Source organism: Nitrospirota bacterium, from assembly GCA_026387665.1.
Classification (GTDB): domain Bacteria; phylum Nitrospirota; class Nitrospiria; order Nitrospirales; family Nitrospiraceae; genus Palsa-1315.
In genome coordinates this window covers 115,344-173,014 of the sequence record JAPLLG010000003.1, presented here as the reverse complement: position 1 = coordinate 173,014, position 57,671 = coordinate 115,344, and the positions used below count along the sequence as shown (strand labels likewise).

Annotated in this window: 53 protein-coding genes and 1 pseudogene (2 of these 54 cut by a window edge); 12 read left to right on the top strand and 42 right to left on the bottom strand. The window is 57.2% G+C overall.

Translation table 11 applies throughout. From position 1 onward, the window contains the following. From NT179_01475 to NT179_01440, 8 genes are all read right to left on the bottom strand, one after another. Nucleotides 1-55: the beginning of a 2-oxoisovalerate dehydrogenase gene (locus NT179_01475; protein ID MCX5720686.1), read on the bottom strand. It extends 152 nt beyond the left edge of the window; the window shows 55 of its 207 coding nt (coding positions 1-55); the start codon lies at nucleotides 53-55; its stop codon lies beyond the left edge, outside the window. A gap of 196 nt (nucleotides 56-251) precedes the next feature. Next, nucleotides 252-989, bottom strand: coding sequence for a UPF0149 family protein (locus tag NT179_01470; protein ID MCX5720685.1), 738 nt, complete (start codon nucleotides 987-989; stop codon nucleotides 252-254). Between the two features lie 45 nt (nucleotides 990-1,034). Continuing rightward, nucleotides 1,035-2,564 carry a class I SAM-dependent DNA methyltransferase gene (locus tag NT179_01465; protein MCX5720684.1) on the bottom strand — a complete coding sequence of 510 codons (1,530 nt, stop codon included), beginning with the start codon at nucleotides 2,562-2,564 and terminating at the stop codon, nucleotides 1,035-1,037. 3 nt (nucleotides 2,565-2,567) lie between these two features. Next, complete coding sequence (locus NT179_01460) at nucleotides 2,568-3,263, bottom strand: hypothetical protein (protein MCX5720683.1); 696 nt, start codon at nucleotides 3,261-3,263, stop codon at nucleotides 2,568-2,570. 241 nt (nucleotides 3,264-3,504) lie between these two features. Next, entirely contained in the window at nucleotides 3,505-5,475 is a 1,971-nt protein-coding gene (locus NT179_01455; GenBank protein ID MCX5720682.1) for a hypothetical protein, read from the bottom strand. A 2-nt stretch (nucleotides 5,476-5,477) separates the two neighbouring features. Beyond that, nucleotides 5,478-6,818: a restriction endonuclease subunit S gene (locus NT179_01450; protein MCX5720681.1), complete on the bottom strand. Its 1,341-nt coding sequence runs from the start codon at nucleotides 6,816-6,818 to the stop codon at nucleotides 5,478-5,480. Next, the gene (locus NT179_01445; GenBank protein ID MCX5720680.1) at nucleotides 6,815-9,619 is read right to left on the bottom strand and encodes a DEAD/DEAH box helicase family protein; all 2,805 of its coding nucleotides are present in this window, start codon (nucleotides 9,617-9,619) and stop codon (nucleotides 6,815-6,817) included. The genes NT179_01450 and NT179_01445 overlap by 4 nt, the downstream gene beginning before the upstream one ends. A 256-nt stretch (nucleotides 9,620-9,875) precedes the next feature. Continuing rightward, the gene (locus tag NT179_01440; GenBank protein MCX5720679.1) at nucleotides 9,876-10,412 is read right to left on the bottom strand and encodes a hypothetical protein; all 537 of its coding nucleotides are present in this window, start codon (nucleotides 10,410-10,412) and stop codon (nucleotides 9,876-9,878) included. A 784-nt stretch (nucleotides 10,413-11,196) separates the two neighbouring features. Here NT179_01440 and NT179_01435 point away from each other — a divergent pair. Together NT179_01435 and NT179_01430 are read left to right on the top strand one after the other, a co-directional pair. Then, nucleotides 11,197-11,577 carry a type II toxin-antitoxin system RelE/ParE family toxin gene (locus tag NT179_01435; GenBank protein MCX5720678.1) on the top strand — a complete coding sequence of 127 codons (381 nt, stop codon included), beginning with the start codon at nucleotides 11,197-11,199 and terminating at the stop codon, nucleotides 11,575-11,577. After that, on the top strand, nucleotides 11,564-11,878 hold the full coding sequence (locus NT179_01430) for a DNA-binding transcriptional regulator (protein MCX5720677.1): 315 nt from the start codon (nucleotides 11,564-11,566) through the stop codon (nucleotides 11,876-11,878). Before NT179_01435 ends, NT179_01430 begins: the two co-directional genes overlap by 14 nt. 242 nt (nucleotides 11,879-12,120) lie before the next feature. Here NT179_01430 and NT179_01425 read toward each other — a convergent pair whose 3' ends face one another. From NT179_01425 to NT179_01390, 8 genes and pseudogenes are all read right to left on the bottom strand, one after another. Then, nucleotides 12,121-12,462 carry a helix-turn-helix transcriptional regulator gene (locus tag NT179_01425; protein ID MCX5720676.1) on the bottom strand — a complete coding sequence of 114 codons (342 nt, stop codon included), beginning with the start codon at nucleotides 12,460-12,462 and terminating at the stop codon, nucleotides 12,121-12,123. Between the two features lie 4 nt (nucleotides 12,463-12,466). Next, nucleotides 12,467-12,804, bottom strand: a pseudogene (locus NT179_01420) (type II toxin-antitoxin system RelE/ParE family toxin). 190 nt (nucleotides 12,805-12,994) lie between these two features. Next, nucleotides 12,995-13,921 carry a lipoyl synthase gene (gene lipA / locus NT179_01415; GenBank protein ID MCX5720675.1) on the bottom strand — a complete coding sequence of 309 codons (927 nt, stop codon included), beginning with the start codon at nucleotides 13,919-13,921 and terminating at the stop codon, nucleotides 12,995-12,997. A gap of 9 nt (nucleotides 13,922-13,930) precedes the next feature. Beyond that, on the bottom strand, nucleotides 13,931-14,293 hold the full coding sequence (locus NT179_01410) for a hypothetical protein (protein ID MCX5720674.1): 363 nt from the start codon (nucleotides 14,291-14,293) through the stop codon (nucleotides 13,931-13,933). Nucleotides 14,294-14,499: 206 nt separating this feature from the next. Then, nucleotides 14,500-14,865: a hypothetical protein gene (locus tag NT179_01405; protein ID MCX5720673.1), complete on the bottom strand. Its 366-nt coding sequence runs from the start codon at nucleotides 14,863-14,865 to the stop codon at nucleotides 14,500-14,502. A 31-nt stretch (nucleotides 14,866-14,896) separates the two neighbouring features. Beyond that, nucleotides 14,897-15,202 carry a Rieske 2Fe-2S domain-containing protein gene (locus NT179_01400; protein MCX5720672.1) on the bottom strand — a complete coding sequence of 102 codons (306 nt, stop codon included), beginning with the start codon at nucleotides 15,200-15,202 and terminating at the stop codon, nucleotides 14,897-14,899. Between the two features lie 25 nt (nucleotides 15,203-15,227). Then, nucleotides 15,228-16,103 (bottom strand): Mrp/NBP35 family ATP-binding protein, encoded by an 876-nt coding sequence (locus tag NT179_01395; GenBank protein MCX5720671.1) that lies wholly within the window; start codon nucleotides 16,101-16,103, stop codon nucleotides 15,228-15,230. 178 nt (nucleotides 16,104-16,281) lie between these two features. Continuing rightward, complete coding sequence (locus NT179_01390) at nucleotides 16,282-17,142, bottom strand: acyl-CoA desaturase (GenBank protein MCX5720670.1); 861 nt, start codon at nucleotides 17,140-17,142, stop codon at nucleotides 16,282-16,284. A gap of 157 nt (nucleotides 17,143-17,299) precedes the next feature. Between NT179_01390 and NT179_01385 the strand changes: the two genes are divergently transcribed. The 3 genes from NT179_01385 (at nucleotide 17,300) to bioD (ending at nucleotide 22,858) form a co-directional block, all read left to right on the top strand. Continuing rightward, entirely contained in the window at nucleotides 17,300-20,263 is a 2,964-nt protein-coding gene (locus NT179_01385) for a proline dehydrogenase family protein (protein MCX5720669.1), read from the top strand. 1,023 nt (nucleotides 20,264-21,286) lie between these two features. After that, nucleotides 21,287-22,012 (top strand): SDR family NAD(P)-dependent oxidoreductase, encoded by a 726-nt coding sequence (locus tag NT179_01380; protein ID MCX5720668.1) that lies wholly within the window; start codon nucleotides 21,287-21,289, stop codon nucleotides 22,010-22,012. Between the two features lie 108 nt (nucleotides 22,013-22,120). Continuing rightward, nucleotides 22,121-22,858: a dethiobiotin synthase gene (gene bioD, locus NT179_01375; protein ID MCX5720667.1), complete on the top strand. Its 738-nt coding sequence runs from the start codon at nucleotides 22,121-22,123 to the stop codon at nucleotides 22,856-22,858. Here bioD and thiE read toward each other — a convergent pair. The 14 genes from thiE to NT179_01305 form a co-directional block, all read right to left on the bottom strand. After that, entirely contained in the window at nucleotides 22,809-23,465 is a 657-nt protein-coding gene (gene thiE / locus NT179_01370) for a thiamine phosphate synthase (protein MCX5720666.1), read from the bottom strand. The genes bioD and thiE overlap by 50 nt on opposite strands. A 48-nt stretch (nucleotides 23,466-23,513) precedes the next feature. Continuing rightward, a complete protein-coding gene (gene accC, locus NT179_01365) occupies nucleotides 23,514-24,854 on the bottom strand; it encodes an acetyl-CoA carboxylase biotin carboxylase subunit (GenBank protein MCX5720665.1) in 1,341 nt (446 codons plus the stop codon). A gap of 33 nt (nucleotides 24,855-24,887) precedes the next feature. After that, nucleotides 24,888-25,460: an acetyl-CoA carboxylase biotin carboxyl carrier protein gene (gene accB / locus NT179_01360; GenBank protein MCX5720664.1), complete on the bottom strand. Its 573-nt coding sequence runs from the start codon at nucleotides 25,458-25,460 to the stop codon at nucleotides 24,888-24,890. Then, on the bottom strand, nucleotides 25,457-26,017 hold the full coding sequence (gene efp / locus NT179_01355; protein MCX5720663.1) for an elongation factor P: 561 nt from the start codon (nucleotides 26,015-26,017) through the stop codon (nucleotides 25,457-25,459). The genes accB and efp overlap by 4 nt, the downstream gene beginning before the upstream one ends. Before the next feature lie 47 nt (nucleotides 26,018-26,064). Further along, the gene (gene aroQ, locus NT179_01350; protein MCX5720662.1) at nucleotides 26,065-26,565 is read right to left on the bottom strand and encodes a type II 3-dehydroquinate dehydratase; all 501 of its coding nucleotides are present in this window, start codon (nucleotides 26,563-26,565) and stop codon (nucleotides 26,065-26,067) included. 103 nt (nucleotides 26,566-26,668) lie between these two features. Further along, entirely contained in the window at nucleotides 26,669-27,307 is a 639-nt protein-coding gene (locus NT179_01345) for a tetratricopeptide repeat protein (GenBank protein ID MCX5720661.1), read from the bottom strand. 5 nt (nucleotides 27,308-27,312) lie between these two features. After that, entirely contained in the window at nucleotides 27,313-28,575 is a 1,263-nt protein-coding gene (coaBC, locus tag NT179_01340; GenBank protein ID MCX5720660.1) for a bifunctional phosphopantothenoylcysteine decarboxylase/phosphopantothenate--cysteine ligase CoaBC, read from the bottom strand. A gap of 3 nt (nucleotides 28,576-28,578) precedes the next feature. Next, nucleotides 28,579-28,935, bottom strand: a complete 357-nt coding sequence (locus NT179_01335; GenBank protein MCX5720659.1) for a DNA-directed RNA polymerase subunit omega — start codon at nucleotides 28,933-28,935, stop codon at nucleotides 28,579-28,581. Between the two features lie 41 nt (nucleotides 28,936-28,976). Next, nucleotides 28,977-29,606, bottom strand: a complete 630-nt coding sequence (gene gmk, locus NT179_01330) for a guanylate kinase (GenBank protein ID MCX5720658.1) — start codon at nucleotides 29,604-29,606, stop codon at nucleotides 28,977-28,979. 56 nt (nucleotides 29,607-29,662) lie between these two features. Next, entirely contained in the window at nucleotides 29,663-30,541 is an 879-nt protein-coding gene (locus tag NT179_01325; GenBank protein ID MCX5720657.1) for a YicC family protein, read from the bottom strand. Continuing rightward, nucleotides 30,538-31,176, bottom strand: coding sequence for an endonuclease III (gene nth, locus NT179_01320; protein ID MCX5720656.1), 639 nt, complete (start codon nucleotides 31,174-31,176; stop codon nucleotides 30,538-30,540). The genes NT179_01325 and nth overlap by 4 nt, the downstream gene beginning before the upstream one ends. 56 nt (nucleotides 31,177-31,232) lie before the next feature. Then, on the bottom strand, nucleotides 31,233-32,864 hold the full coding sequence (hflX, locus tag NT179_01315) for a GTPase HflX (GenBank protein ID MCX5720655.1): 1,632 nt from the start codon (nucleotides 32,862-32,864) through the stop codon (nucleotides 31,233-31,235). A 77-nt stretch (nucleotides 32,865-32,941) separates the two neighbouring features. Next, nucleotides 32,942-34,003 (bottom strand): tRNA (adenosine(37)-N6)-threonylcarbamoyltransferase complex transferase subunit TsaD, encoded by a 1,062-nt coding sequence (gene tsaD / locus NT179_01310; protein MCX5720654.1) that lies wholly within the window; start codon nucleotides 34,001-34,003, stop codon nucleotides 32,942-32,944. A 140-nt stretch (nucleotides 34,004-34,143) separates the two neighbouring features. Then, nucleotides 34,144-36,570 carry an ATP-dependent Clp protease ATP-binding subunit gene (locus NT179_01305; protein MCX5720653.1) on the bottom strand — a complete coding sequence of 809 codons (2,427 nt, stop codon included), beginning with the start codon at nucleotides 36,568-36,570 and terminating at the stop codon, nucleotides 34,144-34,146. A gap of 259 nt (nucleotides 36,571-36,829) precedes the next feature. Here NT179_01305 and NT179_01300 point away from each other — a divergent pair, with 259 nt between their 5' ends. After that, the gene (locus tag NT179_01300) at nucleotides 36,830-37,690 is read left to right on the top strand and encodes an NAD(+)/NADH kinase (GenBank protein ID MCX5720652.1); all 861 of its coding nucleotides are present in this window, start codon (nucleotides 36,830-36,832) and stop codon (nucleotides 37,688-37,690) included. A 24-nt stretch (nucleotides 37,691-37,714) separates the two neighbouring features. Here NT179_01300 and NT179_01295 read toward each other — a convergent pair whose 3' ends face one another. The 4 genes from NT179_01295 to NT179_01280 form a co-directional block, all read right to left on the bottom strand. Continuing rightward, complete coding sequence (locus NT179_01295) at nucleotides 37,715-39,064, bottom strand: FAD-dependent oxidoreductase (GenBank protein MCX5720651.1); 1,350 nt, start codon at nucleotides 39,062-39,064, stop codon at nucleotides 37,715-37,717. A gap of 96 nt (nucleotides 39,065-39,160) precedes the next feature. Beyond that, nucleotides 39,161-40,597, bottom strand: a complete 1,437-nt coding sequence (locus NT179_01290; protein ID MCX5720650.1) for a class II fumarate hydratase — start codon at nucleotides 40,595-40,597, stop codon at nucleotides 39,161-39,163. A 186-nt stretch (nucleotides 40,598-40,783) separates the two neighbouring features. Next, entirely contained in the window at nucleotides 40,784-41,239 is a 456-nt protein-coding gene (locus NT179_01285) for an Hsp20/alpha crystallin family protein (protein ID MCX5720649.1), read from the bottom strand. 112 nt (nucleotides 41,240-41,351) lie between these two features. Continuing rightward, complete coding sequence (locus NT179_01280) at nucleotides 41,352-42,491, bottom strand: citrate synthase (GenBank protein MCX5720648.1); 1,140 nt, start codon at nucleotides 42,489-42,491, stop codon at nucleotides 41,352-41,354. 137 nt (nucleotides 42,492-42,628) lie between these two features. Here NT179_01280 and NT179_01275 point away from each other — a divergent pair, with 137 nt between their 5' ends. Then, complete coding sequence (locus NT179_01275; protein ID MCX5720647.1) at nucleotides 42,629-43,006, top strand: hypothetical protein; 378 nt, start codon at nucleotides 42,629-42,631, stop codon at nucleotides 43,004-43,006. Between the two features lie 10 nt (nucleotides 43,007-43,016). Here the strand turns inward: NT179_01275 and NT179_01270 are convergent, their stop codons facing one another. Beyond that, nucleotides 43,017-43,394 (bottom strand): hypothetical protein, encoded by a 378-nt coding sequence (locus NT179_01270; protein MCX5720646.1) that lies wholly within the window; start codon nucleotides 43,392-43,394, stop codon nucleotides 43,017-43,019. 93 nt (nucleotides 43,395-43,487) lie between these two features. On the opposite strand from NT179_01270, the gene arsC reads away from it, so the two are divergent. Beyond that, complete coding sequence (gene arsC, locus NT179_01265; GenBank protein ID MCX5720645.1) at nucleotides 43,488-43,838, top strand: arsenate reductase (glutaredoxin); 351 nt, start codon at nucleotides 43,488-43,490, stop codon at nucleotides 43,836-43,838. A 7-nt stretch (nucleotides 43,839-43,845) separates the two neighbouring features. On the opposite strand, the gene rnd is transcribed toward arsC, so the two are convergent. Together rnd and NT179_01255 are read right to left on the bottom strand one after the other, a co-directional pair. Then, entirely contained in the window at nucleotides 43,846-45,060 is a 1,215-nt protein-coding gene (gene rnd / locus NT179_01260) for a ribonuclease D (protein MCX5720644.1), read from the bottom strand. A gap of 7 nt (nucleotides 45,061-45,067) precedes the next feature. Beyond that, entirely contained in the window at nucleotides 45,068-45,694 is a 627-nt protein-coding gene (locus NT179_01255; protein MCX5720643.1) for a J domain-containing protein, read from the bottom strand. Nucleotides 45,695-45,894: 200 nt separating this feature from the next. Between NT179_01255 and NT179_01250 the strand changes: the two genes are divergently transcribed. Beyond that, nucleotides 45,895-46,128, top strand: a complete 234-nt coding sequence (locus NT179_01250) for a hypothetical protein (GenBank protein MCX5720642.1) — start codon at nucleotides 45,895-45,897, stop codon at nucleotides 46,126-46,128. 136 nt (nucleotides 46,129-46,264) lie between these two features. Continuing rightward, complete coding sequence (locus NT179_01245; GenBank protein ID MCX5720641.1) at nucleotides 46,265-49,945, top strand: DUF255 domain-containing protein; 3,681 nt, start codon at nucleotides 46,265-46,267, stop codon at nucleotides 49,943-49,945. Nucleotides 49,946-49,965: 20 nt separating this feature from the next. Here the strand turns inward: NT179_01245 and NT179_01240 are convergent, their stop codons facing one another. Beyond that, on the bottom strand, nucleotides 49,966-50,925 hold the full coding sequence (locus NT179_01240) for a GDP-L-fucose synthase (protein ID MCX5720640.1): 960 nt from the start codon (nucleotides 50,923-50,925) through the stop codon (nucleotides 49,966-49,968). Nucleotides 50,926-50,927: 2 nt separating this feature from the next. Next, on the bottom strand, nucleotides 50,928-51,935 hold the full coding sequence (gmd, locus tag NT179_01235) for a GDP-mannose 4,6-dehydratase (GenBank protein MCX5720639.1): 1,008 nt from the start codon (nucleotides 51,933-51,935) through the stop codon (nucleotides 50,928-50,930). Between the two features lie 332 nt (nucleotides 51,936-52,267). Here gmd and NT179_01230 point away from each other — a divergent pair, with 332 nt between their 5' ends. Beyond that, complete coding sequence (locus NT179_01230) at nucleotides 52,268-53,311, top strand: PstS family phosphate ABC transporter substrate-binding protein (GenBank protein ID MCX5720638.1); 1,044 nt, start codon at nucleotides 52,268-52,270, stop codon at nucleotides 53,309-53,311. 442 nt (nucleotides 53,312-53,753) lie between these two features. Here NT179_01230 and NT179_01225 read toward each other — a convergent pair whose 3' ends face one another. From NT179_01225 to NT179_01215, 3 genes are all read right to left on the bottom strand, one after another. Continuing rightward, complete coding sequence (locus NT179_01225) at nucleotides 53,754-54,683, bottom strand: hypothetical protein (GenBank protein ID MCX5720637.1); 930 nt, start codon at nucleotides 54,681-54,683, stop codon at nucleotides 53,754-53,756. Nucleotides 54,684-55,083: 400 nt separating this feature from the next. Next, nucleotides 55,084-55,620: a Slp family lipoprotein gene (locus tag NT179_01220; protein MCX5720636.1), complete on the bottom strand. Its 537-nt coding sequence runs from the start codon at nucleotides 55,618-55,620 to the stop codon at nucleotides 55,084-55,086. 65 nt (nucleotides 55,621-55,685) lie between these two features. Then, entirely contained in the window at nucleotides 55,686-57,203 is a 1,518-nt protein-coding gene (locus tag NT179_01215) for a hypothetical protein (protein MCX5720635.1), read from the bottom strand. Between the two features lie 318 nt (nucleotides 57,204-57,521). Between NT179_01215 and NT179_01210 the strand changes: the two genes are divergently transcribed. Continuing rightward, nucleotides 57,522-57,671, top strand: the start of a protein-coding gene (locus NT179_01210; GenBank protein ID MCX5720634.1) for a PstS family phosphate ABC transporter substrate-binding protein. Its footprint extends 861 nt past the window's final position; 150 of the gene's 1,011 nt are visible here — the first part of the coding sequence; it begins with the start codon at nucleotides 57,522-57,524; the stop codon falls past the right edge of the window.

The window sequence follows — 57,671 nt, the reverse complement described above, 5'->3', positions numbered from 1 at the left end:
GTGCGATATACCCGCCCTCAGGAGCCTCTTCTACCACAAATATTAATTCGCTCATGGCCATGTCTCATCAAGAGGTTTCTGTGACATATGGTAGTCCCGCACGCACCCAATGTCCAGCCTGCAACAGCTTACCGCAAGAGCGCGACGAGACGTTGATTCACCCACGTTCTAACCTCAGAACTCAGAACCCAGAACCCAGCACTCTCGAAGGTCGGCCCCTGCTCGCCCCCTCGCACATCATCGAACCTGGTCTAACGCGGCTTCGAGGTCGTCGGTGATGGCGGGCGGCGAGAAAAGATTCCCGACCCCTTTGTTTTCCCGTTCCGTCCGATCTTCGGACGAGCCGATATCGTAGGGTCAAGATCGCCCGCTTCACGCCGCGCCTGAAAGATCGACCGTCCGAGGTGCGCATACTCTCGCATCGCAGCGGAGAAGATCGAGACCACCGTCTCGATAAACTGCTCGAAGCTCGTCTTTCCCTTCCCCTCCTTGTGATAGGCCCTGGCAAGTTTTGGAGAGGCGAAACACGTCAGCACCATCAGTATTGAGCCCAGCTCCTCATCCAATTCCTCTGGCGTATAGTCGTTCCAGATCTCCACAAGGTAATCATGCCCCATTGAAAACCCCTGCGCCCAGTGGCTCATCGACGCATCAGCAAGCAAATTGTCCAACGGCGCAGATCTGATCTCGCAGCCTGGCGGAAGACAGACACTCTCACCGGTTCGTTCCTGGCCGCAGTGGTTGTAGAGGGCCATCATGGCGTGGAGAACCTGCTCCGCCTCACCTCGGGTCTCGTACCGGGCTTCCTGGTCATTGAAGACCATCGGAATCCATTCTGACGGGGTGATCATCTCCGGCCCATTCGCCATCGCGAATAAGAACCCAGCCAGTTGCGGATAGTTCAATGTGTCCTTCGGGCGCTGCGGCGAGGACAGAAAGCGCTCCAAGAGCGCCGCATGGCTAGCCGTGAAAGGGGAAATCGTGTTCATCCTGCTCAAAACCTCTGTTCCGCATCGCGCAATCTATGACTTTTTTTACACGGATTCTGTTGGAGTCTCCCCGCCGAGATCATTCGCAATCAGCCGGAACTGTTCTAGCGCAGCTTCTAAATCGTCGACGATTTCTTGGGCGATGATGTCGGGATTGGGAAGATTGGCGCTGTCTTCGAGGCTATCGTCTTTGAGCCAGAAGATGTCGAGGCTGGCTTTGTCGCGGGCGATGAGCTCGTCGTAGTTGTAAGCGCGCCAGCGGCCGTCTGGCTTTTTGTCGGACCAGGTGGCTTTGCGGGTGTGGCGATTGCCTCCGGCCTGCTTGTCGGGCCGGTCGAGATTGCCGTTGTAGCATTTCACGAACTCGTCGAGGTCTTCACGCTTCAATGGATCAGTCTTGAGCGTGAAGTGTTGGTTGGTGCGCAGGTCGTAGATCCAGAGCTTCTTGGTCCAGGGCGTTTCGCTCGCTGGCTTCTTGTCGAAGAAAAGCACGTTGGCTTTCACACCCTGCGCATAGAAGAGGCCGGTTGGCAGACGCAGGAGCGTGTGCACATCGAACTCGTGCAGGAGCTTGCGGCGGACGGTTTCCCCCGCCCCGCCTTCGAAAAGCACATTGTCAGGGACCACGACGGCGGCGCGGCCATTTTGTTTCAGCAACGTTTTAACGTGCTGGACGAAATTAAGTTGTTTATTGGAAGTCGTCGCCCAGAAGTCGTCACGCTCGACGATGTCCCGCTCCTTGGAGACTTGTCCCTCTTCGCCGACGATGGTCGTGCTGCTCTTCTTCCCAAAGGGCGGATTGGTCATCACGATATCGAACCGATCCCCAGGGTCAGCGGCCAAGGAGTCGGATACGACGATGGGCAGGTCTTTGTCGCTCCCGATTCCGTGGAGCATTAGATTCATCGCGCAGAGCCTGGCCGTGCTTTGGACCAATTCCCATCCCTTGAACGTGCCTTGCTTCAGTTGTCGTTTTTCGTCCTTGGTGAGGTTGGGATTGTGCTTCACCAGGTAGTCGTGTGCGGCCAGAAAAAACCCGCCGGTCCCGCAGGCCGGGTCGCAGATGGTCTCGCTGGACTTTGGGGCAATGGCCTCCACCATCGCGACAATCAACGGCCGTGGGGTGAAGTATTGTCCCGCGCCGGATTTGGTGTCCTGCGCGTTCTTCTCCAGGAGGCCTTCGTAGGCATCCCCTTTCACATCGGCGCTCATCGTGGACCAGTCTTCCTTATCGATGAGATCCACAATCAGCCGCCGAAGCTTCACGGGGTCCTGGAATTTATTCTGGGCCTTCGTGAAGATCAGGCCGAGCATGCCCTTCCCTTTACCGAGTTCCTCCAGGAGATGGCGGTAGTGGTCGAATAGGTCGTCGCCGTCCTTCTTGAGGAGACTGGGCCAACTGTACTTATCGGGAATCTGACTGGGCTGGTTGTATGGGGGCTTTGTGTGCTCGTCGGCCATCTTAAGAAAGAGCAAATACGTCAACTGCTCGACGTAGTCGCCATAACTCATCCCGTCGTCGCGGAGGACGTTGCAGTAGTTCCAGAGTTTTTGAACGATTTGATTCGGCGCCATATTTTACTTTGCGGGGTAAATCTGGTTGATAATCTCTGAGGCGACTTCCAGTGTCGTCAAGACCTGGTTGTGGAGCATAGAGGTTCCGTGAGCATAGTGGTTACGAATCTCAGGCAGATAGCTTGCGAGAAAGTTTAGGTACTCCAGATTGCGGTCTGCGTCGGTCACCGTGGCCTCGGAATAATCGAGATCAATTTCCTTTAACCCTTTGGCATACATTTCATCGGTCTTTTCCGTCTGATAGCGCAGTAGCGCTCGCCGTTGGGCAGCCTCACGCCATCGCCGAAATCCCTCATGCTTCACATGACCATGATCAATGGCGTAGCGTAGCGCTCTTTTCAAATACAGCTTGCCGTCTCTATTGCGGTATTCGTTCGGCGCTTCATGCTCATAGCGTTCCCGAAGCGCGAGCTCTAGACATACCAACGCATGATGTTCGCAGACGGGATAGAAGCGATACACGAACCAAGCATACAGATAGAGATTCCTCGCGGTTTCAAACTGCATCATGATGTCTTCGGGAACCTTTGCGTGGAGAGTATGTTTGGATACCGCTTCATGCTGATTACGAAGATCCAAAGGAATAAAGTTTCCTGTCTCATGATCAGGTGTCACGAAGGATGTATTCCGAGGATCTGGTTCGCAGCCCTGTCCGAGTGGGCGCAAAAGCTCAGGGTGGAAATCTTTTGTAGTGCTCATACGGTTACCATCACTAGCTCCCATGCGTAAACCTCACGCCACGGCTAATTACAGTAGTGATCGGCCCGGCGGGGCAGTGCTATGCGCCCGTCATCCGAAATTTCGAGCAAAAGTAAATACCTCAACTGCTCGTCATAGCTGTCGCAGGTCATCCCGTCGTCGCGGAGGACGTTGCAGTAGCTCCAGAGTTTGGGGACGATGGGAGTTGCCATCTCTTTGACCATCTTATCAAGGCTTTGTTCTAGTCAATGCGATTCAACGTAAAGAGCTGCTTATCCTTTGCGGCACTCTTTTCGCAGGAGCGCATTTCTCTATGCGATTCCGCCATAATCAGTAAGACATCTTTCCCCTCGTCTGCAAACCCGAACCCAATGAGACCTGTTGGGGCATCAGTCGCCCCTTCCTTCTTTCGAGTGACTACGGCCTTTACGGCACGACCAACAACTGTTCCCTCATACCTTACTAAGTAACGAATCGTCTTTGCTGATGATAATGGGGGAGTTATAAGCAATAGCGCCAAAGAAGATGAGACCGATTGTTCGTAACTGCCTACCGCAAGGAAAGTACTGCCTTTTACGGTTATCGTTAATTCACAATCGGGTCCTTTCCATTTGCCTCCACATTCAGCGATCTGACTCGCAGTGATTGCGCGGCCATAGTGCTTGTAGAACTCGCTGACGGGAGTGATTGATTTGATGACGTCAGCTTCTTTCTTTTCTTCCCCCTCTGGGGTTTCTTTAATTCGCGTAATCGCGTATCCCACATTCTTGTGGTAGTTCTCTATCTTAGTAGCCCGATTGCAAATGTCCTCTGCCTCTTCCAGGAACCCAGCGCCAATTAGCTTCTGAGCAAGATTACTCATAGCCAAAGTTTCCCCAAGCTTTTCAGCTGTTCGGTAAGCCCTGACGGACTTACTTTCCAGATTAAAGTGAGCGAACTGAACTCCAAGATTATTCCACGTTGCCGCTTCCCTCTGTTGATATGGAATTTTCATGTAATGATAAAGAGAAAGTTCCGCCTGCCCTTCTTCAGAATACTTGAAGGCCAAAGAAAACCTCGCGTCTATGTCACCAGGGCATATATCGAGCAGCGTTTCTGTCAGGCCAAAAAAACAGTCTTTATCCTTTTCGGCTTCTGCTATATCACGCAAAGCCCTAATGAGCCGTTCTATCCCCTTCTCTATTTGTGGCGCAATTTCCTTCATTATTTCGAGTACACGTTTCGAGGCTGCCTTCTGGCCTGCTCGCGCGTAAGCTAGTGCTGCATCACCATATCGCGCTAGCTGTTGCTTTGGATTTCCTGCCTTCTTTGCCGCAGCTTCGAAAAGCTGCGCTGCTTTTTCTTGCTCTCCATACTTCTGGTAGCCCTTTGCTTGATACTCCTGGACATCTGAGTTCTCAGGGTGGACTCTTGCCATTTCATCTAAATTTGTCAGGTTACCGCCCTTACCGAATTCCAGACGATAATATTCCTGATGGGCCTCCCAGCTATCTCGATTCTGTGAGGATTGCCCTTCCTGTGTCGCCAGGTAAGCATGGCTAATCTCGTCTGCGCCGTCCTTGTTCTCCGTGGCGATCATGTGCTCCCATACAACCTCGAAGTCTTCCCTCTTCCAATCAGCCTTGGGTTTCCACCAATCCTCACTATTCTTTTCTTCGGTCTCAACTTTTTCGGCTGATGCCGCGCGTGTCCCTGAACCTTCAGCAGCTAAACTCTTGGCCTTAGGAATAAGAGACTGAATCATTTCTAAAATCTTGCCGAAGGACTTCTCAGGAGCCTGACGGTCAAAAGAGACGTACTCCTTATTCCCCTGTAGCCCTCCCGGCTGCCGTATCCCTGTCTCCACAAGGAGTATAAGGTCCATACCCTTTCCAACCGCTAGACCTATTTCTTGTATGATCCAATCAGAAGTTTTCCACAGAAAATCGCCCTCTCTGCCTTTTAAAATTGACTTGTTTAATTTCGCCCTGGAGAGATTGCCTAGAAGGATAGTTGCTTCCTTTTTTGTGCAGATCCCAATAAACAAATTCTTACCTTCCATCAACTTCAGCACTTTTTCAGCCAGCTCTTTTGCTTCAGCTGATTCAGCATGCTCCCAGGAGAAGCCGATGTTTAGCTCTTCAACCTGGTCAAAGTACTTGAGGAATGTGCGAACCACAGCTTCGTCATCTGCTGTGAAGCTGTGGCCAACGAAGGCCTTAAGAGTTGTCATAGTCAGGTCCTTGAGTGACGTTCCTTTTCTACCGCCCTATTACTCTCCAGTGTCATCTTTCCGAAAAATGCCACTCTCAGCACCGACTGCCGCAGGCGGTCGGAACGGGTGAGGTTGGCCTGGACGGCAGCTTCGAGTGCCTCGATAACGGAGAGACGGCGCTCGACTTCAGCAACGATTTCATTTTGCTCTTCAAATGGAGGAATCGGAATGGCGACTGCAGAAAGGATTTCAAGATTGATATTCTTCTGCGCTGTCGCTGGGGCAAATCTTGCGATTTCCTCTCTCTCGGTCCGAAAGAACAAATCGATAAACCGGACGGTCACAGGGACGCTATCGAAAACAAAACCCACTACGCTATCTGGAAAGCATGCCGAGTAAGTCAGAATACCTGTCTCCGCAATATTGGCCGCGATTGTAATACACAGGGTTCCTGCTGGCCACAGACGGCTTTGCGCTAAGCCTGACTCGTTATAAGTCTGACTGTGAGAACGAACAAACCCGCCAGAGCGTCTTACATCGCCGGTCTGAATAAAGGGATACGGACCTCCAAATAGTTTGAGATCGTTTCGGGGCCGGTGTTTAGATTTGCCGCGGTTCAGTTCACCTAGTTGTGGCATTGTTGCCCAACCCCACAGATCTGGAAGTTCAGGCAAATCGGATGTGTTCGGCGCGGTCGGCTCTTTGTATTTCCCTCTGCCATTCCACTTCTTGCGACGTTCGGCGAGGATGCGTTCGAGGAGTTTGCTGGCTGGTTCCACGTCCGGATGTTGCCTGCGCCAGTCTTCGGTGAGTTTGCCTTCGACGGCGGCTTTGAGGACGGCAGCTTTGTAGCGTTTGAGGTTGGCTTTGACGCGCTTGAGGTTGGCCACAGCTTCGTCGAGGCGAGAGAACTGCTTTTCGATCTCCGCGACGACGAGACGTTGTTGGTCAAGCTCTGGTACAAGGACCTCCGTCGCATTGTAGTCGTCTCGACTTAATCCCGGCACCGCTGTAGAGCGATCCTTCCTTACAAGTTGGAGATGATCGAGGAGGTACTTAAAAAAGCGGAGATCCTCTTCTTCGGAGGCCTCGGTAAAGTAAACCGTGTCAATTGGCCAACATGGTTCAGGAGAGTAATACGCCGCTCCTACATTTCCTTTGCGACCTATTATTAGACTCGGCCCGCTAGTTAACGCCCGATTGAAAGTGTCGATTCTTCCACTTGAACCATAGACTGGTGTATTGACTCGCACTGTTCCGTGCCTGTCATTGCGAGCCTTGCCATAATGAATAGGCAGTGCGTCCCCCAATGTTGTCCGTTTCCATCCCTGCGGGCCGCCTAGTTGCTCTCGGTCGCTCACGCGGCTAACGCTCCGTTCAGCTCTTCAATAAGTTTGTTCAATTCGCCACCAAAGACCTGGTGTACCTTCCCAAGCCCGCCTTCTTGCGCGAAGGGCGCATACTCGAAATCGTCTGGCTCAACCACAAGATTCGCGGCGACATGGTCGCGGATCATCTCCAGCCAGTGGCGCTGCTCGTCGGTGAACTTCCTTCTTTTCTCCTGCTCCCCTAACCAAGCCTTGAAGTTGGCATTGACCTTCTCGGGAAATGGCACCAGCTCGTTATCCTGGTGTGTGGCGAAGCGGACGAGGGAAACCAAGTCCGTCAGGATGCGCTTCCCGCTCGCGCCTTTGACCTTCGACTTCTCCAATGCGGCGTAGGCCTGCCAGAGTTGGGATTCATTCCAGAGATAGGGCGGTTTTTCGATGGCGGTGGCGAGATCCTTGATGTCTTCGAACTTGAGCCGCTGCTTGTAGGGCTTGCTGTAGAGAACTTGCAGGGCGGTAATCTCGTCTTTGTGCTGTGTGATGAATTGTTCGAACGACTGTACGATGGTGCGGGCGCGCGCTAACGCGTCGGCGCTGAAGCCTGCTTCGATGACTTGGTCCTGACTCACATGGTCGATGGTGAGTTCGTTCTTCTTTTTGATCTCGATCAGAAGTTCGCGGAATTTTGGATCGTGAAACGGCTTGGCCGCTTCTTGAATCAATGCGCTGGCCACCTGCTGAATCTGCTGCTCAGTCGGTTTACTTGTGCCAAATTGCTGCGTTGCCCGTTCTTCCTGCCGATCAGGATTGACCGCTTCCACGAGACTCCGGCTGAGGTCTTTGAGCGAGAGGCCGCCGCTGGCTTTGCTGATGGCCTGCTCATCTTCCTTCGTGATGCGGTGCTCCATGCGGGCGAGTCGTCCGGCGATGCTGGTGAGCACGTCTTCTTCCGTATTCCCCAATGCTACGGCTTGGAGCAGCTTTTCAAATGCGACGCTAGGCTTTTTCTCCATCGGCCTGGCGTCGGTCTTGTCTTGTTCGCAGACACCGACGGCATCGACAATGACAAAGTGATCCTTGGCTGTGGCGTCGGGCGTGACAGCTTTGAGATCGTCCGGCTTGATGACGCGGACGCCCCGGCCCTTCATCTGCTCGAAGAAGGTGCGGGATTTGACCGCGCGCATGAAGACGACGATCTCGACGGGCTTGATGTCGGAGCCGGTGGCGATCATGTCTACCGTGACGGCGATGCGGGGATGGTAGCTGTTGCGAAAGGCCTTGATGAGCTCCTTGGGAGTCACCCCGGTGGTGCGATAGGTGATCTTCTGGGCGAACTCGTTGCCCTTGCCGAACTCCTCGCGGAGGATTTCGACGATGTTCTCCGCGTGGGCGTCGTCCTTGGCGAAGATGAGGGTCTTGGGCACCTCGGTGCGGCCGGGAAATATCTCGGTGAAGAGTTTGTCCTTGAAGGCTTTGACGATGGTGCGGATCTGGTCCGGGGCGACCACGTCGCGGTCGAGCTGGTCGGGATCGTAGGCGAATTCGTCGTCAAGCCGCTCCCAACGTTTTGCGCGCGTTTCCCGATTCATCACCTGCACGCTGTATCCGGCATCGACCGTCGAGCCCGCCCGCGTGATGGCGGTGCGGATGCGGTACACGTCGTAGTTGACGTTGACGCCGTCGGCTACGGCCTGCTCGTGGTTGTATTCCATGACGAGGTTCTGATTGAAGAAGCCGAAGGTCTGCTTGTTGGGCGTGGCGGTGAGGCCGATGAGGTGAGCATCGAAGTATTCCAGCACCTGCGCCCAGAGGTTGTAGATGGACCGGTGGCATTCGTCGGTGACGATGATGTCGAAGGTTTCAATCGGAATGGCCGGATTGTAGTCAATGGGCTCTGGCTGTTTGAAGAGCCGTTCGAGGCCGGAGACGGAGGCTTCTTCGTCCTCGTCCGACAGCTCCCGCCCCTTCAGCATCGAATACATGCGCTGGATGGTGCTGATGCAGACGCGCGCGGTGGTATCGAGGGTATTGCCCGCCAGCCGCTGGACAATGAACTCTTCGGTGAACTTGAAGTTGTTGTAGGGCGAGACGTACTGCTGGAATTCCTTGAGCGTCTGGTCGCCGAGGTTGCCGCGATCGACGAGGAAGAGCACGCGGCGCGCGCCGCCGAACTTGATGAGTCGGTAGATGAAGTTAATAGCGGTGAAGGTCTTGCCGCTGCCGGTGGCCATTTGGATCAAGGCGCGAGGACGATCCTGAGCCAGCGACTTTTCGAGATTATTGATGGCGGTGATTTGCGCGGGCCAGAGGCCGGCGGTGCTCAAGGGTGGCAGGGTTCTCAGACGAGCGCGGAAGGTGGTCGCCGTTTCAGCAGCTAGGGATGCGCCGTGAAGATCCTTTGGGGCTTCGCCTGGCTGCGGAATCAAAGCGGCCAGCGTCTCGGGTCGGTGGAAGCTGAACACCGGGCGGCTGCGAGGTTGAGGATCGAGGCCGTTCGTGAATCGCGTTTCCACGCCGGTGCTCTGATACAGAAATGGCAATGGTCTGATATGGGCAGGCAAGTCCGCGGGGAGACCCTTGCTGTACTTCTCGGCCTGAACTTCCACGCCAATGAGTGTCACGCCTTCTTTCTTGGCTTCGATGATGCCGGCTGCCTTACCGTCCACATAGAGGAGATAATCCGCGAAGCCGTGCCCGCTCACGAGGGGAAAATTTCTGAGGACCACGCCCCTCCCGGCATGAAGATTGGCGCTCTTATAGTCCTGGACTCTCCATCCAGCCTGTTCAAGTGCCTGGTCGATGTGTTCACGCGCTTGATCTTCGGGAGTCGGCATGGAGCGCAGAATACCCCTTTCCCTGCAATAAATCACGCTTCTCCGTAGGGACACCTTTGGCTTTCGCGGACGTGACCGGAGGAGCGAGGCGCTGGGCTGGTCTATCTGGTTGGTCTGGTCTTTTCCGTTTCTGTGGCTTAATAAGGTCGCGCTTTTCGGCGTCGTGTTGACGTGCCATACGCGTTGTTTCCTACTGCATGGCCCGGTTTATTCGGTGATGACCTGATCGAGTTACTACCCTCATTACTACCCTTTCTCACGAGTTACTACCCTTACTCCCCAGATAACGCCACCGCGCCGCTGGACCTTTACCCTGACAGGTCGCGTCGCCTGCCGCTTTCAAATCTGAGAGCAAGGAACGAATCCATTCGCGGCCCACACCGGGACAGGCCTGCTCGATGTCGGTGAGACGGAACTCGCCGGATTGCTGGCGGATCGCCGCCAGTACCAACCCGGCCTTTGCCCCACGCGGGGCTTTGACCTCACCGGCGCGCCGTTCGAATTCGCCATAGGCGCGGCGGGCGATTGCGAGAAAATAATTGAGCCAAGGCAGGAACTCATGCTTGCCCTCGTGCCAGCGTTGGGAACTTTGCTGGAGAACGTGGTAGTAGTCATCCTTCCCTTCTTCGATGAGCCGCTCCAGGCTGATGTACCGGCCTACTTCATAGCCGTGCTGATAGAGCGCTAGCAGCGTAACCTGCTTGCCCTTGGCTTCGGCAAGGTCGTTGAGCAGCCAATTCGTGCCCATCGGCACAGCGAAGTCACGAAGGCGATGATTGCGAAAGGTCATCATGGTCAGCGTTTGTATCCGGTAAAACTGACAGCCAGCACGGCAACATCGTTCGGCTGATGCTTTTCAGGACAGGTTGTTCGGCTCGCCATGGGAAGATTTCTTGCCGCACCTTTGCCCTAAGCGTCGGAAGCAGCTTTTCGTAGGCTATGCTTCGAAGGGCTTCGTCAGCTGGAAGCCATCGTTGCTCTGGAATGAGCGGCACATACGGCGAGGTTGGAAAATGAGGATCAGGCAACATGATGGATTCAGCTCATATGTTCGCGTCGAATAACCGCCGCAGAATACCCCTTTCCTCGTAATAAATCACGCCTCTCCGTAGGGATGCCTTTAGGGCTCGCGGACGTGACCGGAGGAGCGAAAAATTCGCCGGGTTGAGCTGGGAAGGAAAGCTGGAACTGACTAAGGCGCAGGGTCGCCAGACCCTGGCTGCGGGAATTCCAGAAGGCTTCCGCCCAGCGACGCCCGAGCGGATCGCGACGGAAGGTCTGGAAGCGAAGCTCGAAGGCATCCCTGCCCCTCCCCTTTGGGACGTGAAACGTGAAAGGTGAAACGGGGTGAAGGGGGTCTTTCTGGTTTGTCTGATTCATTTGGTCTGTCTGGTGGCCGGACCGAAAACCTCACCAGAAGAACTAGATAGACCAGACAGGCAAGCCCGTGCGCGAGCACAGAAGATTATCATCCCCCATCCCATCCCATCCCATCTCCTTGCCTCCTGCTGCGAGCCGTAGACCTGGCTTGCCATTCATAGCACTTAGTGCTATACAGTGAATCGTGGGGCTATCGTATGGCGGTATATAAAACACGATGGTTCGATCGCTGGGCGCGCAAAGAAGGACTGACCACGGCCAGTCTCTGTGCCGCCGTGCGCGAGATGGCGGCAGGGCTGTATGATGCAGATCTCGGTGGCGGGCTGCTGAAGAAACGGATTGCGCGATCTGGACAGGGAAAGCGGGGCGGCTTTCGTACGTTGGTCGCCACCAACAAAGGAACCCGCTGGGTGTTCGTGTACGGTTTCCCAAAGAACGAGCGCAGCAACATCGACAAGGATGAAGAAGAGGCGTTGAAGAAACTGTCCGCTCACCTACTGGCATTGACGGTATCGGCACTCGGCCAGGCACAAGACGCCGGGGAATTGATGGAGGTAGATTGCGATGCGAAAAACTAAATCAGCCATTCTTGACGCCGTTCACGGCACGGCCAAGGGATTGCACAAGGCCGGTGTGATGGATCAGGTCACGCTACGAGAATTCGACCACCTCTGCCTACCCCCCATCGCTCCGCTGGCGCCAGCGCAAATCAAGCAGATCCGTGAAGCCTCGCGGGTCAGCCAGGCGGTCTTTGCCGCGCTGCTGAACACGAGCCTGTCGACGGTGCAGAAATGGGAGATCGGCCAGAAACGGCCTACGGGCACCGCCCTCAAGTTGCTCCACCTGGTACAGGAGCGCGGCCTGAAAGCCGTCGCCTGACACCTGACGGTTTCTCTGGTCTATCTGGTTGGGAACGCGAGAGGGGCGAGAAGGGCGAGAATGGCTGGACGGGACGTGGGACGTAAAAGGTGAAAGGTGAAACGAGGGAGGGAGAGGGTCACTATCTGGTTGATCGGACTGGAAGCCCCACCGGGCGAACCAGAGAGACGAGATAGACCGGAAAGACCAGATAGACGAGATAGACCAGAAAGACCAGAAAGACAAGGCCCGGGATGATTCCCCTAGGCGGCGCGAGGGCCTGTTTTCTTCTCTCCGCCCTTAATGGCGTTGGCAAGGTCGGTGGAACTGGCCCCCAAGAGCAAAAGGGAGCTGACCAAGAGGTCCATTGACACTGACGGATCGCCGGCCTCCATTTTCGCTACTCGGGATTGGCTGGATTGGAGTCGCTCAGCCAGCTGAACTTGCGACAGGCCCTCTTTATTCCGTCGGTCCCGGAGACTCCGGCTGAGCGCCAGCTTCATTTCGATGAGGGCCGCATCCGCTTCCGACAAGCCGAGAAACTCCTTCACAGACCCGACAACCCAGCCGGCCGCTTCCAGCTTTGCGCGTTTCGTTTTCTTCATCATGTTACTCCTCCGGTGCCATGAGTCGTTCATAATCTCGGAGCCGCCGCTTGCAGGTCTTAATGACCGATTGAGGTGTCTGTTCCGTCTTCTTCTTTAATACATCGAGAATGACAACCGCATCAGTATCCGCCCGGTATATGATGCGAAACGTGCAGGATTCATCGTTGATTCTCAACTCATGGCATCGTGCCCAATGACCGGCATGGGCCGTGAGTGAGGCAGTCCAAGCGATTCGCCCTGCTGCAATAATCTGAGCGCATATCCCGCTTCGAGGCGCGCAGCCTGAGAGAACGGCGGTGTCTTGACCTCGCCACGAAGCCAGACGAGTGGTTTATCCATCCTATCCACCGTCACGAGACAATCCTCCGACCTACGCAAGCATATGTCATATCCGACATATCGTCAAGTCCCTCACGTGTAGCGTGCAGTGAGACGCATGCGGATGACTGGCAGGCGGGGAACACGGGATGATAGTTGGCCGAACCGGAAACCCCACCGGGCGAACCAGACAGACCAGACGAACCAGGTCTCAGGGGATTTGCTGCTCTGCGTGGTAGGAGCTGCGGACGAGCGGGCCTGATTCGACGTGGGTGAAGCCGAGGGCCATCCCCTCCTCTTTCAAGACCGCAAACTCGCCGGGATCGTAGTAGCGGGCCACCGGCAGGTGTTCCCTCGTCGGCTGGAGATATTGGCCGATGGTCATGATGTCGCAGCCGACGGCGCGGAGGTCGCGCATGACGTCGCGGGCCTCATCCATCGTTTCGCCCATTCCCAGAATCAGACCTGACTTGGTCGTCATCCCGAGCTGCTTGGCCAGGGCCAGGACTTCAAGGGATCGTTGATACTTCCCCTGGGGCCTGAGGGAGGGAAACAATCGTTTAACGGTTTCGATGTTGTGATTGAGGATTTCCGGCTTCTGAGCACAGACCGTCGCGAGGGCTGCTTCATTGCCTTCGAAGTCTGGAATCAACACTTCAATCGTGCAGTCAGGGCTGAGTTGTCTGGTTCGCCGGATCGTGTCGGCAAAGGTGGCGGCGCCGCCGTCCTCCAGTTCATCCCGGTTCACCGATGTGATCACGGCATGTCTCAGACCCAGGGCCTGGACCGCTTCTGCGACTCGTTTCGGCTCTCCATGATCGATCGCTTGAGGCCTGCCTGTTTCGACCGAGCAATAGTGGCAGCGTCTGGTGCAGATGTCGCCCAGGATCAGGAATGTGGCGGTGCGGGCGTTCCAACATTCCCATCGGTTCGGGCAGCGCGCTTCCTCGCAGATGGTATGGAGCTGGAGCCGGTCCATCGTTTGTTTGATATCGAGATAGTCCGGGCCTGTTTTTGCGTCGACTTTGAACCAGGCAGGGAGACGTTGCGAAGAGCGTATAGCTGATGGCGTATGGCTGATGGCCGGAGACGGATGCTTAGGAGAAGATCGGAGCTGGTCGAGTGGGATGAAGCTCATGGTCGAGGACTATTCCTTGGTCCTGCCGGGGCGGAACCAGCTCAAGACTGTTGTCATGAACCCTGGCGGTTCTGGTTCCGCTGCCGGGTCTGGATACTCGACCCACAGTTCTTGCGATCCCAGATAGATGCCGCTGCGAAAGCTGACCTGGGTGCGAATCTGCCGATAGCCATCTGCCTGCAAGGTGTCGACGAGTCTGCGCAGGGCCTCGTCCTGTGTGGCGTGCGGCTCGGTCTCGATCAGGATGGTTTCATACCGGAGGATGGCTCGATAGCCCTCCCCCGCTTGGACGAACGAGACGGGCCGGCTGAAGCCCCGTTCTCTGGTATCGAGTCCGGCCAGTTGATGTTTGTCGAGGTCGGGCTGATCCATACGTTTAGCAGGCTGCGGAAAAACTCGGTGTAGGTGAAAGAAACGGCCAACATGCTCCGAGTGGCACCGTGGACTGAACAGCCACAGGATGCTCAAAAAGTCCGGCCAGCAAGGCCGCAGCGAGCGAAGAGGCGAGGCGTACGGGTTGGTACGTTGAGCCTCTTCGTGAAGCGAGAACGCCGCTGGCGGACTTTTTCAGCATCCTGTTAGTCCATGGCGCGGAAGACCGCGACGAGATCGCTTAAGGCAATGGTCTTATTCTTGAGGATGGCCCGCTCCGCTTGAATGGCTTCGCGCGTAGTGGCATCGGTCGCGCCGCCTTTCAGGCAGGAGGCGCCCAAGGCCAGGATGCGGTCGCATTCCTGGGAGAGTTTGTTCTTCACGACCGGATTGACCGATAGGATCTCCATGAGCTGGCGTCTGGTCTCGGTCAGATGGCCTTGTAACTCGGAGTCCGGGTAGCTCTTCCGTGCGGCCTCGTCGAAGCAGCGGTCGAGGTATTGAGCCAGAAACACATAGAGGCGCACCAGGGCTGCTGTGACGTCGAGCTGTTCTTTGCTGGAGGTAGCCATGATGAGTGGGCCCCCTTTCATTGCAACGGAATTAGAGGAGGACTTTTACGTCAGCGCCGTCAACCTTCACTTCGTAGACTTCGACTTTCGCCATGGGGTTGGCCACGCAGACGCCGGTGGTGACATCGAATTTCCAGCCGTGCCAGGGACAGGTCACGACGGAGCCTTCGACATCCCCCTCGCCGAGCGGACCGCCCCGATGGATGCAGGTGTTGTCGATAGCGTGAAAGGTGCCGTTGACATTGAAGACCGCGAGGGTCTTGCCGTTCACTTCTGCGACGATTCCATGGCCCGGCTGGACCTCGGCTGCGCCTGTCACCCGTACGAACTCTCCCATCGCCTGCCCGTCCTTTCCGCTGTCGTTATGTTTTCGTAAAGGGTTTTTTGAGTTTGCTCAGGAGGCTTTCGATTGGCGGCACGCCCGCTGCCGCGCCAGTGACTTCCGCGACAATTTTCTGCGCGATCTCCCGGAAGGCTGCCGATTGCGGAGAGGCCGGGTCTGCCACGACGATCGGATTGCCCGAGTCGCCGCCATCGCGAATGGCCGGATCGATCGGGATGCGGCCGAGAAACGGAATGCCGAGGGTCGCGGCGGCTCGCTCCCCTCCCCCATGCGAGAAGATCTCCGTCCTCTCGCCGCAATGGCCGCAGAGGAAGTAACTCATGTTCTCCACGATGCCGAGGAGCGGCACGTTGACCTTCTGGAACATCATCATGCCTTTGCGGACATCGTGTAGGGCCACTTCTTGAGGGGTCGTGACGGTGACCGCGCCGGTGAGCGGGACCAACTGGGTGAGGGTGAGCTGCGCGTCGCCTGTGCCGGGAGGCAGGTCGATGAGGAGGTAATCCAGCTCGCCCCAGAGCACGTCGCGAAAGAGTTGCTGAATAGCGGTGTGGACCATCGGGCCGCGCCAGACGATCGCCGTGTCTTCCGGGACGAAAAAACCCATGGAGATGAGTTTGACGCCGTGACTTTCGGCTGGCACGATTTTGCCGTCTTTTTGTTCCGGTGGCTTCGTCACTCCCATCATCATGGGAATGTTGGGGCCGTAGATATCCGCGTCGAGCAGTCCGACCTTGGCGCCGGTTAACGCGAGGGCCACGGCCAGATTGACGGAGACGGTGGATTTACCGACTCCGCCCTTTCCGCTGCTGACGGCGATCACATATTTGACGCCGGGGATGAGATTGTCTTTACCGTGACCGGTTTGGGGTCCGGCTGGTTGTTCGTCTGCCATGGAGTCTGTCTCCTCTACTTGCGCCATCGAATGGACTGGCTCTCGGGCCAGCGATTCCATCATAAGCGAAGGAGAGGGCGAAAGAAAATAGGCCTATTGCGCTATCGTGGATAGCGCAATAGGGGTATGGATAGCGGGGGATGAACGAGTCAGCGTAGGACTGCTTCGTGAACCTATTTTACCCGACGGTGGGGTCGTTACGCCGCAGATTATGGGCCAACCCGAGCAGCCAGAGGGTATAGATGATCCACTTGGAGGGATCGAAGTTGTACCACTTCGGTCCGTTGCGGAAGTCGCGCGCGTAGGTGTGGTGGAAGTTATGATAGCCCTCGCCGAAGCTGACGAAGGAGACGAGCCAGCTATCGCGGCTGCTGTCCTGGGTGCCATGCGGCTGGGTGCCGATCATGTGGCAGAGCGAATTGATCGTGAAGGTGGAGTTCAGCACCATGAACATCCGGAAGAGCCCGCCTAGGAGGAAGGCTGCGATGCCGCCATGCCAGCCACCGTGCCAGACACCCAGCGCAAAGGGCAGCACCAACCCCGTGACCACGATCGGCCAATAGTAGCGATGTTGCCACATCACGATCGGGTCGCGGCGCAGACGGATCTCGTACTTCTCCGTGCGATGGGGGGTGTTGTAAAAGAGCCAGCCGCAGTGGCTGTGCCAGAATCCTTTGCTGGCATTGTAGGGATCTTCTTCTTGATCGGTCTTGGCGTGATGGCGGATATGGTCGCCGCCCCACTTGAGAGCGGAATTCTGCAGGGCCCAGCCTCCGGCGATGAGGATGCAGCGCTTGACCCAATCAGGGCATTCAAAGCTCTGATGGGAGACCAACCGGTGGTAGCCGACGGTGATACCCATGCCCGTGACGATGTACATGACAAAGGACAGGATCCAGTCGAAGCGGCTGAATCCGTAGTAATAGCCATAGAGCGGGATGCCGACTACGGTGGCTGCGACGATGGCGCAAAACAGCGCAAAATTTAAGGGCACGAACACATCTTCAGTCGGGGGGGCTTCAGTAGTTGTATTGAGCATGACTTCTCCTTGGGGAGCGGATCTCTTGCGTCATCGGATTATCCGATGGGGAAGACAAAACACGTGTATCAGCATACCGAAGAAACGCGAATGTTTCAACCGAACGGGCTCAGTGTATACTGACCACGTCCCTTCATCTCATGGACATGGGGTGCCGATGTCGTCCTGTTCTTCTCCCCTTGAGCCGGTTGTTCGCCGTATCGGCGAACAGCTCGCTCGTCTCTCCGCCGATCAAACTCCCACGATTTTCACGCGCCATTGGTGGTCGCACCAGGCCCTGAATCTGGCCATGCAGGACCCTGTTTTCAAGACACAGCTGTTCCGATTTATCGATGTCCTGCCTTCGATCACGGAGGACGAGCACGTTGTCGCGCTGGCTCGCGAGTATCTGGGCGATGGGAACGTACAACTGTTCGGCGCGCAATGGGGCCTCAAGGCTCTCGCAGCGACCAGCTTGGGCGCTCGGCTCAGCGGCAAGGCGATCAGAAGCCAGGTCGAGCAGATGGCCCGTACCTTCATTGCCGGAGCGACCGTCGAGGAGGCAATGCCTCGGCTGGCTGACCTTTGGCAGCAGCGGCGAGCCTGGTCGGTGGATTTATTGGGCGAGGCCACCATCAGTGATCGTGAGGCGGATCGGTACCGTGATCGTTGTGTGGCCGCTCTGACGTTCCTGGCACGAGAGGCAGCTTCGTGGCCATCGGTTCCTTTACTGGAGCGGGACCATCTCGGTCCGATACCACGAGCTCAGCTCTCGCTCAAAATCTCCGCCCTCGCTCCTCATCTCGACCCGATTGATCCGGAAGGGAGCTACCGTGCTGTGGCGACGAGGCTTCGCCCCCTCCTCGATTTGGCCATGAGCCTCCCTGCTTCGTTGATTTTCGATATGGAGCAGGCCGAGACGAAAACGTTGCTGGTTGAGATCTTCACCAGGCTCTTCTCTGAGCCTCCCTACAAGACCTATCCCTATGCGGGACTTGCTTTGCAGGCCTACCATCGGGAGACGGCACAAGATATCGAGGGGCTTCTGGCTTGGGTCCGGCAGCGTGGGGTGCCCATCACGATTCGATTGGTGAAAGGCGCCTACTGGGATTCGGACACGATTCGGTATCGGCAACGGGGCTGGCCTGTTCCCCTTTTTGAACAGAAGACAGAGACCGATGCCAACTACGAGTCGCTCACGCGTCTCGTACTGTCTCAGTCCTCCCTGATTCGCCCGGCCTTCGGGACGCACAATCTCAGGACGCTGGCCTACATCGAAGCCGTGGCTGAATCGCTGGGGCTCCCTCCTGAGACTTGGGAATATCAAATGATCTTCGGCATGGCTGAGCCCTTTCAACAGGCAGTGACCAAGCAGGGGCGCCGGCTGCGGCTCTATACCCCGGTGGGAGATCTGTTGCCTGGCATGGCTTATCTCGTGAGGCGGTTGCTGGAAAACACCTCGAATGAATCGTTCCTCAGGAAGGAATCTGTGGAGTCGCAGCCGTTAGCCCAGCTGTTGGCTCCCCCTGTTCGCGAGGGACTGAGTCGCGCACTGTCTCCCCTCTCTCAGCCAGCCGGAGGGAGGGAATTCAGGAATGAACCGCAGCGTGATTTTGCGCAGGCGCACAATCGAGTGGCGATGCAGCAGGCTGTGGCGACGGTGCGGTCGCAACTGGGTAAGCAATGGCCGTCGTCGTTGGGAGGACTGAGTCTGACCGGTCCTGTGATCGAGTCCTGCAACCCGGCATGTCCGGATGAAGTTGTGGGCAGGTTGGTCAGCGCAAGCTCAGATGATGTCGAACAGGCGGTGCGCTTGGCTGGCGAGGCCTGGGAATCCTGGCGTGAGACTCCCTCTGCACGGCGGGTGGAGATCCTGCGGGCGGCCGCTGCGATCATGAGGAGGAGACGGGATGAGTTGGCAGCTTGGGAAATTCTGGAATGTGGGAAGCCCTGGCGGGAGGCGGATGCGGACCTTGCAGAAGCGATCGACTTTCTGGAATTTTATGCGGAAGATTGGCTCAGGCTTTCTCCCCCAAGACGATTAGGCCATGTACCAGGCGAACTGAACCAGTCTGTCTATCGACCTCGCGGCGTGACAGCCGTCATCGCCCCCTGGAACTTTCCTCTGGCCATTCCCACTGGCATGGTGGCAGCGGCTCTTGTCACAGGGAATACAGTGCTCTTTAAACCATCCGAACGTTCGCCCATGATGGGCCACTGGCTCACGGAGATCTTGCGAGAGGCCGGTCTGCCGGATGGAGTTCTTTGTTGTCTGCCTGGCGGGCCAGATATCGGGCGCGCCTTGGTGCGCCATCCAGAGATTGCGACCATTGCCTTTACCGGTTCGAAGGACGTGGGGCTCGGTATCCTGCAAGACGCTGGCACTCTGATGCCGGGTCATCGGCTGGTCAAGCGGGTGCTGGCGGAAATGGGAGGAAAGAATGCGATCATCGTGGATGAGACGGCGGATCTCGATGACGCGATCGCTGGAGTGATTGCATCGTTCACCGGTTATGCGGGACAGAAATGTTCCGCCTGCTCCAGGGCGATCGTCCATGCAGCGATCTACGAGCCGTTTCTGGAACGTCTTAAAGAGGCGGTCTTGAGTCTGAAGGTCGGCAATCCGGACGAGCCAGGCACGCAGGTTGGGCCGGTGATTGACCAGCGAGCGCAGTCGAAGATTCAGGAGTACATCGAGATTGGAAAGAAGGAAGCCCGTCTGTTGGTGGCAGGAACCGCGACGGGGCCTGGGTGGTATGTCGGGCCGACCGTCTTTGCAGATGTGGCCCCGACCGACCGGATTGCCCAGGAGGAAATCTTCGGGCCGATTCTGTCGGTGATGAAGGCCGCGTCGTTTGAGGAGGCGCTGACCCTGGCCAATTCGACTGCCTATGCGCTGACCGGCGGAGTCTATTCACGCAGCCCGGTGAATCTGGAACTGGCGAGGCAGCGGTTCGATGTGGGGAATCTGTATCTGAACCGTCCGATCACCGGCGCGTTAGTCGGCCGTCAGCCCTTTGGTGGCCATCGGCTGTCCGGAGTCGGAGCGAAGGCGGGAGGCGACGAGTACCTGATGCAATTCGTGGCGGCCCACGTTATCAGCGAGCAGACCCTCCGCCGGGGATTCGCCCCGCCCGAGTGAGGCCTTCGGCGGCTTGATCTCGTAGGCCTCCAGCTCTTCGGTGATATCCGTGACCAGGCCCCGGTCTTCCGGCGGCGTGAGTTCCTGCCGTTCGACATACTTGACCAACCCCACGCCCTTCACGAACCAGGCGGTCATGACATCGGTGCCACGGGCAATCCTGTCCGTGCCGGAGAGGTGAATCTGCATAAACATGCGCGCCTCGACCTTCACGGCCTCGGGAAAGGTGCCGGCCGGTACGGTCACCGACTCCTGCCCCACTACCGCGGAGTCGCCCTGCACATCGACCTTTTCATTTTCGCCGTCGCGATCCATGTCGGTGCCGAAGTCCAACCCCTTGCGGTTGAATTGCACGAACGAGGTCGAGACCTTCATGGGGAACCGCACGATCTGATAGGGCACGAGCTGTCGTTCCAAGGGCGTGCCAGGCTCAGAGCCATGATAGATGATGCCGACGCTGTCGCGGCGGTAGAAACTGTCAGAGGGGCCATGGTTGCCGGGATTGGTATCGTGGAATACGGTGACGGTCATGCCCTTGAGGGTTTTCGTGCCGGTGACGGTGGAGACGTTGGAAAAGAACTTATGTTCGATCGTTTGGAGCGGGCCCTCTGTGATCTGGCCCCGGTAGTGCCATTCGTTGCCGATCTGATCGGGGAAATAGTCGGAGGACTGGGCAATGATGCCGGTCTCTTCTGCTGCGAGAGGCCCTGACCAGACGGCGCATGCGGCGAGCAGGATGGTGCTCACGATGAGGGTCGTTCGAGATACAAGTGTATACAGCGGCATGTGCGAGGTTCTCCACCGGTTGAGCAATGGTGGACCGTACCATAGGAATCCTGAAAGCGGCAAGAAGATCGGCGTTCGTCCCTGTTGTGCCTGCAGGCTTGCCTTCACTCCAGAACCGACCCATAATCCACCGACTGTGTCTCTCTGGTTTGTCTGGTTTTTTGGTTGAACGAAACTAACCAGATGAACCGAACCAACTAGATGAACCAGATCAACCAGAGAAACCAGATGAACCAGATGAACCAAAGACAGGCGGTGCTGGTGACCGGCGCGTCCGGAGGGATCGGTCGTGCGATCAGTCTGGCCTTTGCGGAAGCAGGCTGGTCTGTGGGGGTCCATTACCATCGCCATAAAACATCGGCTGAAGAGACCCTCAGCCAAGTGGTGGCAGCCGGTGGAGCCGGATCGCTCTATGCCGCCGACATTCGCCAGTCCCATGCGGTGCAACAGATGGTGGACGTCTCCTGCCGCCATGTGCCTGTGCCCTCTGTGTTCATCTGCAATGCGGGCATCGGAGGGAGCCAGCTCCTTCTTCGACAAGATGAAACAGCCTGGGCCGAGATCTTGGCCACGAACCTGACAGGAACCTTTTATTGCCTTCGCGCCATGGCTCCTCCCCTCCTTGCCAACGGAGGCGGGTCGATCGTCGTGATTGGATCGCATGCCGGCTTTCATGGCTCGACGGGACAGGCCGCCTATGCTGCGTCAAAAGCCGGTCTCATCGGGCTAGTGCAGACGGCGGCTCAGGAATGGGGCGTGGGCAATGTCCGTGTGAATCTGCTCCTGCCTGGCTGGCAGAAAACTGGATTATCGGAAGGGACCATGCCGGAAGACGATCAATGGCACGATCATGCGCTGGGCCGGCCTCCGTCGCGAGAAGAAGTGGCCAAGACTGTCTTGTATCTGGCGCAACTCAAGGACGTGTCGGGGCAGGTTTGGAATTGCGATAGCCGGAATTTCTGAGAAGAGCGTATAGCTAATAGCTTATGGCGGAGGATGGATTGGGAAGGATATGAAGGATCTCTATTCAGAAACTATGTGCCATATGCTATTCGCCATAGGCTCTTTTTTATGAAACACGGGGTCTTTATCACTGCGACCGATACGGGCGTCGGGAAAACGCTCGTGGCTGCTGCATTGGTGGCGCATCTGAGGCAACGAGGGATCGACGTTGGCGTGATGAAGCCGGTTGAGACTGGGGTTGCAGGATCGACCAAGGCCCAGTCTGATGGAGTACGGTTGCGACGAGCGGCGGGAAGTGATGATCCGATGGCCGAAGTCTGTCCCTATGTCTTTCGATTGCCGATGGCGCCTCTCTCTGCCGCGCGGGAAGAAGGACAGACGATACGGGTGGCGACCATCCTGCAAGCCTTCCGTGCTCTACGTCGGAAGCACGATCTGCTGGTCGTGGAAGGAGCCGGCGGGGTGCATGTGCCGATCACGGAAACCGTCGATGGGCTGGACCTCATGGAGCGTATGGGGCTCCCCGTTATTGTGGTGGGACAGTCAGGCCTGGGCGGAGTCAATCATGCGCTTTTGACGCTTGCCGCGCTCCGTCAGCGGAAGATTCCTGTTGTTGCGTTGGTCTTGAATCGATTGCGGCCGGTCCGTACGGCGATCGCTCGCGCGCAGGAGCAATCGACGGTGACTCTGTTGCGACGCTTGGCGAAGGTTCCCGTGGTGGGGCCCCTCCCCTACAGTGCCGCCGTGACGAAGAATTGGCATGACGGCATGATGCAACTGGCCTGGGTGGTCGAGGTTATGACGCTGGCGAAGCTGGTGTCGGCATACGGGAAAGAAAGGCCCTGACCGCTTCTCGAATATCCGCGGCTTTCACGATGGCCGATATGACCGCGACGCCATCGGCTCCCGCTTCCATGACGTCCCCGACCTGTCCGATTTGAATGCCACCGATCGCAAAGACCGGTAGCGACGTTAGTGTGCGTATCGCCCGTAATCCCTCCAGCCCCACGACCGGGTCGTGATCAAGTTTTGAGCCTGGTGTAAAGATCGGTCCAAAGCCAAGGTAGTCCGGTTTTCCGGCGCTGGCTGCCCGCACCTGATCGGGATTGTGGGTGGAGATGCCGATCAACTTGTCCGGCCCCATGACCTTGCGGGCCAGATCGAGCGGCAAGTCTCCCTGCCCCAAATGCACACCATCCGCATCCACAGCCAGGGCCAAGTCGCAGCGATCGTTCACGATGAAGAGCACGCCGGCCTTCGCCGCTGCTTGTCGAAGCGCCAAGGCTTCTTGATAGGCCTCCTTCATCGAGGCAGTCTTGTTGCGATATTGAAAGAGCGTGGCGCCGGCCTCAGCTGAGGCTGTCAGCACGTCGATCAAGGCACGCTCAGGACAAATAGAGGGATCTAGAATGATGTAGAGGCGATTCAGGCTGGAGCTGGTTCTTGAGGCCATACTGAGGATTGTAACCGGAAGGAAGACTCGCTGCCAGTCATGCGCCGACTAACTGGCGAGGAAACGCTCCAGGAATGTGGTGGAGACATGGCCCTTTTGGAAATCGGGATCGTTGAGGATGCGTTTGTGCAGCGGGATGGTCGTCTTGATGCCTTCGATCACGAATTCGTCGAGGGCGCGGCGCATGCGGGCGATGGATTCCTGCCGGTCACGGCCATGGGTGATGACTTTGGCGATCATGGAATCGTAGAACGGGACGACCATCATGTTCGATTCCATGGCCGAGTCAACGCGGACGCCGAACCCGCCTGGCGCGCTGTATTTGGTGATCATGCCGGGACAGGGCGTGAACTTCTCCGGGTCTTCGGCATTGATGCGACATTCGAGGCTATGCCCGTTGAGTTTGATGTCTTGCTGCTTGACCGAAAGGGATTGCCCGTCGGCGATCCGGATCTGCTCCTTGATGAGATCGACGCCGGTCACCATTTCCGTAATCGCATGTTCCACCTGGATGCGGGTGTTCACTTCCATGAAAAAGAAGTTGTGATCCTTGTCGAGCAGGAACTCGACGGTGCCGACATTCCGGTAGCGCACGGCTTTGACGGCTTCGACGGCCACGCGGCAGATCTCCTTGCGGAGCTTTTCATTGACGGCAGGCGACGGTGTTTCCTCGACCAGTTTCTGATGCCGGCGCTGGATCGAACAGTCGCGCTCGCCGAAATGCACGACATGTCCGCGATGGTCTGCGGCAATCTGCACTTCGATATGGCGGGGTTCGAGAAAGTAGCGTTCGAGGTAGACGGCATCGTTGCCGAACGTCGTCTTCGCCTCCGCTTGCGCGGCTTGAAAGGCGCGCGCCAGGTCTTCGGCTTTGTTGACGACGCGCATGCCGCGTCCTCCCCCGCCGGCTGAGGCTTTGATGATGACGGGATAGCCGATCTTGCCCGCGGCTTCGAGGGCTTCCTGTTCGCTCTTCAGTTCTCCGGGACTGCCCGGCGTGACGGGCAACCCACGGCGGGCCACGATTTCGCGCGCTTTGGCTTTGTCTCCCAGGAGCGCGATATGCTCGGACGTCGGACCGATGAATTTCACGCCGATGGACTCGCAGACTTCCGCGAAGTGGGCATTCTCCGAGAGGAACCCGTATCCGGGGTGGATGGCGTCCGCCCCAGTGATCTCGGCTGCGCTCAGGACGTTGGGAATGTTGCGGTAGCTCAGGGCGGCATCCGGAGGCCCGACGCAAATCTTCTCGTCGGCGGCGCGCACATGGAGGCTCGCGGCATCGGCCTCTGAAAAGATGGCGACCGTCTTAATGCCGAGCTCTTTGCAGGCGCGAATGACTCGAAGGGCGATTTCACCGCGATTGGCTATCAATACTTTCTTGAACAACGCAAATACTCCGGTGTGGGTCAGGGACGAGGACTAGGGCGTGGCTGTCGGATCGACGAGGAAGAGCGCCTGGCCATATTCGACGGGCTTGGTGCTTTCGGCGAGAACTTTTGTGATCCGTCCGTCCACTTCTGATTCAATTTCGTTCATCAGCTTCATCGCTTCGACGATGCACAGGACCTGGCCCTTTTTCACGTAATCGCCTTCTTCCACATAGGGGTCGGCATCCGGCGAGGGAGACCGATAGAAGGTCCCGACGATCGGCGACGGGATGGTGATCATGCCGGTCGTATCTTCGGCCGGCACGGCTGCTTGGCCAGTGGGCTGAGGCGAGGACGTGGAGCTGGAGCTCCCCTGATCGGCGACGGTGGTCGTGATCGTTCTGATTTCGACTTCGTGCCGTACGCGGATTCTGAGGCCTTCGCGTTCCAGTTCCAATTCGGTCAAATCGTTCTTCTTGAGGAGGTCGATCAGTTCCTGGATATGCTTGCTTTGTTGTCCCGAGAGCAGAGGCAGGCCCTGCCCCCTCGCAGGGACGGCAAAGGTCTGAGGGGGAATGATTCGCGTCCCGCGCTTCTTCGATTTGCTTATTTTTTGTTTGCTCACCGAACACGCTCCACGTAAGACCGGGTCCGTGTATCGATCTTGATCACGGTTCCGGTTTCTAAATACAGAGGCACCTTGAGGGTGGCGCCGGTTTCGAGGGTGGCGAGTTTGGTGCCGCCGGTGGCGGTGTCGCCACGAAACCCCGGTTCAGTATCCGTCACTTTCAATTCGATGAAGTTGGGCAGCTCGACATCGATCGGGCGATGCTCGTACACGAGGATCTTCACGATCATGTTTTCTTTCAGCAGATCCGCATTGTCGCCGAGCTTGCCCTTTTCGAACGTCAGTTGCTCGTAGCTGTCCGTGTCCATAAAGGTATAGGCATCGTCGGTGGCGTAGAGGAATTGCATGTCCCGTTCTTCGAGATCCGGCTCTTCGAACCGCTCCCCTGACCGGAAGGTCCGGTCGATGACGCTGCCTGTGAGATAGCCCTTGAGCTTGGTGCGCACAAAAGCTCCGCCCTTGCCTGGTTTCACATGCTGAAACTCAATGATATAGAACGGCTGGTTATCAACCATGAGCCGCACACCACCGCGAAAATCTGTCGTGGAAATCACTCAATACTCCATTCGGACTGTAAGAGGTCGCTCAACATGCGCTGCAATTATTTTGTGCCCTTTGCCGTCCGTCGCGCTGGTGCCGGCTTGGCCGTCTTCTTCTGGCGATTGGCCGCGGTCAGATGGTCGCACAGTCCACGGAGCGCGAGGAGATAACCGGTCGGTCCCAGGCCGGCAATTTGCCCCAGGGCGACTCCCGCGATATAGGACTGATGGCGAAACTCCTCCCGCTGATGAATATTGGACAGATGGACCTCCACCGTCGGAAGGCCCACTGCCGCAATCGCATCCCGGATCGCGATGCTGGTATGGGTATAGGCGGCCGGGTTGATGATGATCCCGTCGTATTCCTTGCGCGCCTCCTGAATCCAGTTGACCAGCTCTCCCTCACTATTGGACTGGCGCAGGTCTACCTTGACGGCTAATTCCTTCGCCAACGTCCGGAGGGCCGAGTTGAGGTCATCCAGGGACAGTGTGCCGTAAATCGACTGTTCCCTGGTTCCCAGAAGATTCAGATTGGGGCCATGTAAGACTCGTATGCGTAACATGTCTTTTTCTTCAGAGACTGGGTACGTGAAGCCGGTTCCTCGTGACAGGGTCTAGCAGGGCGGCATTGTATCAGGCCGCCTCAAACCGGTCAAACTCGCAAAATTATTGGGAAGTCTTGAAGTGTGAGCTGTTTGCCGCATCGCGGTCGCGCCGCCGTGATTCGATGGTGCGAAGCCAGGCTTCCAGCTGGACCACGACTCCCGCGTGAGGCGATAGCGCAGGAACGTCCGTAAAGTCTGGCGAGACATTGGTTTGCGTGGCGAAGGCTTGGGTCTCACGAAGAGCCGATGGCTTAGGCTGTGCCGGTTCCTGTTTCACTGGCCCCCCTAACGAGGCTTGGACCAAGAGGGCCTCTTCATCCCGCGGGTTGGCGGTCAGGATGGCGGAGCAGGACTGCAGCGCCAAGTCATTTTGTCCCTGGCTCTGGTAAATCTTGATCAAGGTCCGGTGTGCGCGCAGGTTTTCCGGGCTGAGCTTGATGGACTCTTCCAGGATCGCTTGTGCTTTGGCCGGCTGCTCCATCTGGTCATAGGCACGGCCCAGTGCCACCATCGCGGTAATGAAGCCGGGATAGTATTTCAATCCATCTTTGAGCACGCCTGCCGCCTCTTGCCACATACCGGCTTTGCCATATGCTTCAGCCAACGGCAGAAACGCTTTGGACTGAGGATCTTTGGCTAACTGGGTGGCGAGCCGGTCGATTTCCAGCGCGGTCTCGGCGGAATTGTAACTCTGTGCCATGGGTGCTAACGCCTCCCTGCAACCGGCTTGGAGGCCTGGTTCGACTCTCCGGCGCGGAGTAGTGCGTGCGCCTTATTCAGGATTGCATCGGCCATCGCCCGTTTCGGCATCAGCGGCAATGTTGTCAGAGTCCCCTGCAGGTCGATCAGCGTGGCGGCGTTCTGATCGCTCCCGAATCCCGCCCCTTCTGTCGTGACATCGTTCGCCACGATGAGGTCGAGCCCTTTGGCTGCCAGCTTGTCTTTCGCATGGGCGATCAGATTGTGGGTCTCTGCGGCGAAGCCGACGAGGAGTTGGGTCGTCCGTTGGGCCGATAGCGCAGCCAGAATATCGGTGGTCCGTTCGAGCGTAAGCGTCTGGTCGGTCTGGCCCTGTTTTTTGATTTTTTGCGAAGCGGGATGGAGGGGCCGAAAATCCGCCACGGCGGCCGCCATGATCACGACAGTCGACCAGGCCAGACGCGTAGACAGGGCTTTCGTCATGTCTTCGGCTGTTTCAACCGGGATGATCTCGATGCCTCGTGGCGCGGGCAAGCCCGTGGGACCACTGACGAGCACGACTTGGGCTCCCCTGGCCCGGGCTGCTTCGGCGAGGGCATAGCCCATCTTGCCGGAGGAGCGATTGGAAATGAATCGGACCGGATCGATCGGTTCTTGCGTGGGGCCTGCGGATATCAGGACCCGATGTCCCTGCCAATCGCGTTGTGGCGCCAGGGCTGACTGCAGAGCCTCGAGGATCTTGTGTTCCTCCGCCAAGCGGCCTTGGCCGACTTTCCCGGAGGCGAGCGGTCCTTCGTCGGGATCGACGACGATCGTTCCCCTCGCACGCAAGGTCCGCACATGTTCCGTGACGGCTGGGTGCGTCCACATTCCCCCGTCCATCGCGGGCGCCATAATCAAGGGACATTGCGCCGTGAGGAGCATGGTCGAGAGCAAATCGTCGCCCAGTCCCAGCGCCGATTTCGCCAGGCAATTGGCCGTGGCCGGCGCAATCACGATGGCATCCGCCTGCTCAGGCAGCGATAAGTGTTTCATCTCCTGATGCGCCTCGAACACATCCGTCGACACGGGATGGCCGGAGAGCACTTCAAACGTCAGGGGCGTGACGAACTTCGTGGCTGATGCCGTCATCACGACCTGGACGGTGGCGCCTTCGCGGAGCAGAGTCCGGAGTAGCGAGACCGCCTTATAGGCCGCGATGCTGCCGGTCACGCCCAGCACGATTCGCGTCCCGATCAACGTCGGCCCGTTGGAGCCGGAGGGTGCCACGAATTACTCCTCGCTCTCGCCCACGACTGGCTTCGGCGTATCGTCGACATAGACGCTCAGCTCTTTTTTGATCTCTTTGGCATCGTCGCCGGTCATCATGGCAATGCGCTCCATCTCGCCTTCCCTGCCGCGCTTCGCTTCCTTCATCGCCGCCCGGGCCTCTTCGCCGACGAGGTACTTGGTCTGTCCCATGAGGACTTCGTCGAGGGCGATGGTCGTTTCTTTGGTGAAGCGCGAAGGGGCATGACGCGATCCCTGCACGATGTGCTTCGCCCGCTGGCCTGCGATGATCGCCAGCCGGTGCCGTGAGTCGAATTCGCCCGGCGCGTATTGCGGTAAGAGTCTCAACATGTCGATCATGGATGCCGTTCTCCTTTGTGAGATGAAAGATCGTCGCGATCTCAGGACTTCTGTTCGTCGTCAAGAATGAAATTATTCTCGATCCACGTCATGTTCAATCGTTTGGTCTTCAATCGCTCCGACCAGAAGATGCTTTCGAGGTCGCGCAGCGACCGGGTGAGGTCGTCGTTCCGGACGATGTAGGCGTATTCCCGATAACTCCAGACCTCTTCTTTGACCTTCTGCAGGCGGCGCTGAATCTCTTCGGGCGAGTCAGAGGCCCTGGTCTGCAGACGGGATCGGAGGACGGCGATCGAGGGAGGCAGAATAAAGATGGAGACCGAGTCTTCGAATCGTTTTTTGACCTGCATGGCCCCTTGCACGTCGATCTCGAGCAAGACGTCGATCCCCTGATCGATCTTTTCGGTCAGCGATTTCCAGGGGGTGCCGTAGAGGTTTCCGTATACGCGGGCCCACTCCACGAATTCATTGCGTTCGACCATCTCCTGAAACGGTTGTTCGTCGATGAAGTAATATTCGCGCCCATGCTCTTCGCCGGGCCGCGGTTGTCTGGTCGTATAGGACACGGAATGCCACAGGTCAGGCAGGTTCGTCGTGAGCTGTTTGCAGAGCGTAGTTTTCCCCGTCCCGGAGGGTGCGGAGATAATGAACAAAATCCCCCGTCGATCCATCGAGGATCGCGGCGGATTGGACACTGGGGCTGTGGAACTTGTGGTGGTCATGGAGCTCATTCGACGTTTTGCACCTGTTCGCGAATACGTTCGAGTTCGGCCTTCATGTGAACCACATGACCGGCGATGTCGGCGTCATTCGCTTTTGACCCGATCGTGTTGACTTCCCGCCCGATTTCCTGGAGGAGGAAATCGAGTGTTTTACCCACAGATTCTGCGCGGTTGAGCGTCTGTTCAAACTGTATCATATGCGAGTCCAGTCTGACTATTTCTTCCGTGATGTCGCCACGGTCTGCGTAGACGGCCAATTCCTGATAGAGCCTGGGGAGGTCAGGAATTTCCGATCCCAGCAGCTTCTCCACACGGGTTTTCATACGGTCAAAGGCCTCTTGAGCCAGCAGCGGGGTCCTGGCGGCGATCAGGTCCTTGTGGCCCCGAATGGTCTGGACCCGCGTTCGCATATCCTCGGTCAGGGCCTTCCCTTCGCTTGTCCGCATCCCCTCCAGGTCCGTCAGGGCCTTGGTCATCAATTGTTGCACGAGCTTCGCCAGTTTCGGGTCTTCCGTTGGCTGATCCGATACCGACACCACGTCACGGAGCCCAGCCATGAGCGCCAGATCGACCGACCCGCTCAGCTTCAGGGATTTCTTGAGAGTGAGGAAGGCCTGATGGTACTGCTTTGCGAGCGCCTGGTCAAGATTGACGCTTCCGGCGCGGCCTTTGCCGGCCTGGACCGTCACCGTGATGTCGACGCGGCCACGGGTGCAGCGTTGCTGGATGGCTTTCTTAAAGGCGTCTTCCAGCTGGCTCAGGGGCCGGGGAAGGCGGCAGGCGATTTCAAGGAACCGATGGTTGACGGAGCGCATTTCGACCGTGACCGATCCATCTTGCCAGGGAGCCTGTCGACGGCCGAAGCCGGTCATACTATGAATCATTGCGGGCCTTTCTCTTTCCATGGACAGTGCCGATAGACCGCACAGGTGCGGCACTGGGGTTTTCTCGCCAGACAGGTATAGCGGCCGTGCAACAGCAATCGTTGCGAGACGGCTGTCCATTGGGACCTCGGCATCAGCTGCTGCAAGTCCTGCTCGACCAGGTCTGGATTGTCGGACTTGGTCAGGCCCAGTCGCTTGGCCACGCGTTTGACGTGGGTATCGACGACGATACCGGGCTGGCCAAAGGCATTCCCGAGTATGACATTCGCCGTCTTTCTCCCGACGCCCGGCAAGGTGATCAATGTTTCCATCGTCCGTGGAACCTGTTCGTGAAAACGCTCCGTCACCGCTTTGCTGCAGCCAATCAGATGCTTGGCCTTGCTTTTAAAGAAGCCAGTCGAGCGAATGAGCTGTTCGACTTCCTGCTGATCGGCCCCTGCCAGATCCGATGGTCCAGGATAGCGGCGAAAGAGCGCCGGCGTGACCTGATTGACTCGCTGATCGGTACATTGGGCGGAGAGGATCGTGGCCACGAGCAGCTCCCAGGGCGACCGGTGGTCGAGCTCCATTTGGGGGGCTGGCATCGTGCGTTGGAGTGCCTTGGCAATGGCCTTGAGGCGTTCTCGGCGATCCACGGCTGGTAAGGATTTCGTAGTCATGGCTGGTAGGCGACGTGCGATTGTGCCGTGAGTTAGGACTGAGATGCAAGCGGGCCAGGGGGCGTTGATTTCCTGGAAGAGCTGCCCTCCGGGACGAGTACGGTCAGCCGTTCTTCCAGTTGCTGGATGAGCGGGCGCAGGGTCTCCGGATGCAGCGCGGAAATCCCGATCGCCCCGTACCGCTGACAGAGCACCTCTGCCTGCCCGTCCGGAAGCTGGTCGCATTTATTGAAGACCAGGATCCGTGGAAGCTCGTCGAGGGTGAGGCTTTTCAGCACGGTCTCGACGGCGGCAATATGGGCGTCCAGGTCCTTGGTCCCTGCATCGACCACATGGAGGAGAAGGTCGGCATCGCGCAACTCGTCCAGAGTCGTCCTGAAGGCAGCAAGGAGATCTTTGGGCAGGTCGCGAATGAATCCGACCGTGTCGGTGATGATCACTTCCCGGCCATGAGGAAAGCGGAGCCTCCGGCTGGTGGTGTCGAGCGTTTCAAAGACGCGCGGGGCTGCGCTCACCTGACTGTTCGTGAGGACGTTGAGCAAGGTTGATTTGCCGGCGTTCGTGTAGCCCACGATGGACAAGACAGGGAAATCCTGCCGGACGCGGCGCGAGCGCCGTTGATCTTGATGCCGGGCAAAGCCTTCGATCTCTTTCTCCAAATAGTCGATCCGCTCTCTGATGCGGCGCCGGTCTGTTTCAAGCTTCGTCTCACCTGGTCCCCTGCTGCCGATGCCCCCTCCCAAACGAGAGAGGCTCGTGCCCTGACCGGAGAGGCGTGGAAGCAGATACCGAAGCTGCGCCAACTCGACCTGGACCTTGCCTTCCCGGCTATGGGCCCGTTGCGCAAAGATGTCGAGGATTAGCTGGGTCCGGTCGATGACCGTCAGGTCGCTGATTTCCGCAATGGCGCGCAGTTGTCCGGGAGCCAAATCCTGATCGAAAATGATGAGGTCCGCTCCCTTTTGCATGGCTTGTACCAGCACGTCCTTGAGTTTGCCGCTTCCCAATTGAAACCGATGGTGGCCGCCTTGCGTGCGCTGCACGAGACGGTCGATCACCGTGAGGTCTGCGGAGGAGGCCAGTTCCGCCAGTTCAGCAAGCCGCTCTTCCTGCTCGGCTTTGCTTTTGGGCGAGGCGCTCACGAGGATGGCGGTCTGCCCCTGGGCCATCGTGTGCGACGCGCTTTCACGCTGGAGCTCTGATTCCAGTTCGCGAATGAAGGTTTCGAAGCTCACCGGACATTGCTGTACCTGCGTTGGCTTGAGCAGCGTGTATAGAGGCTCATTGGGCCTGGGTGGATTCAGATGGGCCAGGGAGAGCAAGCCCGGTTCGCCCTTGGCTGTGACGGCCAAGGTGCCGATCATATCGAGCCGGAGCAGTCCCAACATGGTGAGGTCTTCCTGGCTGATCGGTTCTGCTTTCAAACTCGATCGGATCAGTCTCAGGCCTCTGAGCGAGCGAGGAGTTGCCCGAAACGTGGTCAGCGTTGTTGGCGACGGTTCGGTGCCGGCCCCGACCAGCACGTCTTGCACGGCTCCACGCCTGGTGATGACGAGGCCGATGGGACGACGAATCTCAATGGTAAACTGGGCGAGCGTTTTGGCCGCTTCAGAAGAGATGACGTCATTCGCGGGCATGCGCCGCCGATAGAGTCGCTCAAGCATGGCGAGTTGGCTGGCGCGGAGACCGAGCACTTGTCCGTGAATCTCTGGAATGGGCGTCGTGTCCTTTGTGTGAGTGGTTACATCGCTTGCGCGAAGGGTGCAGCCATGGAGGCTTGGGCATCTAAGTCGAGTGAGGCACGGATCCCTGCGCGAAGGGCTTGTCTCCCCGCTGCGGCAATCATTGCCGCATTATCGGTGCAGTAGCTCAGCGGGGGAAGACTCAGGCGAATATTTTCGGAATCGGCTCGTCGTTGGAGCAACGTGCGTAATCGAGAATTGGCGGAGACCCCTCCGACAACGGCCAAGGCTTGCGCGTCAGAGGCCTGGGCCGCGGCAAGGGCCTTCTCGACCAGGATGGTGACGATGGCCTCTTGATAGCCGGCCGCAAGATCGGCAGATTGCGCCAGGCGAGATTGCTCAGGCATCGCTTGAACTGTGTAGAGCAAAGATGTCTTCACACCACTGAAACTAAAATCGAGACTCCCCTTCTTAAGCTGGGATCTCGGGAAGGCAATGGCCTGCGGGTTTCCCTGTCGAGCCAAGCGATCGATGGCGGGTCCTCCAGGATATTCCAGTCCCAGCATCTGCGCGCCCTTGTCAAAGGCCTCCCCTGCCGCATCGTCTTTGGTCGCGCCCAGGAGCCGGCAGTGACCGAGCGAGTCTTTGAGGTAGAGGTGAGTATGGCCTCCCGACACCACGAGAACGACGCAGGGGAGCGGGAAGGCCGGGTCCTGCAGCCAGGCGGAGGCGATATGGCCTTCCAGGTGGCTCACGCCGACCATCGGAATGCTCAAGGCATAGGCCAGGGCTTTGGCATAGTTGACCCCCACGAGGAGCGCACCGGCCAGACCCGGTCCCTGGGTGACGGCAATGCCAGAAAGATCCGTCCAGGCGAGACCTGCCTGCTGCAGCGCCTCAACTGAGACCTGTTCGACCGATTCGATATGGGCACGGGAGGCGAGCTCGGGCACGACGCCACCGAAGCGCTGATGCACAGCATGTTGCGACGTAATAATGTTCGAGAGGACGGAGCCGTCCGTTGCCAGCACCGAGGCGGCCGTTTCATCGCACGACGTCTCGATCCCGAGGATGGGGCCAGGGACCCAGGCAGAGACGGGATGTTGTACGGTCGTGGGCATGAGGTGGTACTCGTAGGAAACCGAGAGTCTTGCTGCGAATGGATTATGTTCGAGTAGTAAAATAACACGACCCTTGTGGCGTATACCACAAGGGTCGTGTCGTTCATATTTTTTGCGATGATATCGCGCAGGGACAGGCCTTAGACTCCGGCCATAGCCTCTTGCTCGACGAATGCTGGCGCGCCGTCGCGCAGCACCACACGGATCTTTCGGCAATCCTTGAACCGGCCCTTGATCATCTCTTCGGAGAGAGGATCGCCGAGCGCGCGCTGAATTGTCCGGCGCATCGGTCTGGCTCCGTAGAGCGGTTCGTAGCCTTCTTTGATCAGCCACTGTTTGACGTCGTCCTCGACCTCGAGCTCCACACCCTTCTCCATGAGACGAAGGTTGAGTTCGCTCAAGAGGATATCGAGAATATTGGAGAGATGCACTTTGTCCAGCTGATGGAAGACCACGACTTCGTCGATCCGGTTCAGGAACTCCGGACTGAACGAGCGGCGCAATTCGCTCAGGACTTCTTCCTTCTTGTGGCGCGCCTGATCACCTTCCGTGTTCTGGAAGCCGAGCGAGACACCCTTTTGGATCATCTTGGTCCCGATGTTGGACGTCATGATGATGACGCAATTCTTGAAATCGACCTTGCGTCCGAGGCTGTCGGTCAACACGCCGTCGTCCAAGACCTGTAAGAGGATGTTGAACACGTCGGGATGGGCCTTTTCGATTTCGTCGAAGAGGACCACGGAATAGGGCCGGCGCCGGACCCGCTCCGTCAATTGACCGCCCTCTTCATAGCCCACGTATCCCGGCGGAGCGCCGAAGAGTCGCGAGCTGGTGAACTTCTCTTGATATTCGGACATGTCGATCCGGATGAGCGAATCTTCACTATTGAAGAGGAACTCGGCCAGCGTGCGAGCCAGCTCGGTTTTCCCGACTCCGGTGGGTCCCAGGAAAATGAAGGAGCCGATGGGCTTCCGCGCTTCCTTCAGGCCGGCGCGTGACCGCCTGATGGCCCGGGCCACGGCGGAGATCGCTTCGTTCTGGCCGACTACGCGCTTGTGGAGGAACTCCTCCATGCGCAGGAGCTTGTTGGATTCTTCTTCTTCGAGCTTGAAGAGCGGAATGCCCGTCATCTTGGAGACGACATAGGCCACGTCTTCTTTCCCGATCGTCGGCTTGTTCTTTTCCTGATTCTTCTTCCACTCGCGCTTGGATTCGTCGAGGAGTTTGCGCAGACGCTCTTCTTCTTCGCGATGGCGAACCGCTTCCTCGAAGTTCTGCATCGAGATGGCCAGTTCCTTTTCGCGAGACACCTTCTTCAGCTCTTGCTCCATCGCCTTCAGCTCCGAAGGCAAGGCATAGGTCTGCAACTTCGCCCGCGACCCGGTCTCGTCGATCAAATCGATCGCCTTGTCCGGGAGGAACCGGTCGCTGATGTAGCGATCGGACAGTTTGACCGCTTCGAGAATGGCTTCCTCTGAAATCTCGACGCCATGATGCTCCTCGTACCGGTCGCGCAGCCCTCGGATGATCTGCACCGTTTCGTCGATGCTCGGCGGCTGGACGTGAATCGGCTGGAACCGGCGTTTGAGGGCTCCGTCTTTTTCAATGTGTTTGCGATATTCATCCAGCGTCGTGGCGCCGATGCACTGAATTTCGCCGCGTGACAGAGCCGGCTTGAGCATGTTGGAGGCATCAATCGATCCTTCCGCCGCCCCTGCTCCGACTAAGGTATGCAGTTCGTCGATGAAGATGATGATGTTGCCAGCCTGGACGATTTCCTTCATCACGACTTTCAGCCGTTCTTCGAACTGGCCGCGATATTTCGTCCCTGCCACCAATGCACCAAGGTCGAGGGCAATGACGCGGCGTGAGAGCAGATTGTCCGGCACTTCGGACTGGACGATTCGCTGGGCGAGACCTTCCACGATGGCGGTCTTGCCGACGCCGGCTTCCCCGATGAGCACAGGGTTGTTTTTTGAACGGCGGCTGAGGATCTGCAAGACCCGTTCGATTTCGTCGGCGCGTCCGATGACGGGATCCAGATGCCCTTCCTGGGCCAGCTGGGTCAGATCGCGGCCGAACTCGTCGAGCGCGGGAGTGTTGCTCTTCCGGTCGCGCTCACGTGGAGCGGACTTCCGTAAGAAGGTGACGGTCAGTTGTCGGGCGGTCAGGAGGTTGGCGCCTAAGCTGCGCAGGATCTTTCCGCCGATCCCCTCTTCTTCCCGAAGCAGCCCCAATAAGAGGTGTTCGCTGCCGATATGATTGTGTCCGAGCAGGCGGGCTTCTTCGACCCCGTACTCGATGACTTTTTTCACCCGGGGGCTGAAGGGGATTTCCCCAAAGGTCATCGTGGTTCCCCCACCTGGCAAATTCCGTTCAATCTCCAAACGGATTTGTTCGGTCGAGAGTCCCATCTTCTTCAAGATCATCAGGGCGATTCCGTCTGACTCACGGAGGATAGCCAAGACGAGATGCTCGGTACCGAGGTAGTCGTTCTGATGACGCTCTGCCTCTTCCCGCGCCAGGATGATGATCTTCCGACCCTTGTCCGTGAATCGTTCGAACATCCTGCCTCCTTTTAGGTGGGCCTAAATAACCAGGTAACGGTGTGCAAACCTATCGAAAAATCTGGTCTAATTCTAACCAGAAGGATTTTAGGTGTCAAGGCTGCGAGGGAATCGCACCGCCTGATAAAAAGCCACTGAGATGACACCAGCTGCGAGTCAGACGATCCCTCTCTCGTTCGTTGACTTCAAAAGAATGCTCCCGATACAATCTCGGACTTTTTCACTGCTATCTTAATAGCCCCACGACTGGTTTCGCTCTATGAAGAACAAAAGTATCGGAATTCTGACCAAGCCGAAATTCCCCGAAATTAAAAACACTCTGCAGGATGTGGTCGCATGGCTCAGGGCTCGAAGTATTAATGTCATCTTGGACACGACGTCGGCGGCCCTGCTGGGCGAGCAGGGGGGCGTTCAGAAAACCCAGTTGGCGAGCAAGGCGGATGTGCTGCTGGTTCTGGGCGGTGATGGGACGATGCTGAATGCGGCAAGACTTGCCGGGGAGCGAAGTATTCCCATCCTGGGCGTCAACCTTGGGGGATTAGGATTTTTGACCGAGGTCCGACTGGAAAACTTGTATCCCTCGCTTGAGCGGGTGTTTGCTAATGACTTCGTGCTCGATGAGCGGCTCATGCTTCAGACGCATGTCCACCGACATGGCGAAACCGTCGCGCGAGGCGTGGTGTTGAACGATGTCGTGATCAGTAAGGGGACGCTGGCCCGGATGATCGAGTTGCGGATTTCTATTCAAGGACAGTTCGTCACCAATCTGCGTGGCGATGGAGTGATTGTCACGACACCGACCGGATCGACCGCCTATTCCCTTTCAGCCGGCGGACCCATTATCAATCCGGCCGTGCAATCGCTCATGGTCACGCCGATTTGCCCCCATACGCTGACCCACCGCCCGCTGATCGTACCGGCTACGGCAGAAATCGAGGTGACGCTCACCAGTAAGGACGATGGCGCGATGGCGACGCTGGATGGTCAGGTTGGCGTGGCGATGACACAGGGGGATACGGTTGAAATCAAGATGTCCGAATACCGGACGAGACTCATCCGTTTTCCGGAAAGCGGTTACTATGAAGTTCTGCGAGAGAAACTCAAGTGGGGGGACGGGTAACCGTTCGGCCGACTGCCCTAGTTCCTAGGAATTCCCCTTCTCGATCAATTCGATCATTTCCCGGTTGCTCGCATACTTAAACTCCCCGATACAGTCTGTCTCACCCTGGTGCTGTTTCTCGATCGATTCAAGTACGCGGAGTCCCTTTACATCGACCGGGTGGCTCTTGCGCGACTTGAGGATCGTGGCGAGCTTGTCGAGGACAACTTTTGCGTTGACCGGTGTTTTCGCCGCAAGGTAGCGGCTGACGACTTCCGCGCACCAATCCCCGTCTCGTTTGGCAATGCCGACTAAGCCTTCGCTGGCTTTGCGCGCCCAGCCGGCGAGAAAGACGCCGTCGATAACCTGGCCGGTCGTTTCGTTGTAGGCCTGGAAGAGCGCGTCGTCCGGGTCGTTGCCGGTCTTGTTGGGGTTCGTGACGAACACGCCATTTTTGTAGGGAAGACCCAAGGCGGCATCGACTTTATCTCCGACGGCGAAGACCACACTGTCGCAGGCGAATTCGTAGGACTGTTTGAGTCCGACCGCTGCCGTGTCGTCCCCTTTAGGCTCAAGCTTGTTCTCTTCCAATTCAAGGCCGCGCACCCGATTGTGTTCGTCGACGAGAATGCGTTTCGGCGAGGCGAGAAACCGGAAGCCCATCTTCGTGTCGCTGACTTTCGGTTCGCATTTGGTAAACTCGTCCGTCAAGCCTTTCTGCACGTCATCGGCGTTCTGTCCGACAGCCGCGAGGCGATCCTTGATCCGGACAAATTCCGTCGCGATCCCCTCCAGGTCCATATTGGCACAGACCGAGCGGATTTCTTTCGGATTGTATTTCCGTTCGACGGGACCGCGGCGCGCGATCGCTGTGACCCGCTCGACCTTTTTGTAATTGATCAGCCACCGGGCGATATCGACCATCACGTCGCCCACGCCGATGATGCCGACATGTTTGCCCATCTCAAAGGGCCGATCGCCGTAGCCTGGCAGCCGGTTGAAATGGAAGACGACATCTTTTGCGTGGAACACGCCCTGGGCAGAGTCTCCCTCAACGCCGATGCTTTTGGTCCCCTGCGCGCCAGTTGAAAAGACAATGGCGTTCGCGCCGAGTCCACGGAGGTCCTCCACCGTGAGGTCTTTGTCGTTCCCGATTGTGACATTGCCGAAATAATGGACGTTGGGCTGTTTAAGCATGTCCCAGTATTGCTTCTTCAACCCCCCGCGCAATTTCAGCTTCGCGGGGAAAATCCCATATTCAGCCAGTCCACCGAATTTGATATCTCGATTTAGAACGATCACCTCATGGCCTGCCTTCGCCAGGCTGCTGGCGACGGCCATACCGGCCGGCCCGGCGCCGACCACAATAATCACCTGCGAGTTCGTTGCGCTCATGCGTTGTTTCCTAGATAAAGTGAACAGAGAAGTGAGGAGAACCTCAACAGTTCCGCGGACGTTAGCATAGGGACTTTTCGGCTGTCAAAGCTCTGTTTATCCCCCTGCACTGCCAACTGGCCCGCCTGGTTCAGTCATGCGCCAGGGGTCGAGCAGTCGGGTCAGCCGCTTCTCCGACAGGACTTTTTGTTCCTTGGCCATCTGCCGCACGGTCTTACCGGACTTGTAGGCATCCTTGGCCAGTTTCGCGGCCGCTTCGTATCCGATCTCCGGAGCCAGGGCCGTGCACATGGCCAGACTTTCCTCGATCAAGCTCCGGCAACGTTCCTCATTGGCTTTAATCCCGTCGATACACTTGACTGCAAAATTGTTTGAGGCGGTTGAGAGGAGCTCGATGGATTGGAAGAGATTGTAGGCCATGACCGGCAACATGACGATCAGTTCGAAGTTGGCCGCCTGCCCTCCCACTGTGACCGTCACATCGTTTCCGATCACCTGGGCGCAGACCATTGTGACGGATTCGGCAATGACCGGATTGACTTTACCTGGCATGATGGAGGAGCCAGGCTGTGTTTCCGGAAGATTGATCTCCCCGAGCCCGCAGCGAGGACCGGAGCCGAGCCAGCGAATGTCGTTGGCGATCTTCATAAGGCTCCCGGCAATGGTCTTTAACTCTCCGCTCGCTTCGACCAAGGAGTCCTGAGCGGACTGTGCTTCAAAGTGGTTCTTTGCTTCCTTGAAGGTACAGCCGGTTTCTTTTGAAATGATGGCCATGACCTTGGAGGCGAACTTCGGATGGCAATTGAGCCCTGTGCCGACTGCGGTGCCGCCGAGCGCGACTTCGCTGAGGGCGTCTTGCGCGCGCCGGACCCGTTGAATGCTTAATTCGATTTGCCTGGCATAGCCGCCGAATTCCTGGCCTAAGCGCACCGGCGTCGCATCCTGCAAATGGGTGCGGCCGATCTTGACGATCTTGTCGAACTCCTTGGCTTTGCGGGCCAGCGCCTTGTGTAAGCAGGTGAGGGCTGGAATGAGCTGCCGCTCCATCATCTCCCCGGCGGCGATATGAATCGCCGTAGGAATGACATCGTTGCTGGACTGGCCCAGATTGACGTGGTCGTTGGGATGCACCAGCTTGCTGCCGCGCACTCCGCCCAACAGTTCGGTCGCGCGGTTTGAAATTACCTCGTTGGTGTTCATGTTCGTCGAGGTGCCGGAACCGGTTTGAAAAATGTCCACGGGGAACTCGGCGTCGAGTTGGCCCTCGACCACTTCAGTTGCGGCCTTGGTGATCGCATCGGCCGGTTTCTTGTCGAGGAGGCCCAGGGACTGGTTGACGGTCGCGGCGGCCCGTTTGAGCATCCCCATCGCCCGGATCATGGCGCGGGGAAACCGCAAAGAGCTGATGGGGAAGTTTTCGATGGCGCGGGCGGTCTGCACACCATAATAGGCTGTGATCGGCACAGCCAGCTCGCCCATGGTATCTCGTTCAATTCTGGTCGCAGGGGATGACTGAGTCCTGGTCTTCTTCATGGATACTACTCCGGTGTAAGAGTGCTAGCTGTCGCGGGCGCCATAATAAACTCCGGTCCCCTCCTTGCACAAGGGTTTGATGATCAAGGACGTGCGATAGTGGAAAGTTATCGGCGCGGCATAGCGAAAAAAAGAAGAGGCCCGCCGGAGCGGGCCTCTGTTCAGCGGGAATGAGGTGATTGCCAATTAGTCGACTTTGACTTCGATCGCTTTCGGTTTTGTCTTTACGGACTTGGGCAGCTGAAGATTCAGGACTCCATCCTTGAATTCCGCCTTCACCCCCTCCTCATCCACGAGATCGGGCAAGGTGAAGCTTCTGATGAAGCTGCCGTAGGAGCGCTCTACCCGATGGTATTTTTTGCCCTTCTCTTCCTTCTCATATTTGCGCTCACCCTGAATCGTGAGGACTCCGTCTTCGACCGTCACCTTCACATCCTCTTTCTTTACGTCAGGGATTTCCGCTTTGATCTGATACTCCCCTTCCGTTTCGCTGACGTCTACGGAAGGCACCCAGTCGGCCACGATCATGGTCTCCTTGTTGGCGCCATTCGTCTGAGGCAAAGCCGGACGCCGAAACATCCAATTCAACTGACTCGATACATCTTCAAGGTCACGAAACGGATCCCACCGTACGAGTGTCATGGCAGACCTCCTTCTTATTTCCGGTCATTGTTTTCAGTAGCGTATGTGTGGCGCGCGCCGATTCGCCTGTCTGAGGAAACAGGTAATTCCGGTTGCGGCAGAGTCAAGGGGGCTATTGGCGCTGTTCGATCGGCACGTAGGACTGGCCATGTTCGCCGGAGTAAATCTGGTCAGGACGGAACAGTTTGTTTTCGCGCAATTGCTCCAGCCAATGGGCCAGCCACCCGGAGACCCGGGCCATTGCGAAGAGCGGCGTGAAGAGATCGGTTTCGATGCCCATCTTCTCGTAGATGATTCCGGAGTAGAAATCGACGTTGGGATAAATTCCCTTTCCCTGTAACAATTCTGCTGCGACCCGCTCGACTTCGAGGGCAATTTCATAAAGGGGGGAACTGCCGGACTCCTTGAAGAGTTGTTCGCAGAGACCTTGCAAGACCGTTGCGCGGGGATCCTTGACCTTGTAGACCCGGTGACCAAAGCCCATCAGCCTCTGTTTCGTGCGGATCTGTTCTTCAAGGTACGAACGGGCCTTCTCTGGCTCACCGATCTCCTTCAGCATCTGCACGACTTCCTCATTGGCTCCGCCATGCAGCGGACCCTTCAAGGCCCCGATGGAAGAGGCGACGACCGTATAGGGGTCGGCCAGCGTCGAGGCTGTGACCATGCCGGTGAAGGTTGAGGCATTCATCGTATGCTCGGCATGGAGAATCAGGCAGTCGTCGAACAGATCGGCCCACAAGGGACGGGGCTCCGTCTCGGTCAGCATGTAGAGGAAGTTTTCTGAAAACCCGAGGTCGTCGCGCGGCGGAATGTACTCGTTCCCCTGCCGCAGGCGCGCCCAGGCTGCGACGAGGGTGGGCAGTTTGGCCACGAGGCGGACAGCAGACCAATAGTTATTCTCGATATCCTGCACATTCCGGCCAGGATAAAACATGCCCAGGGCTGCGACTGACGCTTGCAAGGCGTCCATGGGATGGCCCTGCTCCGGCAGGCATTTCAGCAAGTCGACGATTTTGAACTTGATGCGGCGGTGATGAACGATGTCTTCGTGCCATCGCGCGAGCTGCGGTTCTGTGGGCAGATGCCCGAACAGCAAGAGATAGGCCGTTTCGAGATAGGAGGATTTCAGGCACAGCTCTTCCACTCGGATGCCGCGATATTCCAGCAGGCCGCGCTGCCCGTCCACGTCGCTGATGGAGGATTTGGCTGCTGGCACGCCGGCGAGCCCCGGCATAAAATCCTGTGGCATGATCGCGCTCCTTTACCTAAGTGGTAGGATACAGGAAGAGTCGAAAAAGTCTATCATGTTCAGGGAGGCAAGATCTTGAAATGACTCCGGTCGGTTGGCATACTGATATCGTTCACTGCCTGGGAATCGGAGAAAGGCCTATGTCCCTTCTGCTGTTGCTCTTCAGCTTCATCGTGATGGGGTCAGCTTCCCTGGCCCAGGCAGACGGCGAGATCCTCGGTTTTGCCGTCGTGAGCGAGGCGCCGAAAGATAAGGCGCGGGTGGCGGCAAGGGTTTCGGTGAATGACGCAGTGTCGGACATAAAGCTTCTCGCGTCGGACACGATTCTAAATAATCTGATTTGGAAAAAACTCGAAATCTGCCATGCCATGAAGCTTCAAGGGTATAAAGTCGCGGAAGGCTTTCAGGTGGTCACGGTGCATGTGATCGACGCCAGCATGTTGCCGATGTCGCTTCAGTCTTTTGCGGGCGATTGCTTGATTAAGAAAGCGCTCGAGATCGCGCCGATGGTCGATTAGCCTGGGCCGGTTAAGCCGGCCGGCATTCCGGGCAGGCAGTGGGCTCTTCCGGCGCGTCACATTCGTCGGCAGTGAGGGGAAAGAGCTGTTCGCATTGCCGGCAGGGGCGAATTTCGAAGTAGGCGATTCCCTTGTCGTCGATGTCGGTGGGTAAGAGCAGTTCCAGCGGGTCATAGCCGATTGCGCCGCCGTCTGAGAACTTGACGAGTGCCAGGCGATCGTTAAAGACTTCGAAGATCCCTTCCTGACCTTTTCTTGCCAAGACATGCCCAAGGACGAAGACCGGCTGTCCTTTTCGTTTCGTGCGGAGGTCTCGTAGGGTATGCTGGCTGTCCGTGGCGCATGAGAATTGTCCGGTGGAGCTCGTTCCGAAGATGGGTGTCAGCATAAATGGGCGTTCACGTGAATAGATTGAGGATGATGTATCACAGGGGTAAAAATGGCGTCAAGGCAAGCAGGACGCTGAGACAAGGAGTGTCGCATGGCCGAGGTGACGATTTATCAAAAACCGACCTGTAGCACCTGCCGTCAGGCGGTGCAGTTGTTAAAGGAGAGCGGCCAACCCTTCACGGCCGTCAACTACTACGAACAGCCCTTCACTAAGGCCCAGCTCAAGGGCCTCTTGAAGAAGGCGGGGCTGGCGCCGAAAGACATTCTACGGACCAAAGAAGAGATCTATAAGGAGCTCGGGTTAGCCAAAAAGACCCTGTCTGATGATGAATGGCTCGATCTGATGATCGCCCACCCGGACCTTATTCAACGTCCGATTGTCGCAAAGGGCGAACAGGTGATCCTGGCCAGACCGGCTGAGTCGGTCAAAGAATTACTGTAACCACGCGTCAACTTGCAGCCTTCGAGTGATCGTCCTGCGCCATCTTGAGGGCGCCGGAGGTTCGGTCGACCGTAATGGTGACCGCTCCATCCAAGACTTTGAGCAATAGATCTCCTGCCAGTTGTCGTCGCCAGCCACGGAGGATGGGCACATCGAGGGTGGCCCGATTCTGCTTCGCTTCCACGAGCGTTTGGAGGTCGGAGCTGGTGGCGAGCATGGTGGGGGCAATCCCCTCCTCTGCTGCGCGGGCTTTCAGCACGGCTTGTAAGAGCTCGACGATGCCGGTCGATTCAGGGTCCGGCTTCCGTTCGCGAGGAACTTCCGGCCAGGCGGTGGGTGGAAGTGCCAATGCCGAGGTGATGGTGGTTAACAGTTGCTCTCCATGGCGGTCCACCTCCGAGGAATGGACGCCGCGGAGTCCACGGAGCTCACTGACCGATTTGGGCGGATGCCGCGCCAGTTGCAACAGCACTTCGTCCCGCATGACCCGCCCGCGCGGCACGTTCCTCCGTCTGGCTTCCGCTTCGCGCCAGGCAGCCAATTCACGAAGCACCGCCGCCCCTTTGGGCTTAAGCGTGTCCCATCCGCGAATGCGCTGGTAGCGTTCTTGTGGTTCCCGGCTCTTTTCTCCCACCGCCGTTTCCAACCGCGCAAATTCCTCACCGACCCATTCCAGCCGGCCAAGCGAATTCAGGCGATCCTGCAGATGCGTATGGATCGAGAGGAGGAATTCAACATCTTCCAAGGCGTACGCGATTTGGTCATCCGAGAGGGGGCGCGCACTCCAGTTGGTAAAGGTATGGGCTTTGGCTAATTTTGTGCCATGGAGCCGCTGAACTAAGCCAGCATAGGCAACTTGAGCTCCGTACCCGACCATCGCTGCGGCGATCTGCGTATCGAAGAAGGGCTTCGGGATCTGCCCCGCATGAGTGGCAAAGAGATCGAGGTCTTGTCTCCCGGCATGGACGATCTTTTCGATCTTGGTATCGCAGATGAGTTCCCAAAAGGCGTCGAGCGATCCTTTGGCCTGGACGGCGGGAAAGTCGATGACGGCAGCGGTCGTGGCGGTGGCGACTTGGATCAATTCGAGTCGCGGGACAAAGGTGTCTTCTCCGACGAACTCCGTATCCAGGGCCAGCCGCGGACTCTGCCGCAGCGTCTGGCACAGGGTTTCAAGGGCAGACTGGTCGGTCACATACAACATCGGTGGTTTGGGTGTCACAGGTCTCTCATTCGGTTGGATTGTAAGTATGGTCGGGGGATCGCGGAGGCTCCACATTGCTGAGGCTCAAGTATTCTTTTAAAAACTGGTAGGCCTCCAGCATGCGGCGTAATTCCGGCTCGGCGCTACGGTCTCCGTTATTCGAGTCGGGATGGAGTTGCTTGGCTTTCTGACGGAACGACGCGGTGACCTCGGCGAGCGAACTGCCGAATTCCACGCCCATTGCGGCATAGGCGTCCATGGCGTTGTTGATGCCGCTCACTCCTTGCGAGAGGTCGCCGCCGCCTGCGGCTTTCAACATATCGGCCAGACTGACTTTCTTGCGCCGGCGACGGGGTCGCTCCCGAATCTCGCTATCGAAGTCGTCCCAGCGGTCTTCGACGAACTCCAGGCGGGATTCCAGCCGCATGGCGCCGGAGAGATCGCGGATCTCCGCCAGCTCCTCTTCGATCTGGATCAGAGACTTGATGATTTCCTCCAGCCCCTCTTCGACGCGGAAGAAACTGTCGACCCGCTCCTGCATCATCGTATCGACGGCGAGCTCCAGACTTTCCTCAGCCTTCGGGCGCAAGGAATCGATCCGTCGTCTCATGCCGTTTTGAAACTTGATGTATTTGCTTTGTGAAAACGCCATATGAGTCAGCTTTTCTCCCGGAGGCGCATTGTAGCACAGCCTGGTCGCAGGCCTGAAGAGCAGCGGACTCTGCCGGCATTCCATCAAGAAAGCGAAATAGGCGGTTGACAATAGGGCCTGTTTTCGATACCGTAGCGCCCGTTTGCCCTATGTGAAGGGTAAGCAATATTCACACTAACATTTAAAGGGGGTGACATATTATGAAGAGCATCTTGATGGCAATCATGGCAGTGGCAGTGGCAGTGACGTTCAGCGCTCCTTCCTTCGCGGCTGAAGAGAAGAAGGCGGAGAAGAAGGACGAGAAGAAGGGCGGCCACGTCCTCGTGTACGGCGAAGAGAAAAAGGCGGAGAAGAAGGACGAGAAGAAGGGCGGCCACGCTGACACGTTCGGCGATAAGAAGGACGAGAAGAAGAAGGACGAGAAGGGCAAGTAATCACGACACATGTCGTTTGTCTGATCAGACAAGCCTGACTTGAACGATTCTGAGGGGGCCTGTGATCTCACGATTGCAGGCCTCTTCCCTTATCTGCTCGTTGACCCCTCTCAGATTCCGATGCTACCGTGGAGCCATGCATACTCCACGGGAATCAGCCCAGACGAATCGCCTCATTCACGAAACCAGTCCCTATCTGCTCCAGCATGCCTCGAATCCCGTCGATTGGTACCCCTGGGGACCGGAAGCTTTACAGGCTGCGAAAGAACAGAACCGTCCCATCCTGCTGTCGATCGGTTATTCCGCCTGTCACTGGTGCCATGTGATGGAGCGGGAGTCGTTCGAAAACGCAGCCATTGCGGCTGTCATGAACCGGCATTTCATCTGTATCAAAGTCGATCGAGAGGAACGCCCAGACCTCGACGAGATCTATATGCAGGCCACGGTGACCCTTAACCGCGGCCAGGGTGGCTGGCCGATGACGGTCTTCCTGACGCCGGAACAGGAGCCCTTCTTTGCCGGAACTTATTTTCCGCCTGAGGACCGTTGGGGCCGGCCCGGTTTCCCCAGTCTGCTCAAAAAAATCGCAGAAGCCTGGGAGAAGGATACGACAGGCCTCAGAAACCAGGCGCGGCAATTGACCGATCGGTTGAAGAACGAACTCAAGGCTGTGTCCCCCGTTTCAGTGAGTGTCTCTGTACTCGATGAAGCCGTGACGCAATTCCGAAAAGACTTCGATGACCAGCATGCAGGATTCGGCAGCGCGCCGAAATTCCCTCCGTCAGCAGGCCTGTCCTTGCTCCTCCGTTGTTACCGTCGAACCGGCGACAGTCATACCTTGCAGATGGTCACCCGCACGTTGGATGCGATGGCGGCTGGAGGGATCTATGACCATATCGGCGGAGGCTTTGCGCGCTACTCCACCGACGAACGGTGGCTGGTCCCCCATTTCGAGAAGATGCTCTACGACAATGCCCTCCTGGCCAAGACCTATGTGGAAGCCTATCAAGTCACGAAGCAGGCTTCCTATCGCCAGGTCACGACGGAGGTGCTCGACTATATTCTCCGCGAGATGACCGACCCGGCCGGTGGGTTTTATTCCGCCACGGATGCGGATTCGGAAGGGATCGAGGGAAAGTTTTTCGTGTGGACGCCGGCGGAGGTCCAGGCCGTGCTGCTGAATGAGGAAGACACTCGCCGGTTCTGCGCCTGTTACGACATCACCGATGAGGGCAATTGGGAGCATCACAGCATCCCCAATCGGCTGCGTCCCATTGAGGCCGTGACCAAGGAGCTGGACCTCACCCTCGATGAACTGCACGAGACGATTCAGCGCGTGCGTCCCCTCCTCTATCGAGCCCGCCAACAGCGAGTGGCTCCCGCGCTCGACGATAAGATCATCACGGCCTGGAACGGCATGATGATTTCGGCGATGGCCGAGGCAGGCCGTGTGTTAGGGGTCAGTCACTACATCGACGGGGCTATGAAGGCGACAGACTTTCTTTTACAGGTCCATCGAACTTCTGATGGCAGGCTGCTCCGCACCTCGCGGCAGGGCAGAGCCCATCTCGACGGGGTCCTGGAGGACTATGCCTATCTAGCAGAGGGATTGATCGATCTCTATGAAGCCTGCGGACAGGAACGGTATCTCACCGCTGCTCTTCAATTGGGAGAGACAATGGTGGGCTCCTTTCAGGATAAAGACCAGGGAGGCTTTTTTACTACCGCTGAGGGACATGAAACGCTGATCATTCGCACGCGTGAGGGGGCCGATGGTGCGACGCCCAGCGGCAACTCCGTGGCGGTCTCAGCCCTCGCCAGGCTCTCCTTCCATTACGATCGACAGGACCTGCGAGAGGCAGCAATTGGAGGGATTCGCGCCTATGGCCGCCAGATAGCCCGGTATCCGAGAGCCTTTGCCAAGAGCCTTGCCGTGGTGGATTTTTTGGCAGAAGGGCCGATTGAATTGGCTATTGTCGGAGCGCCCAACGATCCAGGGTTGAAGGCCTTGCAGCTCGCCGTACGCGACGCGTTCCTGCCGCACCGTGTGATTGCCTCCAGCGAGGGAATAAGTCAGTCGTCTAGCCATCCCCTGCTCGCAGCCAAGGGCTTGGTGGAGGGAAAGGCCGCTCTGTATATCTGCCGGAATTTCTCCTGTCAGAAGCCCATCACAGATCCAGGGGAGGTCACAGCTGCGCTCCTGTCTGCCTCGCGGCGAGCGGATCAGGCGGCCCCACAGCCTCTCTTGCAAGGGACAGCGCTCCCAGGATCTGCCAGTCCTGAAGGAACGGCCAGATATGTTGGGCGCATCCTGAGTCAGTCAGGCCCTGACAGCCACATGGAGCATGGTTATGGCCGGTTCGGTGGCACGGGACTCACGACCTCCCGATTGGGGTTCGGGACCTATCGAGTCGATACGAGGGAGCCGGAACATCGAGAATCCCTCAAGTACGCGCTGCGAGAAGGGGTGAACCTGATCGATACCTCGACGAATTATATGGACGGAGACAGTGAGCGATTGGTCGGCTCTGTCTTGGGCGAGTTGATCCAGAGCGGAGAGCTGGCTCGTGACGAGGTGATCGTCGTCACAAAAATCGGCTATGTGCAGGGGCAGAACCTGAAACAGGCTGAGGCCCGTGAACAGGCCGGGCACCCCTACCCTGAGATGGTGAAATATGGCGAGGGCATCTGGCACTGTTTCCACCAGGAGTATTTGGCAGACCAACTTACTCTCTCGCTAGACCGGCTGGGCCTGGCCACGCTCGACGTCTGTTTGTTGCACAATCCTGAATATTTTCTCTCCGAGGCCGCGCATCACGCTGGGGGAGATCTCATGGCGACGCGGGAGGTTTTTTATCGCAGGCTTGAACAGGCCTTCACCTTTTTTGAGTCACAAGTGGCGGCAGGACGAATCCGTCATTACGGCGTGTCCTCGAATACAGTTACAGAAGATTCATCCAATGCAGAAGCCACGTCGCTGTCTCGTATGTGTGAGGCAGCGAAAGCTGCCGCAGCGTCACAAGGGATGGATCGTCACCATTTCGCAGTGCTGCAATGTCCCATGAACCTCTACGAGGCAGGTGCTCTGCTGACGCCCAATACGGGAGTGGAGCAACGGGAAACGGTGTTGGCAGTGGCGCAGCGGGAAGAGATCGCGGTGCTCGTCAATCGTCCGCTCAATGCCATGCCGACCCAAAAAAGCGGCGTCATTCGATTGGCGGATTTCCCGCTCGAAGGCGAGCCGGTGGATTTCGACCGGCAATGCCAGGCCGTGGCGGCGCTGGAAGACGAATATCGCAAGTCCATTGCCCCCAGCCTTCAGCATAATGGCCAAGGGATGGCTCCGGCCGACTTCTTCACCTGGGCCGCTGAGCTAACCAGGATACGGCCTCACATCCAGGGGCTGGAACATTGGGAGCAGATCGAACAGCAATTGATCGCCCCCCAGATGAATCAAGTCATGCAGGCTCTCTCTCGACACTTGACTGGTACGGCAGCCGAGCAGTGGGATAACTGGCGCGATCGCTATGTGCCGCAGTTACTGACCCTGTTGGGAGGACTTCGCAGAGAGGCCACAGAACGGAGTCGCGCGAGAACTGCTTCTCTGTCGGCGGCCCTCGATCCCCTGTTGCCAGAAGCAAAACGCAACGAATCGCTGTCACGAAAGGCCCTCTGGGTGCTGGCCAGCACTCCTGGCGTGACCTCCGTGTTGAACGGGATGAGATCAAGAATCTATGTCGAGGATTCTCTGGCGGTCCTCAAGTGGGAGCCGATAACGACCGTGAAACCGCTCTATGACGCAGTGACGCCGCGCTAAGCATCTGAGGATGGCAGAAGTTAGAAAGTGACTTGTCGCAGATTCTGGCGGTTGGCAGTAAACCAGTGCATGGTTTTCTTGAGCCCTTCCTTGAGTGGATGTTTCGCCTGAAAGCCGAAGAGCTCTTTGGCCCGACTAACATCTAAGCACCGTCGAGGCTGCCCGTTGGGCTTGGTCTTGTCCCATTCAATTTGTCCGGTGAAACCGGCTTCTGCGGCAATCATCGTGGCAAGATTGCGGATCGTGACTTCCTCTCCTGTCCCCAGGTTGACTGGTAGGCTTCCCTCATAATGTTCCGCGGCAAGCAGGATGCCTTCCGCTGCGTCCTCCACATACAAAAACTCGCGAGTCGGAGATCCGTCCCCCCACAGGGTGAGGGTGGCTTGACCTGTTTCCTTTGCGGTCACACATTTGCGGAGCAAGGCCGGGATGACGTGAGACGTTTCCAGGTCGAAGTTGTCGCGAGGGCCATAGAGGTTCACCGGGAATAATACGATGGAATTGAATCCATACTGCTCGCGATAGGCCTGCGACTGGACCAGCATCATCTTCTTGGCGAGACCGTAGGGCGCATTGGTCTCTTCTGGGTATCCATTCCAGATGTCGTCCTCTTTAAATGGGATGGGGGCAAACTTAGGATAGGCGCAGATGGTACCCAACGCGACGAATTTTTTCAGTCCCCTCTGGCGCCCAACCTCGATGAGCTGGGTGCCCATCATCAGGTTGTCGTAGAAGAATTTTCCCGGGTTGGCTTGGTTCGCGCCGATTCCTCCGACCCGTGCAGCCAGATGGATAACCATGTCAGGGGTGTGATCGCTATAGAGCTGCTGCACCGCTTCCATCTGCACGAGATCATAATCCTTGCTGCGGGGGATGAAGATATCCCGGCAGCCCTTGGCGCGCAGTTGCTCCACGACAAATGAGCCGAGAAATCCGGCTCCGCCCGTGACGACGACTCGTGTATCGGCCCACAATGACATTATTACCCCTTTACCTGAGTGCCTTCGAGCCGTTCACGTTCGATGGCAAGATCCGCATCGACCATCATCGCCACTAACTCTTGAAAGCGGACTTTCGGTTCCCATCCCAAATCCCGTTTGGCTTTGCTCGCGTCGCCGATCAAGAGATCCACCTCGGTGGGACGATAGTATTTACTGTCGATCTTGACGTGCTTCTGCCAATCCAGTTGAAGCCGCTCAAAGGCCAATTCCAGAAACTCGCGCACCGTGTGGGTTTCGCCTGTCGCAATGACGTAGTCTTCCGGCTTGGGGGTCTGTAGCATCATCCACATGGCTTGAACATAGTCTCCGGCGAATCCCCAGTCTCGTTTCGCGTCCAAGTTGCCGAGAAAGAGCTCATTCTGAACGCCGAGCTTGATCCGCGCCGCTGCTTTCGTGATCTTGCGCGTGACGAACGTCTCGCCGCGCCGGGGCGATTCATGGTTGAACAAAATGCCATTGCAGGCAAAGAGGTCGTAGGCCTCCCGATAATTGACCGTAATCCAGTAGGAGTAGACCTTGGCCGCCCCATAGGGACTACGGGGATAGAAGGGCGTGGTTTCGCGCTGGGGCACGTCCTGGACTTTGCCGAACATCTCGCTGGAGGAGGCTTGATAAAATTTCGGTTTCAACCCTGACTCGCGAATGGCTTCCAGGAGGCGGATCGTCCCGAGTCCGGTAATTTCGCCGGTATATTCAGGGATATCGAAACTCACGCGCACGTGGCTTTGCGCCCCCAGATTGTAGATTTCATCTGGCTGGACCGTGCGGATGATGTGGTTCAGCGAGCTCGCGTCATTGAGATCGCCATACACCAGATGGAGCCGTCGATGCGGCACATGCGGGTCTTCATAAATGGGGTCGATCCGTCCCGTATTGAACGAGCTTGATCGTCGAATAATGCCGTAGACCTCGTAGCCCTTCCCGAGAAGAAACTCCGCCAGGTACGACCCATCCTGGCCTGTAATCCCGCTGATCAGCGCTTTTTTCACAAGACCACTCCTTAGTTGTGGCAAAAAGAGGCTGGATTATCTCTCGATTGCATCGCATTGTCTACGAATGAGATCATCGTGATGATTTCGCGCCCCTCTGGCTGTTTTTGCACGGGATCTTCACCTAACCCCATATTCGAATCATTTCCTGTCCTTCCTCCTGCAAAGTTAACAATTCTGTAACAAGACTGTCATCTCGCCACAATATACCGGGGCTATCGTTCACATCAGACAAGGCATGGGATGAACCCAAACAGGAGGAACAAGGCATGATGATATGTAGTGGAACAAAGGCCTGGCCGAGGCAGGCAAACATCCTCAATATAGTTGTGATGCTTCTGATAGCGCTCTTGCTGACTGCTCCAGACATTCATGCTGAGCAAAGTGGTCCTTTTGCCAGCCTGACGGTGGATGCAGGACTTGCTCCGTACAGCCCGCAAGCCCAAGTGACAGGCGCCTTGAGAATTCAGGGTTCGGACACCATGTCTCCCCTGATGACTCGCCTGGCAACCGAATTCCAACGGCGTCAGCCGCAAGTGACGGTGAACGTCAAAGGCGGCGGGTCAACCAAGGCAGTCGCAGAATTCTTGGAGATTCCGATACCCGGCAGGATTATCCTCAAAGAAGAACGGACAAATCAGTTTCTGCTCGTAGCCACATCGCGTGAGCTGCTGGATGCAGAGATCAAACAGTTCGTCTCGCAGCACGGCTACGAACCCCTCGCAGTCCCGGTGGCCGTCGATGCGGTGGCCCTCTATGTACACAAGGACAATCCCTTGCCGGGCCTGACATTGGATCAGGTCGATGCGATCTTCTCGACGACGCGGAAACGCGGGTATAAGAACGAGCTCAAGCAATGGGGGCAGCTCGGGCTGGGCAATGGTTGGGAAAAAGGTGAGATCCAGCTCTATGGCCGCGACAGAAAATCTGGGACCAGGGCGTTTTTCCAAGAACACGTGCTCGCTGGTGGAGAATTCGCGCCTCAGTTACAGGAACAGCCTGGCGCAGCTTCCGTTGTGTTAGCGTTAAGCCGGGACCAGTTGGGTATTGGATATAACGGGCTCGGATTGCAGGCCTCCGCTGTGCGCATGGTTCCGCTTGCTGAGAATCAAGGGATGCCCTTCATTCTTCCTTCGTCCGCGACCATCTCAGACCAAACCTATCCGCTGCGCCGCGTGCTCTATGTGTATCTCGACAAGTCGCCGAAATCTCCTCTTCCTCCAGCGGCGCAGGAGTTTCTGACCTTCATCACAAGCAGAGAAGGACAGGAAGCCGTTGTGCGGGCAGGGTTTTTCCCTCTCCCCACGAACCAAGTCACGAAGAAATTTTTGTCACTCGGTACCACTCCAACGCCTGGCACAACTACCGGCCAGTAGCTGACCGCCCCTTCCCCTAAACTGGCCCGACCCTAAGATACAGGGTCGGGCCGATGACCCACCACGCGATTGTAGACGAACGAGACCTGAGGAATTGGTCTGCTCGGATTCCAGTCCCGCATACCGGTGCTTCCACCAGGAGAATGGCTGCTCAGCATTCCTGAGGTGCGGATAAGCTCGGGGACGGGTGTGCCCCTCTCCGCATCTCCGCCTGCTTGAGCACCGCTACAATCTGCTCGACACGGAATCCTGGAGGATGCTGTGAAACGAACTTCCCCATCGAAGGGCAAATGATGCCGGAAACTCTACTTCAAATCGGTGACAAAATTGGAGGGATGAACCAAATCCGAAAAGCTTCGTCTCGCTTGGTGCCACGCGAACGCCTGGCACAGCTGCCAGCCAGTAGCGGCTGGGCGGGATTGAGTCAGAAGGAGCTGGGAGATTAGGGAGTGGGAGACTTGCGTGGTGTCCGGCTTTTTGACTTCGCTTTCTCACGCTCTTGTTGCAGCCGCGCTAGCTCCGCCTTGAGCTCCTTCATTTGTTTCGCCTGTTCGTCCAGGCGTTCACGGAGATCGAGATTGGAGCGGGTCAGTTCACGAAGTTGTAAGCGCTGATCGTCAGTGGCAGTTGGCGCAGCGGCGGAATTGGTTTGTGGCGAGAGCTGAGTTGGCGTGGTCGCTGGTAGTGGCACCAGCGCTCGGTCAGCTCGTGCCGGGGCTGCCGTTTTTCTTAGGGCGATGGCCTCGTTGATGTTCAGCGAAATATGGACGGTCTCGAAGGGGCTCCAGCGAGGTTCCTCAAAAGACTGAACCGCCGCGGCCTGAACGGGACGCAGGGTCCACAGCTTCATCCCTTTGGTATCCCGGAGGTCCTTCTCCTCCCCTCCTCCTGTGTCTGCCTGAATAAAGGCGGCATGGTCTGTCACTACGAGATGGAGGTAGGGGCCGCGGATGAACAGCATTCCCGTTATTCGATCGGGGTTATAGGGTCGCTCTTTATTCTGTAGTGAGAACGACACACGTTCCGTTGGACCGGCTTGCCCAAGCGCCGTCGCTATTGGATCTGCCAGCCTGTCCAATTCGTCCGGGCTGAGGAACGGGATGGGTTGAGGATTTTGGACGAGTCCCACGATCGTGCCGCTCCAGCCACTGATTTGAAGGCTTCCCAGTAGCAGGCGCAATTCGTTCGGGGACAATGTTGCAGGGTGGTTGTTCCGTGCCGGTGGTGTTGAACGGCTGATGGTGGGGTCCGCCTGAATCCCCACCTGAACCCCTTGTTGATCATAGAGGACGCGCTCGCCTGTCATCTCTGCGCAGCCTGACAGTCCTACGGCAACCAGCGACCAGCCCAAAGTACGGAATAGATGGTTCATGAGGTTCCTTCAGCGCCGTTCAGATGGTTCACAGGCAAACTGAATGCCCCACAGCCGGTCGGTGCCCATCTGGCCGCGCCAGATACGATCCGTTGCCTGGTTCACTTTGGGGAGTTCGCCTTCTTTGACGTTTCGTGATCCCTGAGGACATTTCTCGCGGATGAGGCGCAGGGCGTCGCGCCGACCTTCTGAGGAAAGGACATCCGCATCTGTCTGGATTGGATACGAGACCAGGCCACCGGTCGGGCCGTCATGAAGGAGTCTCGCCTCGTGGCCACAGCCTGAGAGTCCAGAGCCAAGAGCGAACACGCAAATGAGCGCAACGAATCGTGGGGTAATCATCAGACCTTTTCAGTGCAGGATTTCTGCCATCATAAGTGAGAGCGACTGTGGTCCACTGCTAGGGTGCGTTGGTACAGAACGTATTTTCTTCCAGCGGCTCATATCCTCCCCCAAACGAGGGGAAATCGGCAACCTCACGTCCGCCTGTGTTCCAGATATGGAGACAGCGCGCGGCGACAGAGGGAAGACTGCGTTGAACGTCATCCACCATCACGACTTTGGCATTCTGTGTTGCCCCTACGACAACCAGCCGGTTTCCCGGCTGCAGTGAGCTCGGGTCAATCTTGCCTTGGTACGACACCACGAATTCCCCGCTTCGTTTACCATTGTCTTTCGGACCGTAGGCTGGGTGTTCCACGATCGGGAGTTGGACCACGACTAGCACCACTCCCCCCTCTTTCGCTTCTGTTTGAATAATCCGTCCGCCGAGTTCGATCTTTTGGTCAGGTTTCGCATTCGGCGCCATGCGCCAGGCCATAAAGTCAAAATTCTTGTCGACTCCCTCCATCACATGAGGCGGAAATACCTGGGCTGGCGCGCAGGCGCTGATCAATAAGCTGCACAGTATAATCACCATTCTATGTTTCATGTTCATGTGTATTCTCCTTACTCCTTGTTGTATCCCATTGCAACGTTGAATCCATCGCACATGTAACCACGTCACATGAACCGGATTTGGAACTGGACCAGCAAGGCATTTTGCGCAAAGGGATCGCTATTGGGGACAGAGGTCCCAGGGCCGAACCCCTGATGATGCCGAAACTCGTAGTTGAGTTGCACCTTGGATTGGGCTTTCGGAGGGAAGTTTTCGAAGTAATAGCTCAGCCCCAGAATCGTCCTGGTATACATATCGTTCGACATGGTGGTGTTGGGATCGAACTGCTCGTACATGACCGTAGGCTCAAAATTCTGCAACGGCCCATCGGTGATGAGATACTTCGTCAATACATACCAGGTCCGTCGCTGCATGCCGGGTGCCCCCGAGCCCCCGCAACCGATTGGACAGGATCCATTGGCGCCTACCCCGACTGTGGTGGCATTCGCGCCATCGTGCCCTTGCCACCATTCGCCTTGGATCATGAACCCAGGCAAAAGCTTGGACGTATAGCGGCCGTCCAGACCGTAGCGATCAAAGGCGCCTTTCCCACGGCCATTGATATTCGTATTGGCGTTGTTAGACTCTCCCTGAATGGTCGTGAAGCTGATAAAGGATACGTCTGTCCCGAAGAGACGGACACGGGAGTAGAATGCCTTCGGCCCATTGGCCCCGGTGGCATTGGCCTGAAAATTATTGTTATTCATGATACCGGCCACATATTCGAGACGATTGGCGATCTTCCCCCGCACATCCACAAAGTAATCGCGCTCTTGCAAGAAGTCGATCTGTCCACCGGTCCCTCTGTTATTCTGGCCTGGCCCCCCGGATCCACCAACAGACGTGAGGTACGGAGAGCTGATGATATCGCGCAATCCGCCTGACGTTTCCGTGAAGATGCCGAAGGGCATCCGGAAGATGCCGAGACGGAAGTAGTTCAGATTGGGAGCCCAAGACTGCACGGGCCGGAAGTCGATGTACGACTCACGGAAAAATGTGGAGGACGTCGGCACACCTGTTGCCCCAGCGGTACTTGGGGTATTTGATGTGAGATTAATGCTCTGAAACTCCATTAAGGCGTGCCAACGTGGAATGGTGTCGCTGATCTTGCCCCAGAATAACAACTCGGATCGGCGGATAGAGAAATTATCCTGACTCTTCCCCTCCGCGACATGGGCTTCGTTGCGGGCGTAGAGGAATTGGAGCGCGTTGAGGCCGAAATTCACCTTGTCTCTGAGCATCGGCAACAATTCCGTTTTCGACTTCCAATCTTCGATCGCATCAATACGTTTCACTTGATCGGCCGATTTATATTCCTGCTCGGCTCGAATTTGAATCCACTCATCCATCGTGATCTGGCCCTTCTGAAGCAGCAGATCTTCGACCGACGCGCCTGCAGGAGGCAACTCTCTGGTCCCCGGCAATCCTTGTCCATTGCCGGCAGCTTGTGAGACCAGTACCTCTGGCCGCACAGGGCCCTGGCTGTTCTGTGCCTCCACTGCCCAGGCGGAACTCACGCATGTGCTGAGCACGATAGCTCCGACGAGGCTCCTGATGAGGGTCACGCGCTGAGGGGTCTCCATACCTGTATCCTCCTTGTCATAAATGTGTGCTGCTGTACTGGAGACAGGTGTAACGATTCGACATCACGGCGGTATTGCCGCAATGTTACAGACTTGTAAAGAATTTTGGCAGTCTCATGGCAGGCTAAACTCCTGGTCGAGGAAAGACAATTGATGAAAAATGAGCATTTTCCATGCGAGTTAACACAAAGTTTACATATCTGTGACAGCGCCGGAATGGCCCGTCTGTAGATTCACGACCAGATGAAGCGAACTATTTCAGAGAGCCAGCGGCACGAAAATGTGCCACAAGGCTTTCGATGGATGGGAGGAACGCACATGCTCGTTGTACGGTTTGTGGGCTATATCGCGATGGCTGGGTTTCTGGGAGTCGTCGGTTCAGGGAGTCACCTGGCACAGGCTGAGCAAACGGCTCTCATTAAAGTCGATGGGTCGAGTACAGTGTATCCCCTCACGGAGGCGGTGGCG

Coding starts and splice junctions, on each gene's coding strand:
- NT179_01470 (MCX5720685.1), bottom strand. CDS start 989: ATGAACACGATTTCCCCTTTCACGGCTAGCCATGCGGCGCTCTTGGAG.
- NT179_01465 (MCX5720684.1), bottom strand. CDS start 2,564: ATGGCGCCGAATCAAATCGTTCAAAAACTCTGGAACTACTGCAACGTC.
- NT179_01460 (MCX5720683.1), bottom strand. CDS start 3,263: ATGAGCACTACAAAAGATTTCCACCCTGAGCTTTTGCGCCCACTCGGA.
- NT179_01455 (MCX5720682.1), bottom strand. CDS start 5,475: ATGACAACTCTTAAGGCCTTCGTTGGCCACAGCTTCACAGCAGATGAC.
- NT179_01445 (MCX5720680.1), bottom strand. CDS start 9,619: ATGCCGACTCCCGAAGATCAAGCGCGTGAACACATCGACCAGGCACTT.
- NT179_01440 (MCX5720679.1), bottom strand. CDS start 10,412: ATGATGACCTTTCGCAATCATCGCCTTCGTGACTTCGCTGTGCCGATG.
- NT179_01435 (MCX5720678.1), top strand. CDS start 11,197: ATGGCGGTATATAAAACACGATGGTTCGATCGCTGGGCGCGCAAAGAA.
- NT179_01430 (MCX5720677.1), top strand. CDS start 11,564: ATGCGAAAAACTAAATCAGCCATTCTTGACGCCGTTCACGGCACGGCC.
- NT179_01425 (MCX5720676.1), bottom strand. CDS start 12,462: ATGAAGAAAACGAAACGCGCAAAGCTGGAAGCGGCCGGCTGGGTTGTC.
- lipA (MCX5720675.1), bottom strand. CDS start 13,921: ATGAGCTTCATCCCACTCGACCAGCTCCGATCTTCTCCTAAGCATCCG.
- NT179_01410 (MCX5720674.1), bottom strand. CDS start 14,293: ATGGATCAGCCCGACCTCGACAAACATCAACTGGCCGGACTCGATACC.
- NT179_01405 (MCX5720673.1), bottom strand. CDS start 14,865: ATGGCTACCTCCAGCAAAGAACAGCTCGACGTCACAGCAGCCCTGGTG.
- NT179_01400 (MCX5720672.1), bottom strand. CDS start 15,202: ATGGGAGAGTTCGTACGGGTGACAGGCGCAGCCGAGGTCCAGCCGGGC.
- NT179_01395 (MCX5720671.1), bottom strand. CDS start 16,103: ATGGCAGACGAACAACCAGCCGGACCCCAAACCGGTCACGGTAAAGAC.
- NT179_01390 (MCX5720670.1), bottom strand. CDS start 17,142: ATGCTCAATACAACTACTGAAGCCCCCCCGACTGAAGATGTGTTCGTG.
- NT179_01385 (MCX5720669.1), top strand. CDS start 17,300: ATGTCGTCCTGTTCTTCTCCCCTTGAGCCGGTTGTTCGCCGTATCGGC.
- NT179_01380 (MCX5720668.1), top strand. CDS start 21,287: ATGAACCAAAGACAGGCGGTGCTGGTGACCGGCGCGTCCGGAGGGATC.
- bioD (MCX5720667.1), top strand. CDS start 22,121: ATGAAACACGGGGTCTTTATCACTGCGACCGATACGGGCGTCGGGAAA.
- thiE (MCX5720666.1), bottom strand. CDS start 23,465: ATGGCCTCAAGAACCAGCTCCAGCCTGAATCGCCTCTACATCATTCTA.
- aroQ (MCX5720662.1), bottom strand. CDS start 26,565: ATGTTACGCATACGAGTCTTACATGGCCCCAATCTGAATCTTCTGGGA.
- NT179_01345 (MCX5720661.1), bottom strand. CDS start 27,307: ATGGCACAGAGTTACAATTCCGCCGAGACCGCGCTGGAAATCGACCGG.
- NT179_01335 (MCX5720659.1), bottom strand. CDS start 28,935: ATGATCGACATGTTGAGACTCTTACCGCAATACGCGCCGGGCGAATTC.
- gmk (MCX5720658.1), bottom strand. CDS start 29,606: ATGGATCGACGGGGGATTTTGTTCATTATCTCCGCACCCTCCGGGACG.
- NT179_01325 (MCX5720657.1), bottom strand. CDS start 30,541: ATGATTCATAGTATGACCGGCTTCGGCCGTCGACAGGCTCCCTGGCAA.
- hflX (MCX5720655.1), bottom strand. CDS start 32,864: ATGCTTGAGCGACTCTATCGGCGGCGCATGCCCGCGAATGACGTCATC.
- tsaD (MCX5720654.1), bottom strand. CDS start 34,003: ATGCCCACGACCGTACAACATCCCGTCTCTGCCTGGGTCCCTGGCCCC.
- NT179_01305 (MCX5720653.1), bottom strand. CDS start 36,570: ATGTTCGAACGATTCACGGACAAGGGTCGGAAGATCATCATCCTGGCG.
- NT179_01300 (MCX5720652.1), top strand. CDS start 36,830: ATGAAGAACAAAAGTATCGGAATTCTGACCAAGCCGAAATTCCCCGAA.
- NT179_01295 (MCX5720651.1), bottom strand. CDS start 39,064: ATGAGCGCAACGAACTCGCAGGTGATTATTGTGGTCGGCGCCGGGCCG.
- NT179_01290 (MCX5720650.1), bottom strand. CDS start 40,597: ATGAAGAAGACCAGGACTCAGTCATCCCCTGCGACCAGAATTGAACGA.
- NT179_01285 (MCX5720649.1), bottom strand. CDS start 41,239: ATGACACTCGTACGGTGGGATCCGTTTCGTGACCTTGAAGATGTATCG.
- NT179_01275 (MCX5720647.1), top strand. CDS start 42,629: ATGTCCCTTCTGCTGTTGCTCTTCAGCTTCATCGTGATGGGGTCAGCT.
- NT179_01270 (MCX5720646.1), bottom strand. CDS start 43,394: ATGCTGACACCCATCTTCGGAACGAGCTCCACCGGACAATTCTCATGC.
- arsC (MCX5720645.1), top strand. CDS start 43,488: ATGGCCGAGGTGACGATTTATCAAAAACCGACCTGTAGCACCTGCCGT.
- NT179_01255 (MCX5720643.1), bottom strand. CDS start 45,694: ATGGCGTTTTCACAAAGCAAATACATCAAGTTTCAAAACGGCATGAGA.
- NT179_01250 (MCX5720642.1), top strand. CDS start 45,895: ATGAAGAGCATCTTGATGGCAATCATGGCAGTGGCAGTGGCAGTGACG.
- NT179_01245 (MCX5720641.1), top strand. CDS start 46,265: ATGCATACTCCACGGGAATCAGCCCAGACGAATCGCCTCATTCACGAA.
- NT179_01240 (MCX5720640.1), bottom strand. CDS start 50,925: ATGTCATTGTGGGCCGATACACGAGTCGTCGTCACGGGCGGAGCCGGA.
- NT179_01230 (MCX5720638.1), top strand. CDS start 52,268: ATGCTTCTGATAGCGCTCTTGCTGACTGCTCCAGACATTCATGCTGAG.
- NT179_01225 (MCX5720637.1), bottom strand. CDS start 54,683: ATGAACCATCTATTCCGTACTTTGGGCTGGTCGCTGGTTGCCGTAGGA.
- NT179_01220 (MCX5720636.1), bottom strand. CDS start 55,620: ATGAACATGAAACATAGAATGGTGATTATACTGTGCAGCTTATTGATC.
- NT179_01215 (MCX5720635.1), bottom strand. CDS start 57,203: ATGGAGACCCCTCAGCGCGTGACCCTCATCAGGAGCCTCGTCGGAGCT.